49 protein-coding genes (2 of these 49 cut by a window edge) are annotated in these 57,244 nt (G+C 65.7%); 29 read left to right on the forward strand and 20 right to left on the reverse strand.

All coding sequences use genetic code 11. The annotated features are described in order from the left end of the window. Window positions 1-95, reverse strand: partial view of a tetratricopeptide repeat protein gene (locus G7Y82_RS08020; RefSeq protein ID WP_168147497.1) — the start only. It extends 2,707 nt beyond the left edge of the window; 95 of the gene's 2,802 nt are visible here — the first part of the coding sequence; the start codon lies at window positions 93-95; its stop codon lies off the left edge, out of view. 199 nt (window positions 96-294) lie between these two features. Between G7Y82_RS08020 and G7Y82_RS08025 the strand changes: the two genes are divergently transcribed. The 4 genes from G7Y82_RS08025 (at window position 295) to G7Y82_RS08040 (ending at window position 6,045) form a co-directional block, all read left to right on the forward strand. After that, window positions 295-2,328, forward strand: a complete 2,034-nt coding sequence (locus G7Y82_RS08025; protein ID WP_168147498.1) for a hypothetical protein — start codon at window positions 295-297, stop codon at window positions 2,326-2,328. 183 nt (window positions 2,329-2,511) lie between these two features. Next, entirely contained in the window at window positions 2,512-3,351 is an 840-nt protein-coding gene (locus G7Y82_RS08030) for a 23S rRNA (adenine(2030)-N(6))-methyltransferase RlmJ (protein WP_168147499.1), read from the forward strand. Window positions 3,352-3,368: 17 nt separating this feature from the next. Then, complete coding sequence (locus tag G7Y82_RS08035) at window positions 3,369-3,902, forward strand: NUDIX hydrolase (protein ID WP_168147500.1); 534 nt, start codon at window positions 3,369-3,371, stop codon at window positions 3,900-3,902. Window positions 3,903-4,005: 103 nt separating this feature from the next. Next, a complete protein-coding gene (locus G7Y82_RS08040; protein WP_168147501.1) occupies window positions 4,006-6,045 on the forward strand; it encodes an EAL domain-containing protein in 2,040 nt (679 codons plus the stop codon). A gap of 11 nt (window positions 6,046-6,056) precedes the next feature. On the opposite strand, the gene G7Y82_RS08045 is transcribed toward G7Y82_RS08040, so the two are convergent. Further along, window positions 6,057-6,644, reverse strand: a complete 588-nt coding sequence (locus tag G7Y82_RS08045) for a phosphatase PAP2 family protein (RefSeq protein WP_206370456.1) — start codon at window positions 6,642-6,644, stop codon at window positions 6,057-6,059. A gap of 302 nt (window positions 6,645-6,946) precedes the next feature. Between G7Y82_RS08045 and thiC the strand changes: the two genes are divergently transcribed. From thiC to G7Y82_RS08085, 8 genes are all read left to right on the forward strand, one after another. Further along, window positions 6,947-8,836 (forward strand): phosphomethylpyrimidine synthase ThiC, encoded by a 1,890-nt coding sequence (thiC, locus tag G7Y82_RS08050; protein ID WP_168147502.1) that lies wholly within the window; start codon window positions 6,947-6,949, stop codon window positions 8,834-8,836. Between the two features lie 32 nt (window positions 8,837-8,868). After that, complete coding sequence (locus G7Y82_RS08055; protein WP_168147503.1) at window positions 8,869-10,125, forward strand: DUF2254 domain-containing protein; 1,257 nt, start codon at window positions 8,869-8,871, stop codon at window positions 10,123-10,125. A 303-nt stretch (window positions 10,126-10,428) separates the two neighbouring features. Then, a complete protein-coding gene (locus G7Y82_RS08060) occupies window positions 10,429-11,268 on the forward strand; it encodes a polysaccharide lyase family 7 protein (protein WP_168147504.1) in 840 nt (279 codons plus the stop codon). 160 nt (window positions 11,269-11,428) lie between these two features. Further along, window positions 11,429-13,156 (forward strand): gamma-glutamyltransferase, encoded by a 1,728-nt coding sequence (gene ggt, locus G7Y82_RS08065; protein ID WP_206370458.1) that lies wholly within the window; start codon window positions 11,429-11,431, stop codon window positions 13,154-13,156. Between the two features lie 164 nt (window positions 13,157-13,320). Further along, window positions 13,321-15,276 carry an adenine deaminase gene (locus tag G7Y82_RS08070; RefSeq protein WP_240954139.1) on the forward strand — a complete coding sequence of 652 codons (1,956 nt, stop codon included), beginning with the start codon at window positions 13,321-13,323 and terminating at the stop codon, window positions 15,274-15,276. A 5-nt stretch (window positions 15,277-15,281) separates the two neighbouring features. Beyond that, window positions 15,282-16,442, forward strand: a complete 1,161-nt coding sequence (locus G7Y82_RS08075) for a HupE/UreJ family protein (RefSeq protein ID WP_168147506.1) — start codon at window positions 15,282-15,284, stop codon at window positions 16,440-16,442. A 159-nt stretch (window positions 16,443-16,601) separates the two neighbouring features. Then, a complete protein-coding gene (locus G7Y82_RS08080; RefSeq protein ID WP_168147507.1) occupies window positions 16,602-17,402 on the forward strand; it encodes a hypothetical protein in 801 nt (266 codons plus the stop codon). Window positions 17,403-17,565: 163 nt separating this feature from the next. Then, window positions 17,566-18,057 (forward strand): hypothetical protein, encoded by a 492-nt coding sequence (locus G7Y82_RS08085; protein ID WP_168147508.1) that lies wholly within the window; start codon window positions 17,566-17,568, stop codon window positions 18,055-18,057. A gap of 49 nt (window positions 18,058-18,106) precedes the next feature. Here G7Y82_RS08085 and rarD read toward each other — a convergent pair whose 3' ends face one another. Then, window positions 18,107-19,018: an EamA family transporter RarD gene (gene rarD / locus G7Y82_RS08090; RefSeq protein ID WP_168147509.1), complete on the reverse strand. Its 912-nt coding sequence runs from the start codon at window positions 19,016-19,018 to the stop codon at window positions 18,107-18,109. After that, window positions 19,015-19,872 carry a glutathione S-transferase family protein gene (locus G7Y82_RS08095; RefSeq protein ID WP_206370461.1) on the reverse strand — a complete coding sequence of 286 codons (858 nt, stop codon included), beginning with the start codon at window positions 19,870-19,872 and terminating at the stop codon, window positions 19,015-19,017. Before G7Y82_RS08095 ends, rarD begins: the two co-directional genes overlap by 4 nt. On the opposite strand from G7Y82_RS08095, the gene G7Y82_RS08100 reads away from it, so the two are divergent. Further along, window positions 19,871-20,752: a LysR substrate-binding domain-containing protein gene (locus G7Y82_RS08100; RefSeq protein WP_168147510.1), complete on the forward strand. Its 882-nt coding sequence runs from the start codon at window positions 19,871-19,873 to the stop codon at window positions 20,750-20,752. The genes G7Y82_RS08095 and G7Y82_RS08100 overlap by 2 nt on opposite strands. A gap of 241 nt (window positions 20,753-20,993) precedes the next feature. Here the strand turns inward: G7Y82_RS08100 and G7Y82_RS08105 are convergent, their stop codons facing one another. Further along, complete coding sequence (locus G7Y82_RS08105; RefSeq protein ID WP_168147511.1) at window positions 20,994-25,397, reverse strand: DEAD/DEAH box helicase; 4,404 nt, start codon at window positions 25,395-25,397, stop codon at window positions 20,994-20,996. Between the two features lie 203 nt (window positions 25,398-25,600). Between G7Y82_RS08105 and G7Y82_RS08110 the strand changes: the two genes are divergently transcribed. Continuing rightward, a complete protein-coding gene (locus G7Y82_RS08110; RefSeq protein ID WP_168147512.1) occupies window positions 25,601-26,506 on the forward strand; it encodes an alpha/beta fold hydrolase in 906 nt (301 codons plus the stop codon). Between the two features lie 101 nt (window positions 26,507-26,607). Then, window positions 26,608-27,396 carry a sulfite exporter TauE/SafE family protein gene (locus G7Y82_RS08115; RefSeq protein WP_168147513.1) on the forward strand — a complete coding sequence of 263 codons (789 nt, stop codon included), beginning with the start codon at window positions 26,608-26,610 and terminating at the stop codon, window positions 27,394-27,396. A gap of 3 nt (window positions 27,397-27,399) precedes the next feature. Here G7Y82_RS08115 and G7Y82_RS08120 read toward each other — a convergent pair whose 3' ends face one another. Then, window positions 27,400-28,485, reverse strand: coding sequence for a BPSS1187 family protein (locus tag G7Y82_RS08120; protein WP_168147514.1), 1,086 nt, complete (start codon window positions 28,483-28,485; stop codon window positions 27,400-27,402). Between the two features lie 140 nt (window positions 28,486-28,625). On the opposite strand from G7Y82_RS08120, the gene G7Y82_RS08125 reads away from it, so the two are divergent. After that, window positions 28,626-29,537 carry a 5'-nucleotidase gene (locus G7Y82_RS08125; protein WP_168147515.1) on the forward strand — a complete coding sequence of 304 codons (912 nt, stop codon included), beginning with the start codon at window positions 28,626-28,628 and terminating at the stop codon, window positions 29,535-29,537. A gap of 31 nt (window positions 29,538-29,568) precedes the next feature. Here the strand turns inward: G7Y82_RS08125 and G7Y82_RS21685 are convergent, their stop codons facing one another. Continuing rightward, on the reverse strand, window positions 29,569-29,700 hold the full coding sequence (locus G7Y82_RS21685; RefSeq protein ID WP_277346261.1) for a hypothetical protein: 132 nt from the start codon (window positions 29,698-29,700) through the stop codon (window positions 29,569-29,571). Window positions 29,701-29,844: 144 nt separating this feature from the next. On the opposite strand from G7Y82_RS21685, the gene G7Y82_RS08130 reads away from it, so the two are divergent. Genes G7Y82_RS08130 through G7Y82_RS08140 form a run of 3 tightly spaced genes read left to right on the forward strand, consistent with a single transcriptional unit; the run spans window position 29,845 to window position 32,243 of the window. Next, window positions 29,845-30,891 carry a M14 family zinc carboxypeptidase gene (locus G7Y82_RS08130; protein ID WP_366515636.1) on the forward strand — a complete coding sequence of 349 codons (1,047 nt, stop codon included), beginning with the start codon at window positions 29,845-29,847 and terminating at the stop codon, window positions 30,889-30,891. Beyond that, entirely contained in the window at window positions 30,888-31,640 is a 753-nt protein-coding gene (locus G7Y82_RS08135; protein WP_168147516.1) for an alpha/beta fold hydrolase, read from the forward strand. The genes G7Y82_RS08130 and G7Y82_RS08135 overlap by 4 nt, the downstream gene beginning before the upstream one ends. Then, the gene (locus G7Y82_RS08140) at window positions 31,641-32,243 is read left to right on the forward strand and encodes a DUF938 domain-containing protein (protein WP_168147517.1); all 603 of its coding nucleotides are present in this window, start codon (window positions 31,641-31,643) and stop codon (window positions 32,241-32,243) included. 3 nt (window positions 32,244-32,246) lie between these two features. Here the strand turns inward: G7Y82_RS08140 and G7Y82_RS08145 are convergent, their stop codons facing one another. Then, window positions 32,247-33,263 (reverse strand): alpha/beta fold hydrolase, encoded by a 1,017-nt coding sequence (locus G7Y82_RS08145; RefSeq protein ID WP_168147518.1) that lies wholly within the window; start codon window positions 33,261-33,263, stop codon window positions 32,247-32,249. Between the two features lie 54 nt (window positions 33,264-33,317). Between G7Y82_RS08145 and G7Y82_RS08150 the strand changes: the two genes are divergently transcribed. After that, window positions 33,318-34,115 (forward strand): class I SAM-dependent methyltransferase, encoded by a 798-nt coding sequence (locus G7Y82_RS08150; protein ID WP_168147519.1) that lies wholly within the window; start codon window positions 33,318-33,320, stop codon window positions 34,113-34,115. 5 nt (window positions 34,116-34,120) lie between these two features. Here the strand turns inward: G7Y82_RS08150 and G7Y82_RS08155 are convergent, their stop codons facing one another. After that, a complete protein-coding gene (locus tag G7Y82_RS08155; protein WP_168147520.1) occupies window positions 34,121-35,683 on the reverse strand; it encodes a sodium:solute symporter family transporter in 1,563 nt (520 codons plus the stop codon). Between the two features lie 110 nt (window positions 35,684-35,793). Between G7Y82_RS08155 and G7Y82_RS08160 the strand changes: the two genes are divergently transcribed. The 7 genes from G7Y82_RS08160 (at window position 35,794) to G7Y82_RS08190 (ending at window position 40,667) form a co-directional block, all read left to right on the forward strand. Next, window positions 35,794-36,192 (forward strand): MAPEG family protein, encoded by a 399-nt coding sequence (locus tag G7Y82_RS08160; protein ID WP_168147521.1) that lies wholly within the window; start codon window positions 35,794-35,796, stop codon window positions 36,190-36,192. After that, window positions 36,192-36,608: a YchJ family protein gene (locus tag G7Y82_RS08165; protein ID WP_168147522.1), complete on the forward strand. Its 417-nt coding sequence runs from the start codon at window positions 36,192-36,194 to the stop codon at window positions 36,606-36,608. Before G7Y82_RS08160 ends, G7Y82_RS08165 begins: the two co-directional genes overlap by 1 nt. Window positions 36,609-36,688: 80 nt before the next feature. Further along, the gene (locus G7Y82_RS08170) at window positions 36,689-37,798 is read left to right on the forward strand and encodes a mechanosensitive ion channel family protein (protein WP_168147523.1); all 1,110 of its coding nucleotides are present in this window, start codon (window positions 36,689-36,691) and stop codon (window positions 37,796-37,798) included. Then, window positions 37,795-38,448: an MBL fold metallo-hydrolase gene (locus tag G7Y82_RS08175; protein ID WP_168147524.1), complete on the forward strand. Its 654-nt coding sequence runs from the start codon at window positions 37,795-37,797 to the stop codon at window positions 38,446-38,448. Before G7Y82_RS08170 ends, G7Y82_RS08175 begins: the two co-directional genes overlap by 4 nt. A gap of 89 nt (window positions 38,449-38,537) precedes the next feature. After that, the gene (locus G7Y82_RS08180; RefSeq protein WP_168147525.1) at window positions 38,538-39,467 is read left to right on the forward strand and encodes a sigma-70 family RNA polymerase sigma factor; all 930 of its coding nucleotides are present in this window, start codon (window positions 38,538-38,540) and stop codon (window positions 39,465-39,467) included. Between the two features lie 80 nt (window positions 39,468-39,547). After that, entirely contained in the window at window positions 39,548-40,138 is a 591-nt protein-coding gene (locus tag G7Y82_RS08185) for a ferritin-like domain-containing protein (protein WP_168147526.1), read from the forward strand. A gap of 97 nt (window positions 40,139-40,235) precedes the next feature. Further along, window positions 40,236-40,667 carry a DUF3429 domain-containing protein gene (locus tag G7Y82_RS08190; protein WP_168147527.1) on the forward strand — a complete coding sequence of 144 codons (432 nt, stop codon included), beginning with the start codon at window positions 40,236-40,238 and terminating at the stop codon, window positions 40,665-40,667. Between the two features lie 53 nt (window positions 40,668-40,720). Here the strand turns inward: G7Y82_RS08190 and G7Y82_RS08195 are convergent, their stop codons facing one another. The 7 genes from G7Y82_RS08195 to G7Y82_RS08225 form a co-directional block, all read right to left on the reverse strand. Then, window positions 40,721-42,505 (reverse strand): acyl-CoA dehydrogenase C-terminal domain-containing protein, encoded by a 1,785-nt coding sequence (locus G7Y82_RS08195; RefSeq protein WP_168147528.1) that lies wholly within the window; start codon window positions 42,503-42,505, stop codon window positions 40,721-40,723. A gap of 178 nt (window positions 42,506-42,683) precedes the next feature. After that, window positions 42,684-45,650 (reverse strand): protease pro-enzyme activation domain-containing protein, encoded by a 2,967-nt coding sequence (locus G7Y82_RS08200; RefSeq protein ID WP_168147529.1) that lies wholly within the window; start codon window positions 45,648-45,650, stop codon window positions 42,684-42,686. A gap of 480 nt (window positions 45,651-46,130) precedes the next feature. After that, on the reverse strand, window positions 46,131-47,711 hold the full coding sequence (ahpF, locus tag G7Y82_RS08205; RefSeq protein ID WP_168147530.1) for an alkyl hydroperoxide reductase subunit F: 1,581 nt from the start codon (window positions 47,709-47,711) through the stop codon (window positions 46,131-46,133). 158 nt (window positions 47,712-47,869) lie between these two features. Beyond that, a complete protein-coding gene (gene ahpC, locus G7Y82_RS08210; RefSeq protein ID WP_168147531.1) occupies window positions 47,870-48,433 on the reverse strand; it encodes an alkyl hydroperoxide reductase subunit C in 564 nt (187 codons plus the stop codon). Window positions 48,434-48,632: 199 nt separating this feature from the next. Continuing rightward, window positions 48,633-49,502 carry a pirin family protein gene (locus G7Y82_RS08215; protein ID WP_168147532.1) on the reverse strand — a complete coding sequence of 290 codons (870 nt, stop codon included), beginning with the start codon at window positions 49,500-49,502 and terminating at the stop codon, window positions 48,633-48,635. Window positions 49,503-49,566: 64 nt separating this feature from the next. After that, window positions 49,567-49,965, reverse strand: a complete 399-nt coding sequence (locus tag G7Y82_RS08220; RefSeq protein ID WP_168147533.1) for a DoxX family protein — start codon at window positions 49,963-49,965, stop codon at window positions 49,567-49,569. Window positions 49,966-49,991: 26 nt separating this feature from the next. Beyond that, the gene (locus G7Y82_RS08225) at window positions 49,992-50,594 is read right to left on the reverse strand and encodes an FMN-dependent NADH-azoreductase (RefSeq protein ID WP_168147534.1); all 603 of its coding nucleotides are present in this window, start codon (window positions 50,592-50,594) and stop codon (window positions 49,992-49,994) included. Between the two features lie 110 nt (window positions 50,595-50,704). On the opposite strand from G7Y82_RS08225, the gene G7Y82_RS08230 reads away from it, so the two are divergent. Continuing rightward, a complete protein-coding gene (locus G7Y82_RS08230) occupies window positions 50,705-51,664 on the forward strand; it encodes a LysR family transcriptional regulator (protein WP_168147535.1) in 960 nt (319 codons plus the stop codon). Window positions 51,665-51,681: 17 nt separating this feature from the next. Here G7Y82_RS08230 and G7Y82_RS08235 read toward each other — a convergent pair whose 3' ends face one another. Next, window positions 51,682-53,271, reverse strand: coding sequence for an OpgD/OpgG family glucan biosynthesis protein (locus tag G7Y82_RS08235; RefSeq protein ID WP_168147536.1), 1,590 nt, complete (start codon window positions 53,269-53,271; stop codon window positions 51,682-51,684). A gap of 204 nt (window positions 53,272-53,475) precedes the next feature. Between G7Y82_RS08235 and G7Y82_RS08240 the strand changes: the two genes are divergently transcribed. Then, entirely contained in the window at window positions 53,476-54,195 is a 720-nt protein-coding gene (locus G7Y82_RS08240) for a hypothetical protein (protein WP_168147537.1), read from the forward strand. 62 nt (window positions 54,196-54,257) lie between these two features. On the opposite strand, the gene hisC is transcribed toward G7Y82_RS08240, so the two are convergent. The 3 genes from hisC to G7Y82_RS08255 all read right to left on the reverse strand — a co-directional run. After that, the gene (gene hisC, locus G7Y82_RS08245; RefSeq protein WP_240954140.1) at window positions 54,258-55,442 is read right to left on the reverse strand and encodes a histidinol-phosphate transaminase; all 1,185 of its coding nucleotides are present in this window, start codon (window positions 55,440-55,442) and stop codon (window positions 54,258-54,260) included. 220 nt (window positions 55,443-55,662) lie between these two features. Then, window positions 55,663-56,781 carry an NHL repeat-containing protein gene (locus tag G7Y82_RS08250; RefSeq protein ID WP_168147538.1) on the reverse strand — a complete coding sequence of 373 codons (1,119 nt, stop codon included), beginning with the start codon at window positions 56,779-56,781 and terminating at the stop codon, window positions 55,663-55,665. A 126-nt stretch (window positions 56,782-56,907) separates the two neighbouring features. After that, window positions 56,908-57,244: the end of a TonB-dependent receptor plug domain-containing protein gene (locus tag G7Y82_RS08255; RefSeq protein WP_366515637.1), read on the reverse strand. It continues 2,513 nt past the right edge of the window; only the last 337 of its 2,850 coding nucleotides appear in the window; its start codon lies off the right edge, out of view — the gene reads right to left on this strand; its stop codon occupies window positions 56,908-56,910.

A 57,244-nucleotide genomic window follows, 5' to 3' on the forward strand; every position in this document is an offset into this window, starting at 1 on the left:
GCCTCGTCGAGCACAAAACGCCCGAAGCTCCAACGCGTGGTGCGGCGCGCGGTGCTGGGGTCGACAGCGAGCTGGGGTGGGCGTTTTTTCGACACGACCGCGCGATGTTGCGCGATGCCATGCGTCGCGACAAGGACATTGGGTGCGGATTGCGTCGCCGTTCGTCAGAAATTCGTCAGAACTCGATCACGCCTTGCGAAGGACCTCGCGCGCCGCGCCGCCATAAGGTCGCCGACAGCCCCGATCGGCATGGGCCGGCCGGGGCGTTCTATCTCAATGGTGAGGGGGTTTGTCATGAAGGATCAGGGTTCCTTCCGTCAGCCGCAGCGGCTGACTTTGATGGCGGCGGTGCTGGCGGCGACGCAGCTCGTAGCCTGTGGCGGCGGTGGTGGCGGTAGCGACAGTGGCGGCGGTGGCGGCGATGGGGGTGGCGGCGGCACGCCGCCGCAGACCGTGGCGCTGAAGTTCAAGGGCATGGTGACCGACGCCCCGATCGCCAACGCCTCCGTCACCATTCATGTCGGCAATCAGACGTTTACCGGCACTGCCGATGCCAGCGGCGCCTATGCGATCGACGTCGAGATCGATGAAAGCGCGACCGGTGGCTTTGTGACGATCGATGCCAGCGGTGCGACCGGACAGGAGTTCGTCGCCTTCGAAAGCCTGGCCGGTACCTTCGCCGATCTGCTGACCGCGGCGGGCAGCGATGCGACGCTGACGTCGGATGAGGAATTCGCGACGCAGGTCACCAATGTTTCGACCGCCGAAGCGGCTTTGCTGCGCCGCGCCAACGGTGGCCAGGCGATTACCTCCGCGGCGATGAAGGACGCCCTGGCCAAGCAGATCAACGGCCAGGACGTGCTGGATCTGGCGACGGCGATCAAGCTGGCCGTCGACAATGCGAGCGCGTATCCATTGCCGTCCGGCTATACGACGACGCTGGCGCTGGCCAACGATACGACGGCCGCCGAGCAGTTCGTCACCGACGCCAAATCGCAGGACAGCGACACGTTCAACCAGACCCAGGCTGCGATCGCCAGCGATCCATCGCTGAACAAGCCGGTCGAGGCCGGCAGCGTGCCGTCGACGCTGACGTCGGCGCTGCTGTCGACCGATGCGGGTTTCACCTTCAACTACAGCAATCGCGTCACGTCCTACCAGTTCGCCAGTGACAATTCCGGGTCGGTGGCGACCGGCTCGTTCTATTCGGCGACGACCTGGACGGTCAGCGGTTCGCAGATCGACGTGACCTACGCCGCGCCGGTCGAGACGATCAGCTACGACTTCATCAACTGCGACGGCCAGATGCAGCAAGCCGAGGGGCACTATGTTTCGAACGGCCTGAAGCTGTCGATGATCAGCGACCGGACCCTGGCAACCACCGAAACGTCGACCGTCACCTATCCGGACTGCAGCAATCAGCAAGCGCAGTCGGTGACGGCCACCAGCGCCCGGACCCTCGTCAACGACGACGACTTCCTGGCCCTGACGACCGCCGACGTCGCCGATACCGTGCAGACCTTCTACGTCTATGACGCGACCCAGCAGGACGTGCATGCCGACGTTGCGCAAATCAATGCCGACGGGACTGGCGCAGCACTACTGACCGGTCAGAGCTTCACTTGGTCGATCGACGGCGCCGGGGCGGTCAAGGTGACGTTCTCGAACGGCGTCACGGCGCGCTATCGCTCGCTGCGCGAAGTCGATGATTTCACCGACGATCTGTTCTACGAAATCGACACCGGCAATGCCCGCTATGTCGACGCCGGTGCGCAGGTCGACGTCGATCCGGCCTACGAGACGACCCTCGACGATCCGAGCGAGGTTCCGGGCACCTACTATCAGTTCGGCGTCGGCGACGAGGCCTACCCGGATCTCGATCTGAAAGGTTTCCGTCTGCGCTTCGACACCGGTGGCACCGGCTCGCAAGCGCTCGACTACTACCTCGACAACGGAACCTATGTCGACGACACGTCGGCGACGGTGCCTGCCTATGCGTTCCGCTGGACGCTGGAGAGCGACAACATCGCGGTGCGTCGCACCTACAACCTCGACACGCAGAGCTACGACAACTGTGCCGCGGGGACGTCGGGTTGCTTCCTCTACGACGAGCGTCGCATCTATCCGCTGGTCGATGACGGCAACCGCTATTACGTGCTCGAAGTGCGGCGCATGGACAGCAACACGTCCGTCACGTCGTCGACGCCGTATACGGCCCTGGTGCGCTACTACGACTACGTAGCGCCGCAGAGCGCAGCGCGTGCGACGCCGCCAGCGTCGGCGCGGCGCATGCCGTCCCAGGCGACGCGTGGCGCCACCATGCGCTGAGCGCCTGCACGGTCGGGGAAGCGGGGGCGGCCGGTGCTGCCCCCGCAGGATTGACGCGGTGCCGAGAGCTCCCCGGCACCGCGTCCTTTTATGGGCGCGTTATGGGCGCGAGCTGTTTGCCCGTGATGGGCACGTCGGTTCGACGGCCTGTGCAGCGCGGCGTGCGGCACGGGATAATGCCGCGTGCACTACCAACATCGTTTTCACGCCGGCAACTTTGCGGACGTTCACAAGCACGTGCTGCTGTGTGCGCTGCTGCGCGCGCTGAGTCGCAAGGACTCACCCTGGGCCTATGTCGAAACGCATGCCGGTGGTGGGGCTTACGACCTTGCCGACGAAGCCGCCAGCCGCACGGCAGAGTTCCACGACGGCATTGCGCGGCTGTACGCGCGCGACGATGCGCCGCCGGCGGTTGCCGCCTACCTTGAAGTCGTGCGCACGCTCAATGCCCATGCGGCGCTGCGTCGCTACCCGGGCTCTCCGCGGTTTGCCACCCATTACGCACGCGGCAGCGATCGCATCGTGCTGTGCGAGCGCGAGCCGGCGATCGCTGCGACCCTGAAGGCCGAACTGGCGGCCGACCCGCATGTGGCGATTCACCAGCGCGATGGCTATGAGGCGACGGCACTGCTGCCACCGCGCGAGAAGCGCGGTCTGGTCCTGGTCGACCCGCCGTTCGAGCGCCCCGATGAGTTCGATGCGGCGGCCGCGTTTCTCGAACGCGCGCTGACGCGTTTCGCCAACGGCGTGTTCGCGATCTGGTATCCGTACAAGAAGCGCTTCGATACCGAGCGCTTCTTGCGCCGCCTGCGCCGCGACTGCCCGCGCGAGGCGATCAACTACACCCTGGAAACCGGGGCGCCGAGCGCCGGGCAGATGCATGCCTGCGGGCTGCTCGTCGTCAACCCGCCGTACAGCTTCGTCGGCGAGGCCGAGGCCGCGCTGCCGTGGCTGGCCCAGCGCCTCGCGCAGGGGCCTGCGGCCGCCGCACGCGCCGAGCCCTGGCGCCCCGGCAAACCCTGAGAGGACGCAGAAACGACATGGACGACGCGACGATCGAGACCCTCTATCGAGGCAAATTCCTGGCGCTTCAGCGTGATCGGCACTGGGAATACGTCAGCCGCGTCAACAGCAGCGGTGCCGGATTCATCGCCGCGTTGACCGATGCCGGTGAGCTGCTGCTCGTTGAACAATATCGGCTGCCGCTGCACGCGCGGACCATCGAGCTGCCGGCCGGCATGATTGGCGATGAAGTGGGCCTTGAACACGAAAGCGTCGAGGCTTCGACGATGCGTGAGCTCGAAGAAGAAACCGGCTATCGCGGCACGCAGGCGCAGGTGCTGCTGTCCGGGCCGGTGGCCGCCGGTATGACCAGCGAGATGCTGCATCTGGTGCGCATTCGTGGCCTGACCCAGGTCGGGGCTGGCGGCGGCGTGGCCGGCGAGGACATTACCGTGCATCGGGTGCCGCTGGCCGAAATCGACGGCTGGCTGCGCGGCAAGGCGACCGAAGGTCTGCTGATCGAGCCGCGCATCTACGCGGCGCTGTATTTCATCCATCGTGATGGCGCGTAACGCTCCGCCGCGCTGCGTGGGCTGTTGATGCGGCGCCGGGATCGGGGGTTTCCCGTCTCGATTTTGCACGTTCCTGTCTTTTTGTGGGGGTGGTCCTGACCGTTTGGCGGCCGCTGGCGGCGGCTGGTCCGCCGTTGCCGGTTTCCGGAAACGCCGCGTTGTTAACTCCGGATTGAATGTCCGTCGGCCGGGAAGGGGCCGGCTGGCCTTCGTCTTTGACGAGCGGGCGATATCGCCGCACCCCGGTGCGGGGCCAGGCGCCTGCCACGTCGAAAAGGAATTCTGCGGTTGGGCTGAGGGAGTGGTGTCGATGATGCACAGCAAGCGTGAGGTCGTGAACGAGGCGTACGAGCGCGAGCGCTTGATCGTATTGCGGCGGCTGGGCCTGCTCGATACCGGGCCGGAAGAGTCCTTCGACCGGATGACGGCGCTCGCCGCGAAGATCTTCGGGGTGCCGATCGCGGCGATCTCCCTGATCGATGAACACCGCCAGTGGTTCAAGTCTCGCGTCGGCTTCGACGTCGAGGAAACACCGCGATCGGTGGCGTTCTGCGCCCACGTGATCGGACCCGGCGACGCTGAGACCCTGGTCGTCCCGGACGCCAGTCGCGATCCGCGCTTTGCCGACAATGAATTGGTCACGGCCGAGCAGGGACTGCGCTTCTACGCCGGCGCGCCGCTGGTCACCGACCATGGTTACAAGATTGGCTCGCTGTGCATCGCCGACCATACGCCGCGCCAATTCACGGCCGAGGATGTCATCCGCCTCGAGGGTTTGGCGGAACTGGTCGTCGAACAGATCGAGTGTCGCCGTCGCATGGCGTTCACCGACGTCGGGACCGGCTTGCCGAATGTCTACCAGCTCCACGATGACCTGCAAAAGCTGGCGGATGCGAAGCCGATGCTCGACACGTCCGTGGTACTGATTGAGCCGCTGGAGCCGTCGGGGCTGCCGATGCTGTTGCGCGCTCAGGGTGCCGAGGAAATCGACCGCAATGTCCTGATCTTTGCCGGCCGGGTCGCGGCGCTGGCGCCTGGGCTGCGTGTCTACCGGGTTGGCCTGACGCGGCTGGTGCTGGTGCGCAGCGCGGTTCCGGAGCCGGATATGCAGTTCTGGTTGACCGAACTCGAGCAAGGACTGTGCGAGCCGCTGATGTTCACGCAAGGGTCGATCCGCATGTCGCCACATTTCGGTATCGCGCGCCTGCGGTCTGGCCCCGATGCCGGCAGTCTCGCCGTGCGCGAGGCCTTGGCGGCGGCACAGGATGCGATGGAACGGCACCGGCCCTGGGCGCGCTTCGACGCCGCCCATGAGGCGACGCGCCAACGACCGTTCGAGCTGCGACGCTCATTGCGCTCGGCTTTGGCGGCGCATGAGGAGCAATTTTCGCTCGAGTTTCGTCCCCGGCTCGATTTGCAGCGCGAGGTCTGCGATGCCGTCGAAGCGCGGGTCGTCTGGCGACATCCGCGGCTGGGGCGCATCGACGAGGACGAGTTGCTGCAGGCTGCCGACCGCGTACGTGTCCGGGCCCAGCTGACCACCTGGACGGTCAGCGAGGCGGTGCGGCAACTGGCGATCTGGCGCGAGTGCGGCCTGCAGCTTCGCGTCGCCATCAACCTGTCATCCGCCGATTTTCGCGATGGCATGCTTGCCGATCGCCTGCTGACGATGTTCGCGCTGCGTGGCGCGGAGCCGCGTCACTTTGAATTCGAACTGTCCGAGCTGACGTTCAGTTCCGATCCCGACGGCATCGAGCCGCAGTTGCGTGCGCTGCGCCGTGCCGGGTGCGCCATCGTCGTCGACAACTTCGGCACCGCCGCGCATCTGTTCGCGCTGCTGCCGCGCATTCCGGCCGCCACGGTCAAGGTGGGCGCGATGTTCGTACATTCGATCGCCGCGAAAGACCCCCTGATGCAGCGCTTGCCTCGCGCCGTGGTGTCGTATGCGCACGACTCGGGCTACCGGGTGCTGGCCGACGGCGTATCCGATCAACGGACGCTCGAGGCCTTGCGCGAACTCGGCTGCGAGGGCGTGCAGGGCGATATGGTGGCGCCAGCACTCCCAGGCGAGGCGATCCTCGACTGGTTGTCCGTACGCGATGCCGGCCGCTGCGGCGAAGGCATGACGGACGACATCGGCTGACGCTGGCCGTCTCAGGGCGCGAACGCGAAGCTCAGCTGCACGCCGACCGCATGCGGCTCCATCATCGGTGCGACGCTGACCCGTGACGCATCGACATAGGGGGTCGTGATCAGCTTGGAGACACCCCAGGACAGCGCGCAGCCGGCGATGACGTCGCGCCAGTGGTGGTAGTGCTCGTCGACACGGGAATAGGCGGTGAACAGCGCCGTCGCGTATAGCGGTGCGCCGTACTGCCAGCCGTAGCGGTCACTCAGGAATGCCGCCGCCGAGCACGCTGCCGAGGTGTGGCCGGACGGGAAGGACTCATTGCCGCCGTTGGGGCGGGTGCCCCAGCGGGTGTGATCGACGCTGTATTTCAGCGCCTCGGTGGCGGCGAACACCGCGGCGAAGTTGTAGGCGTACTGCTTGGTCCCCTGATAATCGCCCTTGTAAAGCGTGACGCCGACGGCGATCAGGGGGTTGAGGACCTGGAAGGTATCGCCCGCCGCCAGATCCGGGTCGTCCTGCCATTCCTTGCCGATGCTTTCGGCATTCGCCGTCCCGATGCCGCACGCCGCCACGGCCATTGCCAGTGCCGTGCCCAGGTAAATCGACCGCATGTTGTCCCGCCCCTTTCGCTCAATGGGCGTGACTGTGTCGACGGATGCGTCAATGGCGCGTGCAGTGACCGTCAACGGAATGTCGAGGGCGGCGGCCCCGGGCCGGGCGGCGCGGTTTCCGGCGACCAGCGGTCGCGCTAAGCTAGTCGCTGCAGCCGGGGGTGCCGTCGCGGATCGTGACGGCTGAGATAAGACCCTTGGAACCTGGCCGGTCCCCCATTCATACCGGCGAAGGGAAGGCTCGCGGGCGCCGTTGATCGGCTTCCGTTCGCGTTCGCTTCGCCGCCACGCAGGTGATGACGATGAGCGCAGTCGTACAGGACATCTTCCGCAAGGCCGACGAGCTGTCGGCGGAAGTCCGCCAACCGTTTCCGCAGAGCCGCAAGATCTACGTGCCCGGTCCCGCCGGCATGCGCGTGCCGATGCGCGAGATCTCGCTGAACGCGACGCGGACCGCAGACGGCATCGAGCCGAATCCGCCGGTCACCGTCTATGACACCTCGGGGCCGTACTCGGACCCGGACGTGAAGATCGATCTGCGCGCCGGCCTGGCGCCGCTGCGTGACGCCTGGATCGACGCGCGTGGCGACACCGAGCAGCTGCGCGGGCCGAGCTCGATCTACGGCCGCATCCGCGCCGCCGACGACAAGACCGCCGAGCTGCGCTTCGAGCACATTCGCGCGCCGCGCAAGGCCAAGGCCGGCGCCAACGTCAGCCAGATGCACTACGCGCGGCAAGGCATCATCACGCCGGAAATGGAGTTCATCGCGATTCGCGAGAACGCCCGTCTCGCCGAGCTGCGCGACAGCTACGAGAAGGCCGGCTATCTGCGCCGCCAGCATGCCGGCAACAGCTTCGGTGCGTTCCTGCAGAAGGAAATCACGCCGGAATTCGTGCGCAGCGAAGTGGCGCGCGGCCGCGCGATCATTCCCGCCAATATCAACCACCCGGAACTCGAGCCGATGATCATCGGCCGTAACTTCCGCGTGAAGATCAACGCCAACATCGGCAACAGCGCGGTGTCGTCGTCGATCGCCGAGGAAGTCGAAAAGATGGTGTGGTCGACGCGCTGGGGCGGCGACACGGTGATGGACTTGTCGACCGGCAAGAACATTCACGAAACGCGCGAGTGGATCCTGCGCAACTCGCCCGTGCCGATCGGCACCGTGCCGATCTACCAGGCGCTGGAAAAGGTCAACGGCAAGGCCGAGGAACTGACCTGGGAGCTGTTCCGCGACACGCTGATCGAGCAGGCCGAGCAGGGCGTCGACTACTTCACGATCCACGCCGGCGTGCTGCTGCGCTACATCCCGTGGACGGCCAACCGTGTCACCGGCATCGTCAGCCGCGGCGGTTCGATCATGGCCAAGTGGTGCCTGGCGCATCACCAGGAGAACTTCCTCTACACGCATTTCGCCGAGATCTGCGACATCATGAAGGCCTATGACGTGTCGTTCTCGCTCGGCGACGGCCTGCGCCCCGGTTCGATCGCCGACGCCAACGACGAGGCGCAGTTCGGCGAGTTGCACACGCTGGGCGAGCTGACCAAGATTGCCTGGGAACACGATGTACAGACCATGATCGAAGGCCCCGGCCACGTGCCGATGCAGATGATCAAGGAGAACATGGACGAGCAGCTGCAGCACTGTTTCGAGGCGCCGTTCTACACGCTGGGCCCCCTGACCACTGACATCGCGCCGGGTTACGACCACATCACGTCCGGCATCGGTGCCGCCAACATCGGCTGGTACGGCTGCGCGATGCTCTGCTACGTGACGCCGAAAGAGCATCTCGGCCTGCCGGACAAGGACGATGTGCGCGAAGGCATCATCACCTACAAGATCGCCGCGCATGCCGCCGATCTGGCCAAGGGCTTCCCCGGCGCGCAGGTGCGCGACAACGCACTGTCCAAGGCGCGTTTCGAATTTCGCTGGGAGGACCAGTTCAACCTCGGCCTCGATCCGGAAAAGGCGCGTGAATTCCACGACGAAACGCTGCCGCAGGAAGGCGCGAAGCTCGCGCACTTCTGCTCGATGTGCGGCCCGCACTTCTGCTCGATGAAGATCACCCAGGACGTGCGTGAATACGCCGCCAAGGTCGGCGCCGACGAGCAGGCCGCGTTTGAACAGGGCATGGCCGAGAAATCGGCCGAATTCAAACAGAGCGGTGCGGAGGTTTATCGCAAGCTGTAAGCCCGCATTCCTGGAGCGCGCTAAACAACCGCATGACCTCGAAATTCCAGTTCCTGCTGTCGCGCTTCAACCGGCAGCTTTGGGTGCGCGTGGCGCTGTACGGAATCGTCGGCGTCGTCACTGCACTGGTGGCGGCGCTGTTCGGACCTTATCTGCATTTCGACAACGCGAAATGGCTGGGGTCCGGTGCGGTCAAGGATCTGCTGACGATCATGGCGTCGAGCATGCTGGCGGTCGCCACGTTCTCGCTGTCGACGATGGTCAGCGCATTCTCGGCGGCGTCGAGCAGTGCGACGCCGCGCGCCTCGATCCTGCTGATCGAGGACAAGAGCGCACAGCAGGCCTTGTCGACCTTTATCGGTGCGTTCGTGTTCAGCATTGTCGGGCTCATCGCGCTCGGCACGGACATCTACGGTGCATCCGGGCGTGTGCTGATGTTCGGCGTGACGGTCGTGATGATCGGCCTGGTGGTCGTCACGCTGATGAACTGGATCGATCAGCTTGCGCGCTTCGGTCGCGTCGCCGAAACCATCGACCGTGTCGAGCAAGCGACCGAAAAGGCATTGCTCGAACGCGCCCGCTTGCCCCGGCTGGGCGCGATGCCGGCACGAGCGGTCGCGGATGGCGCTGCCGACATTCGCGCGCCACGCGTCGGCTATATCCGGCACATCGATGTCGGCCGCTTGCAGGCGCTCGCCGAACGTGCGGAGTTGCAGATTCATGTGCACTGCACGCCGGGCAGCTTCGTCGATCCCGCCAACGCCTTGGTTCGCGTCGAAGGTGCCTGTAACGACGAGGCGCGAGACACGATCCTCGGCGCTTTCACGATCGCTGGCAGCCGTACCTTCGAGCAGGACCCGCGCTTCGGGCTGGTGGTGCTGGCGGAAATCGCGTCGCGTGCGCTGTCGCCGGCGGTCAACGATCCGGGGACGGCGATCGACGTGGTCGGCACGGTTGCGCGGCTATTGCACGCCTACGCCGAAACCCGCGTAAGCCGTGCCGTCGCCGAGCCAAGCTTCACGCGCGTATTCATCGAAGGCGTCGATCTGGAGGCCCTGTTCGATGATGTGTTCCGGCCGATTGCGCGCGACGGTGCGGGCATGGTCGAGGTCGGACTGATCCTGCAGCGCACACTGGCATCGCTGCGTGACGCCAGTGGTGACGACGAGATCACGACCGCAGCACGTCGCCACGCACATGAGGCGCTCGTGCGCGGTGAAGCGGCGCTGTCGTTCGAGCGCGACCGGGAGGTGTTGCGTGATGCGTATCGCCGGGCGGGTGGCGTGTAGGCGCAGCCCTTGTCGCGGGTCATGCAGCTTGCCCGAATGCGCGATGGCCTGATCGCCTCGCGTTCGCGATCAAGTCGGATCATTGGCCGTTGGTGATGCGCGCGCCGGCGTTCGTCGGCATCGAGCGCTACAGCGTGCCGACGACGTTTACGGTGTCGCACACACCCGGCCGATGCGGACTGCAATCGCTAGGCGGGTGCCGTCAGGGCGCCGTCGCTTCATTTCGGGCTCCAACCGTTGGCGTGTCATTCGTCGCCCGGCGCCGTCGGCGAGTCGTCGACGCTGGTGCCGAGGTTCATTTCGATGTCGTATCGCTTGCTCACGTCTGCGCGCGGTCTGCTGGCTGCCGCCCTTTTGCTCTGCCCGTTGTTTCCGTTGTCGGCTCAGGCAGCGTATGCGTCGCTTGATGCGTCGCTGGCGCCGTCGCAGAACTTCGATCTGACGCATTGGAAACTGACCTTGCCGTCGGGCGATGACGTGGCGCCGGTCGATCTCAACAGCGGCTATCAGTACGCCGACGTGTTCTACACCGACGCGCGCACGGGTGGCATGGTGATGCGTTGCCCCAATCTGGCCGGCACCACCTTGAATACGCATTACTCGCGCACCGAGTTGCGCGAGATGCTCGATCCCGATACCCGCTCGGCGAAGGCGGCGTCGAACAACTGGACGGCCGAGCAGGGCGGCTGGCTGCATGCCAAGCTGCGCATCGATCATGTCTCGACGACCGGCAGCAGCAAGAAGCTCGGGCGCGTGATCATCGGGCAGATTCACGGACCGTCGACCGAGCCGGTGCGGCTCTATTACAGCAAGCAGCCGGGCGACAAAACCGGCCGCATCTACGCGGCGCTGGAAACCGTGTCCGGTGACGAAATCTGGACGCCGGACATCGTCAGCAATGCCGACGACGCGGGTATCGCGCTCGGGGAGGATTTCACTTATCAGATCAAACTGGTCGGCACCAAGCTGACACTGGCGGTCTATCGCAGCGAGAACCGCCGCTACGTCTACGTGACCAAGATCGAAGACGGCTACCTTGGCCAGAATCTGTATTTCAAGGCCGGTGTCTACAACCAGAACAATACCGGCGACAGCAGCGATTACGTGCAGGCGACCTTCTTCCTGCTGGAACACACGCACTGAGCAGGGGCGACGGCGATGCCGTGCGCCGGAGTGCAGGGCTTTCCGGAATTCCGCCGCCGGACGTTGCGATGGTATGGTCCGCTATTCCGTTCCCCCGCCGTCGACGTCTCCGTTCATGAACAAAATTTCACTTCGCCGCGCCCCGCTGGCGCTCGCTGTCATGGCTTTGCTCGGCGCCAGCAGCGCTGCATTCGCGCAGGCCGGTGTTTCGTCGCGCGCGCTGGACTCTACGGCGCCGCCGACCACTCGTGCCGCGCTGGCCAAGGCCGAGCCGGTGCTCGCTAAACACGCGATGGTGGTCAGTGCCCAGCATCTGGCCAGCGAAGTGGGCGTGCAGATTCTCAAGGACGGCGGCAATGCGATCGATGCGGCGGTCGCGGTCGGCTACGCGCTGGCCGTCGTGCACCCGTGCTGCGGCAACATCGGCGGCGGCGGTTTCATGATGGTGCACCTCGCCGACGGCAAGAATCTGTTCCTGGACTTTCGTGAAAAGGCGCCGGGCAAGGCGTCGCCGACGATGTTCCAGGACGACAACGGCACGGTCATCAAGCCGCGTAGCACGCAGACCTACCAGGCGGTCGGCATTCCGGGCACGGTGATGGGGCTGGAAGCGGCCCGCGTGAAATACGGCACGATGAGCCGCAAGCAGTTGATGCAGCCGGCGATCGATCTGGCGCGCAAGGGCTACGAGCTGCAGCAGGGCGACATCAATATCCTGCACACGCGTTCAGACGATTTCGCCAAGCATCCGAACGTTGCCAAGATCTTTCTCAACAACGGCAAGCCCTATCAGGTCGGCGATACGCTAAAGCAGCCACAGCTGGCGAAGACGCTGAGCCTGATCGAGAAGGATGGCCCGAAAGCGTTCTATCGCGGACCGATCGCGCACCAGCTGGTGATGGCGAGTATCGAGCACGGCGGCCTGCTGTCGATGCAGGATTTCGCCGATTACAGCGTGCAGTGGGACGAGCCGGTCAGCTGCAAATACCGCGACTACACCATCGTCTCGACGCCGCCGCCGAGCTCCGGTGGCGTGACGGTTTGCGAAACCTTGCAGATTCTCGATCCGTATCCGCTCGAAAAGTGGGGCTACGGATCAGTGCAGAGCGTGCATACGATCGCCGAAGCCGAGCGTCGCGCGTTTGCCGATCGCAATACCTATCTCGGCGATCCGGCGTTCGTGAAGAATCCGATTGCGACCCTGCTGTCGGCCGATCACGCCGAGGCGCTGCGCAGCACGATCGAGGACGACAAGGCGACGCCGTCGAGCGAGATCAAGGGTAATCTGGCAACCGACGAAGGTCAGCATACGACGCACTTCTCGATCGTCGACGCCAAAGGCAACGCGGTCAGCGTCACGTTCACGATCAACTATCTGTTCGGCATCGGCCAGATCGCCGGCGACACCGGCTTTTTCCTCAACAACGAGATGGACGATTTCACGTCCAAGCCGGGCGTGCCGAACTCGTTCGGTCTGGTGCAGGGCAAGGCCAATCAGATCGAACCGGGCAAGCGGCCGCTGAGCTCGATGTCGCCGACGCTGGTGATGCGCGACGGCAAGCTGTGGATGGTGACGGGTAGCCCGGGCGGGTCGACCATCATCACCACCGTGCTGCAGAGCTTTCTCAACGTGGCGGCGTTCGGCATGAACATGCAGCAGTCGGTCAATGCGCCGCGCATGCACATGCAGTGGCTGCCGGACGTGATCATGACCGAGCCGGGGCTGTTGACGCCGGCGGTCAAGGCGCAGCTCGAGGATATGGGCCATCACTTCCATGAACGCAGCTCCTGGGGCGCCGACGAGGCGATCCTGATCAATCCGCAGACCGGCATGCTGGAAGGCGCCAACGACCGCAGGCGTCCGTCGGGCCTCGCGGCCGGTTACTGAGCCGCGAGATGCGAAAAAAGCCGTGGCGTCTGCCGCGGCTTTTTTCATTGGACACGGCACACGGCGAATGCTGTCCACAATTTCATTGCTGATGGTATGCAATTTGCGGCGTTCCGCGGCACGCCGGGTGGGGCCCGGCGCCAGCCAAGCGTGGGGACGTCGGCATGAAGCAAGCGTTGGGGATGAAGCGTGGCGCGGTCGCAGCGGCCGTGATGATGCTGTTGGCATTGGCTGGCTGTCACGGTAAATCGCCGGCGGTCGACACGACGCCCGTAGCGCACCCTTTTGGCGACGAGGTCAAGCTGCGCCAGCATCTGGTGCAAGTGGCACTGGCGCGCGAACCGGCGGATCGCATCATTCGCGGCGCGACGGTGCTCGATGTCGTGACGCGCGAATGGCTGCCGAACCAGGACATCGTGATTGCCGGCGAACGCATCGCCTTGGTCGGCGATGCCGGTACCTGGCCGGGCCAGGCGAGCGAGATCATCGACGCGTCAGGCGAATACGCGGTGCCGGGCTTCGGCGAGTCGCACAAACACATCGAAAGCACCTACCTGACGCCCGAGTACGAGGCGGCGCTGGTGATTCCGCGCGGCAACACCTGGACCATCGAGGACTCGCACGAGATTTCCAACGTGGTCGGCACGCACGACGTCGACTTCTGGTTGCGTGCCGAGAAGGCCGGCAGTCCGTTGAAGATTTTTCCGTCGATCGGCTCGGCGACGCCGCCGACGATCTACGAGCACGGCGGCGGCTATTACGGCTATCGCGAAATGGCCGACTTCATCGAGCACGATCCGTCGCGGGTGATTTCGCTCGGCGAGGTGATGGACTGGCCGGCGGTCAGTGCGCCGCCGAGCGAGCTGGGCGACGGGCGCGGCCGCATCTGGGAGATGATCGACGCGACGATGGATCATCGCGCCGTCGTCGAGGGCCATGGCTCGGGCCTGGTCAAGGTCGACGAGATCAATGCGTTCGCCGCATCCGGCCTGTCGTCCGACCATGAGGCGCGGCTTGCGCAGGAGGGACTCGACAAGTTGCGTCGCGGGGTCTTCATCGAGGCGCGTGTCGATCTGATGCGGACGCTGTTCCCGGCGCTGATCCAGCACGGCCTGCAGGACTGGTCGAACGTGTCGGTGACGACCGACGATCGCGACGTGCTGGCGACGCAGCAGCTCGGCTCGATGGACTACAACATCCGCACCGCGATCGAGTCCGGCGTGCCGCCGGAGATTGCCTATCAGATGGGCAGCTACAACACGGCGCGGCACTTCCATCTCGAAAGCATCCTCGGTTCGATCTCGCCGGGGCGCTACGCCGACGTCGTGCTGCTGTCTGACCCGAAGACCGTCGCCATCACCCGCGTCTTCGTCAACGGCAAGCTGGCGTCGAAAGGCACGGACTATCTGCTGCCGATTCCGAAGATCGACTATCCGGCCTGGGCACACAACACCGTCAACATCGGCCGAGCGCTGCGCGCCGACGACTTCGCGATCCGCGCACCGGCCGGCCGCCAGGAGGTCAAGGTCGCGTTGATGGAGCCGTTCTGGTTTGCACCCGACTTCATCACCGACACCTTGCCGGTGCAGGCCGATGGCACGGTGGTCGCCGATCCGCAACGCGGCATCATCAAGGTAGCCGTCGTCGACCGTTATCACGGCCACGGCGACAGCACACCGTCGATCGCCAAGATGTTCTGGCGCAACACCGGACCGAAGACGCCGGGCTCGGCGCTGGCCAGCTCGCAGTCGCACGATCTGCACAACATCTGGGTGATCGGCAACGACGACGCGGCGATGGCGCTGGCGGTCAACACCATCGCCGATCTGCACGGCGGCTGGGTGCTGGTCAGCGGCGGCAAGGTCGTGGCGACGGTCAAGCTCGACATCGGCGGACTGATGACGCAGCGGCCGGTCGATGAAGTCGCCGGCGAGATGGAGGCCTTGCACAACGCCGCCGACGCGATGGACTGGATCGGCGCGCCGGGCCTGCCGGACCGCATGCGCTTCGCGTTCCTGACCGCGTCGCCGTGGAAATGGCAGCTCGTCGCGCCGTACGACGGCAATCCGATCGGCTTCGTCAACGTCACCAACGGCCAGACGCACGCCGTCGTCTGGTAGCGACGATGCGGCGGCGGCCGTCGGCTTGGGTGTCGTGGCTGTGCGGTGCATGGCTTGGTGCGCTGGCGTGGCCGGCGTCCGCGCATCTGCTGAACATGACGCGCGTGCAGGCCGACATCGCGGCCGACGGCACGGTCGATGTGTCGGTCTCACTCGATCTGACGCGAGAGACCGGCGGGCCGCGCGTTTACTACCGGCTCAGCCGTGCCGCCGCGCCGCTCGACGACAGCACGCTACGGCCGATGATCGAGCATCTGGCGGCGGCGATCGACTTGCGTGTCGATGGCCAGCCGATCCGGCTGGCACCGGTCGCGGTGGCGATGCCGCAGAACCGCGAGGCCGAGTTCCTCAATCCCGTGAACTGGCCGATGACCGAGGTGAAGCTGAGCGGCCACCTGCCGGAGCAGCCGGCGGGCGCACCGGGACAGGTGATTGGCCGCTTCGATCCGTCGTTCGCGTTCGAGGAGCCGATCTCGCTGACCCTGCATACGCTCGCCGACGGTCGGCACATGACGCGCTGGCTGGTCGCCGGTCAGCTCGGCCCGAAGTTCCCGCTGCAGGCACCGCCGCCCGGCGCGCAGCGGCACGACGCCGGCGATGCGCACGCCGGCCTGAAGACGCTGTTGCAGTACCTGCGCTTCGGGTTCCTGCACATTCTGCCGCAGGGGCTCGATCACGTACTGTTCGTCGTCGGCCTGTACCTCGGCGCACGCAATCTGCGCATGCTGCTGTTGTTCGTGACCAGCTTCACGCTGGCGCATTCGGTGACATTGATCCTGTCGAGCTTCGGCGCCGTGCGCGTGCCGTCTTCCATCGTCGAGCCAGCGATTGCGATGTCGATCGCCTGGATCGCGATCGAGAACATCGTCTTCACCCGCGTCCATGTCTGGCGCGCCGCCGTGGTCTTCGCGTTCGGCCTGTTGCACGGCCTGGGCTTCGCTGCGGCACTGCGCGAGCTGGGGCTGCCGCCGCAAAACTTCCTCGGTTCGCTGGTCAGCTTCAACGTCGGCGTCGAGCTCGGCCAGCTGACGGTCGTCGCGATCGCGCTGCTGCTGACCGGCTGGTTCCGCCGGCGCATCTGGTATCGCAAGCTCGTGATCGTGCCCGGCTCGCTGGTCATCGCCGCGATCGCGCTGGTCTGGACGGTGCAGCGGATCGCGTTCTGATCGCGGCTCCCAGTGTGAAGTCGGTCACAAACGGGGGCGCTGCTGACGATTTACTTGCCGGCGGCTGTCCGCTAGCCTCGAGTGACGGCATGACCAGATCAGGGAATGGCAATGGCGACGTTTCGAGGCATTACGGGGCGCTCAATCGAGCGGCGGGGGATGTTGCCGCGAATACTGATCGCAGGCGCCATCGCCGCTACGCTGTCGGCCTGCAATGGCAGTGGCGATACGAATGGCATGTTCCGGCTGGTCAACGGCATCGCCGATTCGGGCGGGCTCACCGCGCAAGTGCCCGATCTTTCGCCGCTGGGGCCCGTCGACTTCGGCAGTGTCAGTGATCAAATCGAGGTGGCCCGCGGCAGTGGGGCGTACGCCGTCACGCTGACGCCCGAAGCGAATGCGGACGCCGCGTTCACGGCCTCCGCGGTTCCGGTCAGCAAAGGGCAGCTGACGACACTGTTCGGCTACGGCAGCATTGCCGATGGGACGCAGGGCGCGCTCAGCGCCCAGCTGTCGCTGGACGCGCCGGCGGACGGCCAGCTGTCGATGCAGGCCGTCAATGCCGCCGAGGCCGCAAGCACCGGAACGCTCCCGTCAGGAATGACCTTTTCGTTCTCGGCCACGAGCGGCACCGCGGCTGCCGACCTGTCGGCAGACTTCGGCTCGGTCAGCGCAGACGATGCCGGCGCGCTGGCGGCGGGGACCTACGAGATTCAGGTCACGCCGTACGATCCGGCATGCAGCAGCAGCGGATCACAGTGTCCGACGATTCTTTATGCGCCGATTTTCGACAGCGGCGCGCAGGGCGTGACGCTGCCGACCACGGGTGGCTCGAGCATCGTGCAGATCGCCGCCATCGATGCGACCGAGGATGAGCAAGCCGAATACGGGTCGTCGATCGTGCTGCTGCTGATCGACAGCGACGGCCACGTCACGCGGCTGTACAACGCGCAGTCCTGAGCGGGCGCTGCGGCGGCGGCGCGCGTGATGCGCGTGCCGGCAGCTTGCTGTCGATGATTTCACGGGCCTCGCCACTCGCGCTCGGCTATCGTCGGCCGATGCCGCGATCGTGTCGGGTTGCGGCCCCAGGCGGCCGGGACGCCCCCTGCTCAGGAGTCCGTCCATGTCCGCGTTCGCCGCCCGCTCGTTGGCGCTTGCCGCCTCGCTTGCCGCCTCGCTCGCCGCCGCTTCCGCCCTCGCTGCACCGACCGCGTCCAGCGGCGCGTTTCACGAGGTGCACGCCTATTGGAGCAACGGTGAGTTGCCGAAGCAGTTCAAGCTCGACATCACGATCACCGTCGACGGCGACACGGTCTCGTACCGTGGCGTCAACAGCACCGATCGCACGCACCCGCATGTGGCGACGTGGTCCGGCAAGGCCGATGGACAACTGCGCGCGTTCGATGGCGGCTATTTCGATCACATGGCGCTGCGCGCGGTGGCTCCCGACGAGTATCTGATCGAGAAGTATCGCGAAGGCGTGCTGGTGGTGGGCGAGTTCTGGCGCTACGTTGCGAGTCGCGACGAGTGGGTGCGCCACGGCGTGGTCGCGCGCGCCGCCGCGGACGGCACGTCGAAGTCGTATATCGAGCGCTTCGCGCGTTCCAAGCCCTGAGGTCGGCGACGCCGGGGCGCCGTCGCCGGCCTCGAGCCTGCGGCGTCGTTTATGCGGCGGCCGCCAGCGTCCGTGGTCGCCGCGCGCGCCAGAGTCCTTCGCCGGCGTAGACGAACAGCGCCGCCCAGATCAGGCCGAAGCCGATGGCCTGCACGTGCGTGAACGGTTCGCGGAAGAAGAACACGCCGCAGAGGAACTGCAGGGTCGGTGCCAGGTACTGCATCAGGCCGACCGTCGTCAGCGGGATGCGCCGTACGCCATAAGCGAACAGCACCAGCGGCACGGCGGTGACGACGCCGCTGGCGACCAGCAAGGTCGCCAGCAGCGGGCCGTGTGCGACGAACTGCATCTGGCCGGCGTGCAGCAGCCAAACCAGATAGGCGAGCATCACCGGCGTGATCAGCAGCGTTTCGACCGCGAGTCCGGCGACGGCGTCGACCACCGCCATCTTGCGCACCAGACCGTAGAGGCCGAACGAGAACGCCAGACCCAGCGCGATCCACGGCGGCCGGCCGACCTGCCAGGTCAGCCAGGCGACGCCGAGTGCCGCGATCGCCACCGCCACCCACTGCGCGCGCGTGAGCGTTTCGCGCAGGATGAAGACGCCGAACAGCACGCTGACCAGCGGGTTGATGAAGTAGCCGAGGCTGGATTCGAGGACATGGCCGTTGCCGACCGCCCAGACATAGATCAGCCAGTTGACGCTGATCAGCGTCGCCGAGGCGGTCAGCATCAGGCGCAGGCGCGGATTGCCGAGGATGCCGCGAATGACGCCGAGTTCGCCGCGCCAGGCGATGTAGCCGAACACGAACAAACAGGCCCAGGCCACGCGATGCGCCATGATTTCCAGTGCGCCGGTCGGCTTCAGTGCGCCGATGTACAGCGGCAGCAGACCCCAGACCAGGAAGGCGATGAGGGCGGCGGCGAAGCCGCGTCTTGCGGTCGGATCGAGGTCGCTCATGCGACATGCTCCTGTGTTGCGGTGAAGGCCGGCTGGCGTGCCGGCAACGGATCGTCGAGGCGGATGCACTCGTCGGCGAAGGCGCGGCGCACGCTGTCGTGCGCCAGGGTCCGCATGCTCAGCGCCGTCCAGCGCGGGTAGTGCTGTTGCGGTTCGAAGCCGTAGCGCACCGCCCAGCGATAAAAGACGATCAGCATCGCGTCGACCAGACTGAAGGCGCCGAGCGCATAGCCGTTGTCGAGGATGTCCGCCGGCAGGCGCGATTCGAGGTCGGCCCAGTAGCGGCTCAGCAGCGCGCGGCCGCTGTCTTCGACCGCGGCTTGCGCGGCGGCGTCCGCGGCATAGCGTGCCGGGTAGAACACCTGCATGAATGCGTGAGCGTGCACATCGGTCGCCAGCCACGACAGCCATTCCCAGGCCCGTGCCGCGGCGGTGGGGGCGACCGGTAGCAGTCCGGCGTGCGGGTGCCGGTCGACGAGCAGACGCAGGATCGCGAGGCTTTCGGTCAGCGTCTGCGCCTCGCCATCGACACGGTAGCTCAATACCGGCACGTGGCCGCGCGGGTTGACCGCCAGGAACTCGGGCTTGCGTTGGTCGCCCGCCGGCAACAGCACACGCGTCGTCGCATAGTCGGCATGACCGCCGGCCTGCAGCACTTCCAGCGCGATATGCACGGCCAGCGAGCAGGCGCCGGGGGCGTAGTAGAGGCGATAGTGCGGCATGTCGGTGCGGCGGCGGAGGGTGACGGGCGCGCAGTGTGCCGAGACCGGCAGCAACAGGGAATCGACGCGTGCTGTCGCCGGTTGTGAGCCGAATTCACAACCAAGGTGTGCTGCGACATACACTGCCGTCATGCCGACTCGCCTGCCGCCGCTCGCAACCCTGCAAGCCTTCGAAGCCGCCGTCCGCCATCAGTCATACACGCGGGCGGCGCAGGAGCTGGCCTTGACGCATGGTGCGATCAGCCATCACGTCTCGGCGCTCGAGGAGCGCCTGGGCTTGCGCCTGTTCGAGCGTGACGGCAACCGCATGGTGCCGACCGAGCATGGTCGCCTGTTGGTGGTGAAGGTGCGCCAGGCGCTGGGTCTGCTCGAGCGGGGCTTTGCGCGCGCCGGCCGCGACGAGCACGTGTCGTTGGCGGTCAGCGTGCTGCCGGCGCTCGCCAGCCGCTGGCTCGCGCCTCGGCTCCCGAACTTCGCCGAGCAACACCCGGATATCGATCTTTGCCTCGACGTGCGCTCCGGCGTCGCCGATCTGGCGGCCGGCGACGCCGATGCGGCAATTCGTTATGGGCCTGGCGGCTGGCCGGATGTGCAGCAGGTTCGCCTGATGGGCGACGAGTTGTTGCCGGTCTGCGCGCCGCATTACCGCGGCGGCCGGCTGCCGGCCAGCGTCGCCGAGCTGGGCGATTGCACGCTGCTGCGCAATCCGTGGGTGCCGTGGGAGCCGTGGCTGCACGCCGCAGGTGCCGAGTGGCGAGAACCGAAGCGCGGGCCGGTCTGCACAGATTCCGCCGTGCTGCTCGACATGGCCGCCACTGGCCTGGGCGTGGCGCTGGCGCGGCGCGTGTTCGACGACGGCGATTTGCGTAGTGGCCGTCTGGTTCGCGTGCTCGACATCAGCGTGCCGGACCCGTCGTCCTATTTCTTCGTCTGGCGTGCGGATCACCCGCAGATCGATGCGATTCATCTGCTACGCGACTGGTTGCTGGAGCAGGTTCTTCCAACAACATAGCGTCACGAAAGTGTTTCGATCCGCGCCGATACGTAAGCCCGTTATTTTGCATGACGCGATGTAGGTATTATCCTACTTTGCAAGATGGCGATCCCGCCGTCCATGCCGGAAGCGCCGATGCGTTACTACGACCCCCTGGAACAGCGGTTTCGCCTGAAGCGTCGTTACGTCTGGGCCTTCTGGGCGTTCTGTATCGGCATGGCGATCGGATTCAGTCTCGCCGCGACACAGGTCTGACGGCTCAGGAGTCCGCATCGTCCTCTTCGTGGACGGCGTGCCCCCCGCGACGAATCAGCCGCTGCTGCCATTCCCACTGCTGGCCCGTGTCGGCCGCTACGGCGTAGCGCGTCTCGCCGCCGACCAGGCTTGCCACCGGCGCTCCGTCACGAAACAGCACACGGTTGCTCGGCAGGCTGGGCACCCGCTCGCCGGGCACGATGCTGCCGGTCAGGTTCAGCGGGTCCGAGCCGGAAATGACGACCAGATCGTCGCCGCGCGGTTCGCGGAAGCGGCGCAGGCTGGCGGCGGCTTCCGGCAGCGCGAACTGCTCGCCGGCGAAGCCGCTGACGAAACGACCGCCGCGAATCTCGCCGCGCGCTTCCAGGCGGCGCAACACGTAGAACAGTTCGCGCCACGGCGGTAGCTGCGGCTCGCGCTCGACCAGTTTGCGAAATACCACGCCGTAGCGCTTTAGCAGCGCCTGTGCGATGTGCTCGATGTCGTCGCCGCTGTGCGTGTCGTCGGCATGGCGGCGCTGCCGGACCAGCGTCCAGCGGCCACCGCTTTCGAGGTTCTGGAACGCGGCGCGAACGCCGCCGCGACGCAGCCGACGCGCCTTGAGTTCGGCCGGCGCGATCAACGCGCGCAGGCCAGCAAAGCCGTCGGACGTGACCAGGCCATGGCTGACCAGCTCGCCGAGCGCGGTCTCGACTTCGCTGCGTAGGCGGCGTGTGTCGGCGACCAGATCGTCGAAGAACGAGGCGCCGTTCTGGCGTAGCGCATCGAGCACGGCGGCGGCGGCGCCCGACAGCTCGGGATCGCGATCGGGTACCGACTGCCAATGCGCGGCGAACTCGCGTGGCAGCAAGACGATCGGCGTTGCCCGCACCGGCGCGCTTTTGCGGCCCGCGGTGTCACCGCCGGGCGGGCGTTGCCAGATCACGCGGCCGGTTGCGCACAGTTGGTCGAGCCAGTGCGATTCGTACCAGCGCAGCCGCGCCGGCAGCAGCTCGCTTTCCCAGGCGCTGGCGGCGGCGGCAAAGCCCTCGAGCTGTGCCAGTACCAGCTCCAGTGCGGCGGGGCCATCGCGGCGTTCGCCGCGCGTCAGGCCCTGCCAGTCGAACAGAAAGCGCATCAGGGCGGCGGGCGCCACCGGTTCGAATTCGGCGCGTTTGCGGTCACGCGTGTAGCGGTGAATGCGCGCCAGACGGCGGCGCTCGCACCACTCGGTGTCGGCGCCGCGCGCGGCTGGCGTGAACGCGCCGCGCATGACATAGCCCTGCTGTTCGAGGGCCAGCAATGCCAGCGTCGTCGCGTCGGCGTCGAACCCGAGCGGTGCGCCGAGTTCCGTGGCGGTGACTGGCCCCAGCAGTTCGAGACGGCTGCGCATCAGCTCGCGCAGCGCGATGTCCGGTTCGATCTCGGAGCCGAGTTCTGGCGCGTCGCCGTCGACCGCGGCGTTCGGCAGCACGCTGCGCACTTCGCGCAGCCGCTCGGCGGCCACCCACAAGTCCTGGTCCGCGCCGTCCGGCGTGATGCGCGCGACGCGGCGTGCGCGCTGCAGTTCGGATAGCCAAGCGCGCCAGTCGCTGACCTCGCGATCGCTCAGGAAGCCGTGGACGACCAGCGCATCATGCAGCTCGTCGGCGTTGGCCGGCTCCGGGCGCATCTCCTCGCGCACGCGCTCGATCGCGGCGAGGTCGAGTTCGCCGAGGTCGCGTGCGCTGGCCGCCTCGGCGAAGCCGCCACCGCGCACCGCCAGCGTTCGTCGTTCCTCGGCCGGCGCGTCGTCGAGAAAGGCGTAGGGCTTGGCGTTGAGGATGGAGCCGGACAACGGCGACGGCGCGGTCAGGTCGCGGCAGACGATCTCGACAGCGCCGGATTCCATGCGCTTGAGCAGGGCGATGAAACCGTCGATGTCCATCACCTCGTGCAGGCAGTCTTCGAGCGCCTGATGCACGAGCGGATGATCGGGCACGTCGCGATCGCCGGGCAGGTTGTCCTGGCAGGCCACGGCATCGGGGAAGGCGTGCGTCAGCAGGTCTTCGGCATCCGAGCGCTGCCATTGCGGCGGGATGCGCTTGCCGTTGCGGTTGCGCGCCACCGCCAACGCCACCGATGCCGCCCAGCGCCAGCGTGTGCCGAACATCGGCGCCTGCAGTACCGCCTGTTCGAGCACATGCCGCGCGCTGTTCGAATGCAGGTAGTGGGCGACCTCCTCGAGCGGGAAGCTGTGCGTGGGCCCGAGCGACAGCACCAGCGCGTCGTCGAGCGCAGCGGCCTGCAACTCGAAGTTGAACTGTCGGCAGAAGCGTTTGCGCAGCGCCAGGCCCCAGGCGCGCATCACGCGCGAGCCCAGCGGTGCGTGGATGACCAGATGCGTGTCGCCGACCTCGTCGAAGAACCGTTCGAAGATGATGCGCTCGCGCGTCGGCAGCAGACCAAGCGCCACTTTGGCGCTGCCGTAGTAGTCGGCGAGCTGCACGGCGCCGCCGTCGTCGAGACCGTATTCGTCCTTGAGCCAGGCGACGCCGTCGTCGACGTCGTCGGACAGCAGCGCGTCGGCGCGCTCGCGCAGCTTCGACACTGCCAACGACAGTTCGTCGCTGCGCCCCGGCGATTCGCCGAGCCAGAACGGTAGCGTCGGCGGCATGCCCTTGGCGTCTTCGACGATGACGCGACCGGTCTCGACCTTGAGGATGCGATACGAGGTGTTGCCGAGTTGCACGATGTCGCCCGGCAGCGATTCGAATGCGAAGTCTTCGTTGAGCGTGCCGACGCGCAGGCCTTCGGGTGCGAGTTCGACGTCGGAATCGAACTGGTCGGGAATCGTGCCGGCATTGGTGACGGTCGTCAGCTTGGCGCCGCGGCGGCCGCGCAGGCGGCGGTTGACCGCATCGTAGTGCAGCAGCGCGCCGCGCCGGCCGCGACGCGTGACATAGCCGTCGGCGAGCATCTGCACGACCTGCTCGAAGCGTTCCAGCGTCAGCGCCGCATACGGCAGCGCGTTGCGATAACGGGCGTAGAGCGCGTCGAGATCCCACTCGCTGCAGGCGACCTCGGCGACGATCTGCTGTGCGAGCACGTCCATCGGCGCGTCGGCCAGCAGCACCCGGTCGAGTTCGCCGCGACTCACGCCTTCGAGCAGCGCCGCGCACTCGGCGAGGTCATCGAGCGACAGCGGGAACAGCCGGCCCTTGGGCGTCGCGCGCACGGCGTGGCCGGCGCGGCCGACGCGTTGAAGGAAGGCATTGATCGAGCGTGGTGAGCCGAGTTGACAGACCAGGTCGATGTCGCCGATGTCGATACCCAGTTCGAGCGACGCGGTGGCGACCAGCGCCTTGAGCTTGCCGGCCTTGAGCCGCTGTTCGGCGTCGAGCCGATGCTCCTTGGCCAGACTGCCGTGGTGCGCGGTGACGTGCTCCTCGCCGATGCGCTCGGCCAGATGGCGGGCGACACGCTCGGCGAGGCGGCGCTGATTGACGAAGATCAGCGTCGTGCGGTGTTCGTTCGTCAGCGCCGCGAGGCGGTCGTAGATCTCGCCCCAGACCTCGGTCGCCATCACCGGCGTCAGCGGCGAGCGCGGCAGTTCCAACGCCAGGTCGCGGTCGCGGATATGGCCGGTGTCGACGATCTCGCAGATGTCGTGCGCACGGGGCGGGGCCGTCGCTTCCGGGGCTGTGATGGGCGTGGTGGCCGGATGACCGCCAACGATCACGCCGCGCGCGCCCATCAGAATTTGCGCCATGGTTTCGATCGGCTTTTGCGTCGCCGACAGACCGATGCGCAGCGGCGGGCTCGGGCACAGCGCATCGAGGCGTTCCAGCGACAGCGCCAGGTGCGCGCCGCGCTTGGTGCCGGCCACCGCGTGCAGTTCGTCGACGATGACGCTGCGCACCGTGCGCAGCATCTCGCGGCCGGCGTCGGAGCTGAGCAGGATGAACAGCGATTCCGGCGTTGTCACCAGAATGTGCGGCCGCACTTTTTTCATGCGCTCGCGCTCGAACGCACTGGTGTCGCCGCTGCGCACGGCGCTGCGGATGGCCAGCTCGCCAAGCCCCAGCGCGCGCGCGCGCGCGGCGATGCCGTCCAGCGGCGCTTCGAGGTTCTTGCGAATGTCGTTCGACAGCGCCTTCAGCGGCGAGACGTAGAGCACCTGCGTTTCGTCGGCCAGACCCTGTTCGATGCCTTCGGTGACCAGGTCGTTGATCGCTGCCAGAAACGCCGCCAGCGTCTTGCCGGAACCGGTCGGCGCGGTGATCAGCGCGTTGCGACGCCGCGCCGTGACTTGCCAGGCGCGTGCCTGCACGGCCGTCGGCTGGCCGAACGCGTCCGTGAACCATTCGGCGACGGCCGGATGGAACAAACCCGCCAGCGGGCCATCGCTGGCGACGGCGGGGGCGGCAAGGGGTAGGGCGTGCTGCATGGGACTAGCTTAGATCGAATCGGGCGCAGGACATGCGCCTGTCCTCTCGAAATGGTGGCGGTTGCGGGCGGCGCAAGCCTGTCGGACAGCGTGCGTTCACCGTTCGTCGCCCGGCCGCAGGGGCGAGGTGACTTTGCGTGGCCTTCGTTTGCTATGTTCCGAAAAACTTCACGCAATCGTCACCAAACGGAAATACGCCTGAAATGAAGCCGAGCTGGACCGCCGGCAGCGCCTGCGTCAACGGCCTGCAACTGAACTGGGAGGAATGCGGTCCCGCGCACGGCGAACCGCTGCTGCTGGTCATGGGCTTGGGCGGACAGCTGATCCATTGGCCGGATGCGCTGTGCGCCGATCTGGTTGCGCGCGGCTTTCGGGTGATCCGCTTCGACAATCGCGATGCCGGGCTGTCCGGCGACGGCGACCGCGGCATTCGCGTCAACCTGCCGGGCAACTGGCTCGCCAGCCGCTTCGGTCGCGCATCGACGTCGAACTACACGCTTTATGACAATGCCGACGACGTCATCGGCCTGCTCGATACGCTCGACATCCGCCGCGCGCATCTGGCCGGTGCGTCGATGGGCGGCATGATCGCGCAGATCGTCGCCGGCCGTTATCCGCGCCGTGTGCGCTCGCTGACGTCGATCATGTCGAGCACCAATCATCCGAAACTGCCGCCGGCGCGCTTTGACGTGCTATGGCGCATGGCGGGCGTGGGTCCGCGGCCGCGCACGCGCGAGGCGGTGATTCGCCGTTCGACGGCGATGTTGCAGCGGGTCGGCAGCCCGGGCTTCCCGACACCGGCGGCGTATCGGGCCGAGCTCGCCGGTCGCGCCTACGACCGCGCTTTTCGTCCCGCCGGCATGGTGCGCCAGACGCAGGCGATCCTCGCCACCGGCAGCTTCGAGACCTTGCTGCCGCAGATCAAGGCGCCGACCCAGGTCATACACGGCCTGGCCGATCCCTTGCTGCGCCCGGCCTGCGGCCAGCGCAGCGCGCAGCTGATCCGTGGCGCGCGGCTCGAGCTGATTCCGGGCATGGGCCACGACATCGCGCCGGCGCTGCTGCCGCGCTGGACCGAGCTGATCGCTGCCAACGCCGCGCGCGCCTGATTGCCGTCGCTGACGCCGCGCAATCCGCGGCGAGCTCCCTATAATCAAGTGGCATCCGTCGTACATATCGACGGTTCCATTCGACTTTTCCGGATCTTCGAGTGACTTTCGACTGGCTCAACGTAGTTGCCGGTTTCGGCGTCGGCGTGCTGGTGGGGCTGACGGGCGTCGGTGGCGGGGCGCTGATGACGCCGATCATGCTGCTGCTGTTCGGCGTCGCGCCGACCACGGCGGTCGGCACCGATCTGTGGTTCGCCGCCATCACCAAGATGGTTGGTGGCTGGGTGCACGGCAAGCGCGGGACGGTCGATTGGAGGGTGCTGCGGCTGATGTTCCTGGGCAGTCTGCCGCTGGCGGTGCTGACGCTGATCTGGCTGCACTACAGCGGCAATGGGCAGACGCACAATGTCATGATCACGCGCATGCTCGGTGGCGTGCTGGTGTTGACCTCGCTGGCGTCGGTCTTTCGTCCTGCCTTCCATCGCGTCGGGACGCGGCTGCGCGATGAGCGGCCGGTCATGTTCAAGACCCTGCAACCGGCGGCCACGGTGCTGGCCGGCGCGATCCTCGGCTTTCTCGTGACGTTCACGTCGATCGGCGCCGGCGCGCTCGGTGCCGTGATGCTGCTGTACCTGTATCCGCGCCGCATGAAGCCGAGTGTTCTGGTTGGCACCGACATCGTCCACGCGATCCCGCTGACGCTGATTGCCGGCACCGGGCATTTACTGCTTGGCAACGTCAATTTCTCGCTGCTCGGCATGCTGCTGGTCGGTTCGATTCCCGGCATCGTGCTCGGCTCGCTGGCCAGCTCGCGAGCGCCGGAGAAGCTGATTCGCACACTGATTTCCGTGATCCTGACCGCGGTCGGTGTGAAGATGCTCTGGTTCTGAACTTCAGTCTGACGTGCCGCCGTCGAACAGATAGTCCCAGGCGCTTTCGCGGTTGGCTGGGAAGCGGTCATTGCCGTCGTTGACGGCCGTGCTGTTGTGCTCTGCCAAGGCCCCGCCGCTGCTGTCGAGCACCAAGCGGTGCGCACCTGCCGGGTCGCCGCTACCGTCGCCGATGTCCTGTTCGGCGCCGTCGTCACCCCCGACCCCGCCATGGTCGGTGCCGCCCAGCGCCGCCCAGTTCGCCGATGTAAAGCTGCCATAGACGCCTTCATCAGGCGCTCGCAGCCCCCAGAAGCGGTCGAGGGGCGTGGTCGATGCATCGGAAATCCAGCTCGCGCTCGACAGTCCGTCGACGTTGTCGTTCGGCGACGACAGCATGACGACTCGTTTGACCGGCGAGTCCGCCGGTAGATGCATGGCGATAAATGCCGCGTCGCCGCCGCCCTGCGAATGGCCGGAGATGATGATCTTCGACCAGTTCGGATATGCAGGGCCGAAGTGCTTGGCGATATACGGTGACGCGGCGTCGGCGATGAGGAACTGATCCCAGTAATCGGCATCTGTGGCGTCATCGAGATTCGCCAGGTAATCGATGACGGCGACGACGCGGCCGATGATGCTGTTGGCGGCGTCGACCTGCACGATCAGCGAGCTGTAAGTGCTCGCGCCAGCCTCGTAGGCGATGTTGGCACCAAATGCGGTTTCGCCGCGCACATTGGTGAAGCAAACATCATTGGTATTACACAGCGAGCCCACCGCGCGGCCGTCCGGATAGCGTAGATCGATCACGCCGTAGCCGAGGCTACCGAGATGGTCGGCCAGCGTCGTGTAGTCCGACGGCGTGCTGCTGGTGCCGCCGAGAAACACGATCAGGGCGTTGCGTCGCCCATCGTGTGCCGGCTCGACGACGTAGTGCATACGATCCTGGCCGAGCGTGTTCGAAATGCCATCGCCGGTATCGCCGGGCGCGACATGAAAGCTCTGCGTCGTGACCGGCGCCAGGTTCGGGGCGTCGCTCGACCCGCAAGCCGCCAGGACGGCAGCTCCAAATGCAGCCGCCAGGGTGCGGCACGCATTCCGTGCTCTCATGTCAATCACGCTCCGTGTGTAGACCCAAGCCGGTCCGGGCCGGGTGCGCATCATAGCCGGGCACCCGGCGATTGGCAGGGGCGCAGGATTCGAGCCTCGATCGGGCGACAATACGAGCACCTGCTGCAGAGGAACAACAGATGGGCGTCAATCTGGATAACAAGCTGGTCGTCGCGCTGTCGTCGCGCGCACTGTTCGATTTCGAAGCCGAGAACCGCGTGTTCGACGAGCAGGGCGACCATGCTTACGAGGCGCTGCAGCTCGAACGCACCCAGGTGCCAGCCAAGCCGGGCGTGGCCTTCCCGCTGGTCAAGAAGCTGTTGGCGTTCAACGACGATGGCGAGCACCGTGTCGAGGTTGTCATCCTGTCGCGCAACGATCCCGTCTCCGGCCTGCGCGTGTTTCATTCGGCGAAGATGCAGGGTCTGAATCTGGAACGTGGCGTCTTCACCAAAGGCGCGCCGCCATTTCGTTACCTGCGGCCGCTGGGGGCGCATCTGTTCCTGTCTGCGAATCCCGAGGACGTGCAGGGCGCGCTGGACTCCAGTTTTCCGGCGGCACGCGTGTTCTCCGCATCGGTGGTCGATGCGGCCCGCCATCCCAACGAGCTGCGCATCGCGTTCGACGGCGACGCCGTGCTGTTCTCCGACGAAGCGGAACAGATCTTCCAGGCCGATGGTCTCGACGCGTTCCAGGCGCACGAGGCCAAACACGTCGCGCGGCCGTTGCCGCCGGGGCCGTTCAAACCACTATTGGAAGCGCTGCATCGCTTGCAGCGCGCCGCCGGCGAAGCGGTGCCGGTGCGGCTGCGCACGGCCTTGGTGACCGCGCGCAGCGCGCCGGCCCACGAACGCGCGATCCGCACCCTGATGCAATGGGGTATCGAGGTCGACGAAGCGATGTTTCTCGGTGGACTGCAGAAAGGGCCGTTCCTGCGCGAGTTCGAGCCGGATTTCTTCTTCGACGATCAGCTCGCGCACTGCGAGTCTGCGGCGCTCGCCGGGCCGACCGGCCATGTTGCCGCGGGCGTCGTCAATTTGCGTCGTGCCTGATCGACCCGACGACTGACGGCGCGTTGCCGCGTCAGCGCGGCGGCTGCAACTTGGCGACCGCACGCGAGCGCTGCAGGCGTGCAAATTCGAGGGCGCCGACCACAGCGGCGCCGCCGAGGGTGACCGGCGTCGAGGTCATCACTTTGCGGACGAGGCGTGCCATGTTGAGGCTCCGTGGCGAAGCCGCGCGAGGGTCGCGACGGCGGAACGTCAACGGTAGCCCGGCAATGTGACGTCGCGGTTGCGGATTGGTGACAGCGGATGCGCCGTCAAGCGCTTGTCATGCGCGTGCGGCACCCTCGCGCGCGTGCTCGAATCCAACACCCACACTCGCAGCGATGTGCTCCCGGAATTGACCGAACTGCAGGCCCTGATCGAACAGGGTGCCCCGTATTTGGAAGTGTCGACGGCCTGCGAGATCGAAAGCGGTGGGCAGCGGCTACCGATTCAAGTGCTGACGCTCGGCAATCCCGCACCGCAGGTGCCGGCGATCGGCTTCTTCGGCGGCGTGCACGGCCTCGAACGGATCGGCGCCGAGGTTGTCATCGCCTACCTGCGCAGCCTGGTCATGCGTCTGGCCTGGGACGAGGCGCTGCATCAGCAGCTCGAACAGCTGCGCATCGTTTTCATGCCGCTGGTCAATCCGGGGGGATTGCGGCTCGGGACGCGTGCCAATCCGCGCGGCGTCGACCTGATGCGCAACGCGCCGGTCGATGCGGTCGAGAAAGTGCCGTTTCTGGTCGGCGGTCAGCGCCTCAGCGCCGGCATGCCGTGGTATCGCGGCCGCAAGGACGCGCCGATGGAAGCCGAGAGCACGGCGCTGTGCACGCTGGTCGAACGCGAGTTGCTGAGCCGGCCGTTCAGTCTTGCCGTCGACTGCCACTCTGGCTTTGGCGTCGACGACCGGATCTGGTTTCCGTACGCGCACACGCGACGGCCGATTCCGCATCTGCCGGAGGTGCACGCGCTGCGTTCGATCTTCGTTGGCAGCTACGCTCACCACCGCTACGTCTTCGAGCCGCAGAGCCTGCAGTACCTGACCCACGGCGATCTTTGGGACTACCTCTATCTCAAGTCGCTGGACCGCGATGCATCGGTGTTTCTGCCGCTGACGCTGGAAATGGGGTCCTGGCTCTGGGTCAAGAAGAATCCACGCCAACTGTTCTCGCGCTACGGCATTTTCAATCCGCTGATCTCGCACCGGCAGCAGCGCGTCATGCGTCGGCACATCGCGCTGCTGGATTTCTTTACGCGGGCCGCGGTGTCGCACGAGCGCTGGCAGCCGCAAGGCGCGGTGCGCGAGCAGCACTTAGCGCAGGCGATGGCGCGGTGGTATGCGACACTGCTGCCATGAACCCGAACCCACCGTGGATATTGTTGCGCGGGCTGGTGCGCGACGCCCGACACTGGGGCGCATTTCCCGCACAGCTGGCGGAAGCACTGGGCGGCGCGACCGTGGTCGCCATCGACCTGCCCGGCAACGGCGCGCGTTGCGCGCAGCGCAGTCCGACCCGCATCGCCGAGATGGCCGCCGACGTACGCGGCGAATTGCAGCGTTTAGCGCCGGCGCCGCGCTACCGGGTGCTGGCGATGTCGCTGGGTGGCATGGTCGCCGCCGCGTGGGCCGACGCCTATCCGCAAGAACTCGATGCCGTGGCGCTGATCAATACCAGCCTCAAGCCGTTCAGTCCGTTCTGGCAGCGCCTGCGCCCGGCGGCCTATCCGGCGGTGCTGCGCACGCTGATCGACGGTGATGTGCGGCGCGGCGAGGAAACCATCCTGCGCCTGACCAGCGCCGCGCCCGATGCGCATCGCAGCGTGGTCGACGATTGGGTTGCCTGGCGTGAGGCGCAGCCGGTGTCTCGCGCCAACGCACTCCGCCAGCTGCGCGCGGCAATGGCGTACCGGGCGCCGGAGACGGCGCCGGCGGTACCGATGCTGGCGCTGGTCGGCCTGCTCGACGGCCTGGTCGATCCGATATGTTCGCAGCGCCTGGCGGCGCGCTGGCGCCTGCCGCTGGCGATGCATCCGGACGCCGGGCATGACCTGCCGCTGGACGACCCGGCGTGGGTGATCGACAAGCTCAAGGCCTGGCGACCTTAGATGGCGGACAAACCTTACGCCCCGGCCTGTGAGCGCAATCGCGACCCGATCCTGGCGGTGTTGCGCGAGCATTTCGCCGATCGCCGCGCCGTGCTCGAAATCGGCAGTGGCACCGGTCAGCACGCCGTGCATTTCGCGGCGGCCTTGCCGCAACTGCAGTGGCAGACTTCGGAGCGTGCCGAACATCACGACGGTATCCGCCTATGGCTGGACGAAGCGGCGTTGCCGAACCTGCGCCCGCCGATCGCGCTCGACGTGGCCGACGACGACTGGCCGGCGCAGCGCTACGACGCCGCGTTCAGCGCCAACACGCTGCACATCATGGCCTGGCCGGAAGTGCAGGCGATGTTCGCCGGGCTGGGGCGCGTGCTCGCTGCCGACGCGACGCTGGTCGTCTACGGCCCGTTCAACCTCGACGGTCGTTTCACCAGCGACAGCAACGCGGCGTTCGACGACTGGCTCAAGGCACGCGGCGCGCACATGGGCATCCGCGACCTGGCGGCGGTCGACGCGCTGGCGGCGACGATCGGCTTGCAACGCATCGCCAAGATCGAGATGCCGGCCCACAACTTCTGCATCGTCTGGCGTCGCGTCACGGCCTGAGCGTCAATCGGTTGCGAGCAGCGTGGGCAGTCGTGCGATCAGCGTCTCGTTGAAACGCTGCGGCTGCTGGATCTGCGGCGCGTGCCCGCAATCCGGGAACGGCACCAGCGTTGCGTGAGGGATGCGCGCCGCGGCTTCGCGCGCCAGCACCGGATAGTTGCCGAGCGTCCTGGCCAGCGACGGCGGTGCCAAGTCCTTGCCGACCGCGGTGTTGTCGAGTTCGCCGATCAGCAGCAGAGTCGGCGTGCGGATCGCGCCGATATCGTGGATCACTGGCTGACTCATGATCATGTCGTAGGTCAGTGCCTGGTCCCAGGCCATCGTCTTGCGCGCGTCTCCCTCGTACATGCCGGCGAGCATGTCGACCCAGCGATCGTATTCGGGCTTCCAGTGGCCCGCGTAGTACGTGCTCTGTTGATAGCGCTTGATGCCGTCGAAGCTCGTCTGCAGGGTCTTCGCGTACCATTCGTCGACGCTGCGCCACGGCACGCCCTTCTGGCGCCAGTCTTCGAGGCCGATCGGGTTGACCAGCGCCAGCGCGTCGAGCTGCTGCGGGTACATCAGCGCGTAGCGCACCGCCAGCATGCCGCCCATCGAGTGGCCGACCAGCACGACATGCTCGACGCCGAGTTGCCCAAGCAGCGCATGCGTATTCGCGGCCAGCTGCTCGAAGCTGAATTGATAACTCGCCGGCTTGCTCGACTTGCAGAAGCCAATCTGGTCCGGCGCGATGACGCGGTAGCCGGCGGCGTGCAGCGCGGCAATGGTCGTCACCCAGGTGGCGCCGCAGAAATTCTTGCCGTGCAGCAATACCGCGGTGCGTCCGTTCGGCTTGTCTGCGGCGATGTCCATGTACGCCATCGACAGCTGCTGGCGCTGTGACATGAACGTGTAGTGCTGCACCGGATAGGGGTACGAGAACGCCTGCAGTTCGGCGCCATAAGCCTTTTGTTCACGCGCGTTCGCGTTCGTGATGGGGAACAATATCAACGCGACGATGCACAACAGGCCTAGGCGCACGGCGGCACTCCTTTCGGGATTCGGGGGGAGGCCGCTATGCTGGCGCAGCGGCCGATGCCGACGCAAACCGCGGCACGCCGCGACGCCATGAATCCAGAAAACGAAACGCCCCCTGAAAAGCCCGACTACGGCATCGATGCGCCAGACGTCGTGCGTCGCCTGCTGATGTTTGGCAGTGCGGCGCTGGTCCTGCAATTCGCGATGCCGTCGCTGGTCGGCTTGTTGCCGTTGGCGATGAAGCTGCAGGCGCTGTCACTGGGCCGCTCTCTGGGCATGGCCGGCTGGGTTTTTGTAGCGTCGGCCTGCGTACTGCTGTGGGGCAGCAGGGTCGGCAAATTCCGCCTGCGCGACAAGCTGCTCAATGCGATGCCGTGGCGTGGTGACGAGCGTGTGCTCGATATCGGCTGTGGCCGTGGCCTGATGATGGCCGGCGTCGCCTCGCGGTTGACGAGCGGTCGGGTGATCGGCATCGATCTCTGGCGCAAGGATCAGCAGTCTCGCAATGCCCCGGAAGCGGCGCTGCGCAACCTGCGACTGGAAGGCTACGCCCAGCGCGTCGAGGTCCGCACCGCCGATGCGTTGGCCTTGCCGTTTCATGCGTCCAGCTTCGACGTCGTCGTGTCGAGCTGGACGCTGCACAATCTCGCCACGGCCGACGATCGGCGCACGGCCATCGCCGAGATCGCTCGGGTGCTGCGTCCCGGAGGACGCGTCCTGTTGATCGATGTCGCGCAGGTCCGTGCTTATGCCGACCTGCTGCGCGCGCACGGATTCGAGGCGGTGCAGATCGGCGCGCCCAACTTCCTGTTCATCCTGCCGAGCCGCAGCGTTGTCGGCCGCAAGCCCGGCTGAGACCGCTAGCGGAAGCAGTACACGATGATCGCCGTCGCGATCAGCACTGCGATCGCTGCGATCTTGGCGTCACGCGGCACGCGTGGCAGATCGTCGCCGTGGCTGATCAACGCAATGCGGGCGTCTTTCGCGCTCGGGCGATCGGCCTCGCCGAGGATGAGCATCCACAGGTAGGCGAACACGGCCGTCGCCGCGCAGACCACACCGGCGATGATCGTGAAATGCAGTGTCACGATGCCGGTCTCGCGCAGGACGAACAGCGCGGCACTGAACACGTGACCGCAGATCAGGCCGCGGAACGCGGCGCGTGAACCGAGGCTGCGCATCCAGATTCCCATCAGGAAGATCGCGACCAGTGGCGAGGCGACGAAGGCGAAGACCTGCTGCAGGTAGGCCCACAAACCCTGGAAATGCCGGATGTTGGGCGCCCACAGCGCGGCGAGCAGGGTGATGACGATGGTCGCGATGCGGCCGGTTCGCACCAGCTGATCCTGCGTCATGTTCGGTCGGCGCGGTTGCACGAAGTCCAGCGTCACCAGCGTTGCCGCCGAATTCAGCGTCGCCGAGCAGGTCGACATCAATGCCGCGATCAGGCCGGCGAGGATCAGGCCCGCAAGCCCGGACGGCGCGAAATGCGTGACCAGCGCCGGGAACACCTGATCGGGATGGTCGAGGCCCGGCAGCAGCGAGATGGCCATCACGCCCGGCAGCGTCATCAGGAACAGCGGCAGCAGTTTCAGTGCGGCGGCGATCACCGACGCGTGGCTGGCGGCGCTGATGTCGCGTGCGCCGAGGATGCGCTGCACGACGTACTGGTTCATCGTCCAGTAGTAGAAGCCGACGATCGGCAGGCCGGTGAGCAGGCCGAGCCAGGGTACGCCTTCATCGTGAATTGGGCGGATCAGCGAGAGGTGATCGGGCGACACCGACGATTTCACGGCTGCCCACGAATAGTCGAACTTGCCGAACAGGATGAAGGCCAGCACCGCGGCGCCGCCGAGCAGCACGAAGGCCTGCATCATGTCGGTATAGACGACCGCACGCAGGCCGCCGGCGGCGGTGTAGATGCCGGTGAAAATGGCGATGCCCAGCGCCGTTTCCCACAAGCCCAGCGATGGTACGAACGTGGTGATGATCAGCGCGCCGCCGTAGATCGTGCCGGCGGTGTCGAGCACGATTGACAGAAACAGCGTGATCACCGACAGATATTTACGCATGCGGTGGTCAAAGCGCCGCTCCATCATCTCCGGCATGGTGTTGACGCGTGCGCGAACCAGGATCGGCAACACGAAGAACACGGTGAACATGAGCACAACGCCCGCCATCCACTCGTAGTTGGCGGCCGAAATGCCGGTGCGGTACGCCGCGCCAGGCAGTCCGATGATGGTGTCGGTCGAGACGTTGGCGGCGAACAGCGAGAAGCCGACCGCCATCGGCCCCAGCGAGCGTCCGGCGAGGAACAGGTCTTCGGACGTGGTCTTGCCGCGTGCCGCCCAGATTGCGATGGCGAGCGTCGCCAAGAAGTAGAGGGCGATCGCGATGTAGTCGAGCCCGGAAAGCTGGATCATGATGGCTGTCGTTGTTCTCCCTTTTTAAGGGAAGCACGGATGGGCAGACCATGCAAACCGCATCGGCCTGCGATGCTAGGCTTGCGGAATTTCCAGATGGGGATGACGACATGATGGTGACACCGCTGTATGCCGGACTGCTGGGCGTGTGGTTTCTGGTGTTGTCGGTGCGCGTCGTGCAAAAGCGCGCGAGCGGCATTTCTCTGGGCGACGGCGGTGATCCGATCATGCTGCGGCGTATTCGCGGCCATGCGAACTTCACCGAATACGTGCCGTTGTGCCTGTTGCTGATCGGCGTGCTCGAACTCAGTCGCGCGTCGGTCTATGTGCTGCACGCGCTTGGCCTGATGCTGTTGATCGGTCGCTTGTTGCATGGTTGGGCGTTCGCATTCAGTGAGCATTTCCGCTTCGGCCGCATGTGGGGTACGGCGCTGACATTCCTCGTGCTACTGCTCGCCTCCTTGCTCTGCGCCTGGCAGGGGCTGCGTGTGTTGCCGCTGACGTTCTGATGGCGGCAACGAACGTGGTGGCGTGTCCTTGCGGCTCCGGCATGCCGTATGGGCAATGTTGTGCGCTCTTGCATGACGGCGCGCCGGCCGCGGACGCCGAGGCCTTGATGCGTTCGCGCTATAGCGCCTACGCGCTGCGCCTGGCGCCATATCTGGTCGAGACCTGGCACCCATCAACGCGGCCGACGCTGACCACGGACGACCTGGACCCGCAGACCACCTGGTTGAGCTTGCGCATCATTGGTCATCGGCCGGCGACGCAGGGGCCGGATGCGGCCGAGGTCGAGTTCGTCGCGGTGTCACGGATTGGCGGTGGTAGCGCCCAGCGCCTGCACGAGCGCAGCCGCTTCCGCCGCGAAGCGGGACGCTGGTATTACGTCGACGGCGATATCATGGAGGCCCGCCGCCGCCGGTGAGCGGGCGTCGGAATTTACGAATCAGCGTCGGTGGCTGAAGCCGTCGACGATCGTTCATCGCAAACAAGGCATCGTTTCCCATGTCGTTCTCGTCGTTGCTGCAGCTCAAATTCGTCGACAACACCTTGCAGACCTGGCTGGTCGCAATCGGCATCACCATCGCGATCGTGCTGGCGGTCAGCGTGGTGCGTTCGCTGGTGGTGCGCCGTTTCGCACAATTCGCCAAGCGCACCGACACGTCGGTCGACGATCTCGTCGTCTATGTGGTGCGCAAGACGCATTTGTTGCTGGTCTGCTTGCCGGCATTCTGGATCGCCGGGCATTCGCTGGATTTGCCCGATCGCGGCAACGAAATCATCAAGGGCGCGGCGTCGCTGGCGTTGGTGCTGCAACTCGGCCTGTGGATCGGTGGCGCCGTCGACTTCTGGGTGGCGCAGTCGCGCGAACGTGCGATGCGCGAGAACGCCGGCGCGGCGACCAGCCTCGGTGCCATCAAATTCGTCGTCAAGCTGGTGCTGTGGGCGGTGCTGGTGCTGGTCGGTCTGGACAACATCGGCGTCGACGTCACGGCCATGGTCGCCGGTCTCGGTGTCGGCGGCGTCGCCGTTGCGCTGGCCGTGCAGAACATCCTCGGCGATCTGTTTGCGTCGCTGTCCATTGTCATCGACAAGCCGTTCGAGATCGGCGACTTCATTGTCGTCGACGATTGCGCCGGCACCGTCGAGCACGTTGGCCTGAAGACCACGCGCGTGCGCGCACTCAGCGGCGAGCAATTGGTATTTGCCAACAGCGACCTGCTCAAGGCGCGCGTGCACAACTACAAGCGCATGCGCGAGCGGCGCATCGTCTTCAAGTTCGGCATCCTCTACGAAACATCGCCGGCCCTGCTCGGCCAGGTGCCGGAAATGGTTGCCGAGATCATCAAGAATCAGGACCTGGTGCGCTTCGACCGCGCGCACTTCGCCAGCTTCGGCGATTCGTCGTACGACTTCGAGGTCGTCTACTGGATGCTGGATCCGGACTACAACAAGTACATGGATACGCAGCAAGCGATCAATCTGGGCATGGTGCGCCGGTTTGCCGACGAGGGCATCGGCTTTGCTTATCCGACGCGTACGCTGCACGTCGCCAGCCCGGTCGAGGTGCGCGGATCGCGTGCCGGCGGCGCGGCACCGGAGGCGTCGGCATGAGCACGTTGCGCGCCGAAATCATTCCGGTCACTGCCTTTCAGCAAAACTGCACGCTGCTGTGGGACACGCAGACCATGCGTGGTGCGCTGGTCGATGCCGGTGGCGAGATCGATCGATTGCTGGAACGGGCGCAGCATCACGGTGTGACGATCGAAAAGCTGCTCGTGACGCACGGGCACCTCGATCACGCCAGCGGCGTCGCCGAGCTTGCCGAGCGGCTCGGGGTGCCGATCGAAGGGCCGCATGAAGACGACGAATTCTGGATCGAAGGCCTGCCCGAAGCGGCGGCGCGTTACGGCTTTCCGCCCGCACGCAGTTTCGTGCCGACACGCTGGCTGCAGCACGGTGACGCGGTGACGGTCGGCAGCCTGACGTTCGATGTCCTGCATTGCCCCGGGCATACGCCGGGCCATGTCGTGTTCCACCACGCGCCGTCGCAGATCGCTCTGGTCGGCGACGTGTTGTTCGCCGGCAGCATCGGCCGCAGCGATTTTCCGCGTGGCAATCATGACGACCTGGTCGCGTCGATTCGCGAGCGCCTGTTTCCGCTCGGCGACGACAACCGCTTTGTGCCCGGTCACGGCCCATTGTCGACCTTCGGTGAGGAGCGTCGCAACAATCCCTTCGTGGCGGATCGCCGCTTCGGCTGAAATGTGCGCGGTTCGCGGCGGCCGGCCGTGCGGCATGTCACAAGTGGTCGCCGATGTTCGTCATCTGGGTGAACATCAGGAGATCGGGCATGCACAGCATTGATGGGCGCCGCGAAGGCGGAGCACAAGACGAGGCGGATAGCGCGGCGTTCGAGACGCATCGGGCATTCCTGATCGGCTTGGCGTACCGCATGCTGGGGTCTCACGCCGAAGCCGAGGATGTCGTCCAGGATGCCTGGCTGCGCTGGCAGGATGCCGCGAGGGGTGCGGTGCGTGTGCCGCGTGCGTTTCTCGCGAAAACCGTCACGCGTCTGTGCCTCGACCGGATGAAGTCGGCGCGAGCGCAGCGTGAGGTCTACTTCGGGCCGTGGCTGCCCGAGCCGCTGCTCGACGGTGATGTGCCGAGCGTCGACGGCCCGGCGCCGGCTGTCGAACTGGCATCTGATCTGTCTTATGCCTTCCTGCTCGCGCTCGAGCGCCTGTCACCGCTCGAGCGCGCCGCCTTTTTGTTGCACGACGTATTCGAGCTCGACTTTGCCGAGATCGCTGCAGCCTTGCAGCGGACCCCGGCCAGCTGCCGCCAGCTGGCGGCGCGCGCGCGGGAGCACCTGCGCGAGGCGCGCCCTCGCTTCGCGGTGACGGCGGACCAGGGCGAACGATTGGTGCGGGCTTTCGTTCAGGCTTCGCATTCGGGCGATGTCGAAACCCTGAAGTCGCTACTCGCCGAGGACGCGCAACTGCTGGCTGACGGGGGACGGCGCGTGGCGACGATCGGCGTGCCGATTCTGGGGCGTGCGCGTCTGCTCAAGGTCTATATGGGCATGTTGCGCAAGCATGGACCGGCACCGGATACGCGTCTGGAGTTCATGCGCATCAACGGCTTGCCGGGCGTCTTGCTGCGCACGCAGGGTGGCGTGCCGATACAGACCATCGCACTGGAGCCGGATGCCGGCGGACGCATTTGCGGGATCTACATCGTCCGTAACCCCGACAAGTTGCGGCGCTTCCTGAACGATTGAAGTGGTCAGGCTCGATTCATCGCTGAAACGCAGACTGAATGTCTGAAATGTCCACCAACACGTCAAGCGAGGGAGCCGACATGAGCGACACCAAGCCATTCGTTGCCGACATCGAGAACATTCGTCGTCGTGCGCGCCAGCACATTTACAACGGTGCCGTCACCGAAGGCTACAAGGCCGACCGCAAGACGGTGATCAAGATTCTCAATGAAGCGCTGGCGACCGAGATCGTCTGCACGCTGCGCTACAAGTATCACGCGTTCGCGGCGTCCGGCATCAACGCCAAGGCGATCGCCGCCGAATTCAACGAACATGCCGCCGAAGAGCAGCAGCATGCGGATTTGATCGCGCAGCGCATCGTGCAGCTTGGCGGCAAGCCCAATCTGTCACCGGAAGGCATCATGACCCGCAGCCACTCGGACTACGTCGAGGGCGAAGACATCGTCGAGATGTTGCAGGAGGATCTGGTCGCCGAGCGCATCGCCATCGACAGCTATCGCGAGATCATCGAATACCTGGGAAATGACGATCCGACCAGCCGCCGCGTGATGGAAGAAATTCTCGCCAAGGAAGAAGAGCACGCCGAGGATCTCAGCACGCTGCTCGAGGAGCTGGGCAAGAAAGGGGAGCCGGCACGCGAGCCGGTGCGGCGTAACGCCACGGCGCATTGATCGTCGTCAGCAGTTTTCGAAGGGCCGGCTCGTTCCGGCCCTTTTTGTTGGGCGCGCGGCGGACTAGGCTTGTACCTCTGCATAGCCGGGAGTCGCGATGAAGCTGCCGCCGCTGTTGTCCGCGCTGGGTTACGCCGGCCTGCTGCCGTTCTTCGCCGGGCCGTTGTGGATGACGCTGTCGCCGGAGACGGTGCCGGCGTGGCTGGACCCGGCGTGGCAGCGCTACGCGGGCTTCATCGCTGCGTTCATGGCTGGCAGCTTCTGGGGCGTGGCCCTGATGGTCTCCGGTAACCCGGCCGGGCTGTTCGGGGCGTGCGTCGCCGCTGCACTCCTGGTTTGCGCGTGGGCCTCGATGCTATTGCCGTCTCCATGGGCACTACTGGCGCTCGCGGTGGTTTTCATCCTGCAGGCATTGGCCGAAATCTGGCGCGAACGCGTGCTCGACCCGGTCGGCAGCTATTTTCGCCTGCGCATCACGCTGACGGTCGGTGTCGTGGCCTGCCTGATCTGGCGCCTCTGCCTGGGGTGAGCGCGCAACAAAAAGGCCCGGCACTGGCCGGGCTTTTTTGCATCACGAGAGACTCAGAACAGCTCGACATCCATCGCCATCAGCGTCGCCGAACCGGCGCGTGCGCTGCGGATCTGGTACGCCGTCTCCGGCAGCAGCTTGGCGAAGTAGAAGCGCGCGGTGGCGAGCTTGGCCTTGTAGAAGTCGCTCTCGCCCTGCTTGTCGAGTGCGACACGCGCCATGCGCGCCCACAGGTAGGCGTAGACCAGATGGCCGACGACACGCAGATAGGGCACGGCGGCGGCGCCGAGATCGTCGGGATTCTTCATCGCGTTCTGGCCGATCTCGCCGGTCAGCTTGGTGACCTTGTCGCCGATATCCATCAGCGGCTCGATGAATTCCTTCATCTCCGGCTGGTCGGCGTTGTCCTTGACGAAGCCGGCGATCAGCTTGCCGAACTTGCTGAGCTTCTTGCCGCCGTCGTGCAGCACCTTGCGGCCGATCAGGTCCAGCGACTGAATGGTGTTGGTGCCTTCGTAGATCAGGTTGATGCGCGCGTCGCGCACGTACTGTTCGACACCGGTTTCCTTGATGAAGCCGTGGCCACCGAACACCTGCATGCCGAGGTTGGTGCTTTCGAAGGCGTTGTCGGTGATGAACGCCTTGACGATCGGCGTCAGCAGCGCGACCAGATCGTCGGCGTCTTCGCGGACCTTCTCGTCCGGATGCTTGTGCGACTGGTCGATCATCAGGCCGACCCAATAGGTCAGGAAGCGTCCGGCTTCGTTGTAGGCCTTCTGCGTCAGCAGCATGCGGCGCACGTCCGGGTGGACGATGATCGGGTCGGCCGCCTTGTCCTTGAGCTTGGCGCCGGTCAGCGCGCGCGACTGCAGGCGGTCCTTGGCGTAGGCCAGCGAGTTCTGATACGCGACTTCGCCGAGGCCCAACGACTGCATGCCGACGCCGAGGCGCGCGCCATTCATCATGATGAACATGCCGCTCATGCCCTTGTGCGGCTCGCCGACCAGCCAGCCCTTGGCGCCGTCGAGGTTGATGACGCTGGTGGCGTTGGCGTGGATGCCCATCTTGTGCTCGATCGACGTGCACTTGACGGTGTTGCGCTCGCCCGGCGTGCCGTCGGCGTTCGGAATGAACTTCGGCACGATGAACAGCGAAATGCCCTTGGTGCCGGCCGGTGCGTCCGGCAGGCGCGCGAGGACGAGGTGAATGATGTTGCCCGACAGGTCGTGCTCACCGGCCGAGATGAAGATCTTGGTGCCGCTGATCGCGTAGCTGCCGTCGGCGTTCGGCTCGGCCTTGGTGCGGATGATGCCGAGGTCGGTACCGGCGTGCGGTTCGGTCAGACACATCGTGCCGGTCCATTCGCCGGACACCAGCTTCGGCAGATAGGCCTGCTTCAGCTCGTCGTTGCCGCGCGCGATCAGCGCTGCGTAGGCGCCGTGCGACAGGCCGGGGTACATGGTCCAGGCCTGGTTGGCCGAGTTCAGCATCTCGAACAGCACATTGTTGACCAGCTCCGGCAGGCCCTGGCCGCCGAAATCCGGATCGCACGACAGCGCCGGCCAGCCCTGCTCGCAGTACTGGGCATAGGCTTCCTTGAAGCCCTTGGGGGCGGTGACGACGCCGTCGCCGACATAGGTGCAGCCTTCCTCGTCGCCCGACTGGTTGAGCGGGAAGATCACGTTGGCGGCGAACTTGCCGGCTTCCTCGATGATCGAATCGACGGTTTCGGCGTCGATGTCGGCATGTTGGGGCAGCGCCTTGAAGGCGGCTTCAACGTTCAGCATCTCGTGCAGGACGAAGGCCATGTCGCGCTGCGGCGGGGTGTATTGCGGCATCGAAAAACTCCGAAGGTAAAAACGAATACGGATGGAATGCCCCAGCGTGGGGCGCCCGAAAGTCAGGTCCATACTGTAGCGTATGTTTGACCTTCGGTGCACGACGACACGGATGAACGCGCATGAAAAAAGGGGCGGCACGGGCCGCCCCTTTTCGTTGCTGCATTGGCGTGGGCTTTTAGTGCATCAGACGCAGGCCGCGACGGCGACGCAGGAGCGCGAAGCCGGCGAGGACGCTGAGCAGGCCGGAGCCGAGCGCGCCGCCGTTGTTGCCATTGGTCGCCGCACTGCTGCCGCCCGACGAGCCGGAGCCGCCGGTGGTGGCACCGCCGGTGGTCGAGCCACCGCTGGCAACGGTCTGCACCTGCGCCTTGGCGGCCTGCGGCGAGACGTTGTTGGCGCTGTCGGTGACCGTCAGCGACGGCGTGAAGGTGCCGACCGTGGTGTAGACGTGCGAGGTGGTGGCCGTGGTCGTGGTGACCGGATTCGAGCCGTCGCCGAAGTCCCAGGTGTAGCTGGAGATTTCGTTGCCGTCGGCGCCGAACGAGCGTGAGCCGTCGAAGGTCACGGTCAGCGGCACCGAACCGCTGGTCGGCGTCACGATCATCGCTGCGACTGCGTGGTCGGAGCCGGTCACCGTGACGCTGGTGGTCGGCGTGATCGTCACGGCATCGGACGTCGCGGTGCTGCCGTCGGCGTCGGTGATGACGAGCTTGGCATCGAACGAGCCGGCCGCCGGGTAGGTGTAGCTGACCGTCGGCGAGGTCGTGACAACCGGGTCGGTACCGTCACCAAAGTAGAACGTGTACTGGGTGATCGCGGCGCCATCGCTGGCCAGGGTCGAGTCGGAAGCGTCGAACGTCACCTGCAGCGGCGTCGGACCCGTGGTCTGCGAGGCCGAAAGCTTCGCGACCGGGCCGGTCGTCGTGCCGGTGTCGCCACCCGTGGTGCTGCCGCCAGTGGTATCGCCGCCGGTGGTGTCACCGCCCGTCGTGCCGCCGCTCGTGTCCGTGTCGCAGGTCTGCTTGGTCACGTAGGCGGTGCCGGTGTAGGCATAACCCGGCGTCGGGTTCGTGTACGGCGTGACTTCGACCGTGTAGTCGCCGGCCGGCGGGGCCGAGCCGACGCCGTTGGCCGACGCGAAGTTCACTTCCTCATAGGTGGTGCTGCCCTGCGCCGACGTCTGCGCAGTGCCCGACGGCGGCGTCACCGTCATGTCGAGATCGACCGACGAGCTGGCCCAGTCGACGCGGACGCGCAGGCCGACGATGCTGCTGTCGTCCGGCAGCGTCACCGTGTGGTCGACCGGCGAGGCGCCGATGCCGAGCAGGCCGACGCCGACGGTGCCGTCCCAGGTGGTCAGCTCGGTTTCTTCGGTCGTGCAGGACGCGTCGCTGCCGCTGCTGCCGCTGTCGTCCGTCGCGCCGTAGCCGACGACGGTCACGCTGCCGGCGGCCGGTGCATCCGGATCGGCCGGGCAGCTGTCCGGACCGGCCGGCAGGGCGGCGTTGACGGCGCTGATGTCGAACGAGCCGAAGCCGGTCGTGTAGTCCCAACCCGGTGTTGCGATCCACAGGCCGTTGGTGCCGAGCACCACGTCATGGAAGCCGGTCGCGGTGGAACCGTCGCTGAGCGCGTAGATCAGCGGCGCGGCGAAGGTCATGGTGTTGCAGCGCGCGCTCTGCAGGCGTGCCCACGAACCGGCCGCCAGCGGCGACGCGAGACTGGTACCGCCGTAGACGGAGCCGGTGTCGCCCCCGACGACGATCGACGCGCCGGTGTTCGGGTCGGCATCCATTGCGATGTCCGGGACCGCGCGCAAGCCGGCGACCGTTGCCAGCAAGGCGACGCCCGACTGCCAGTCTGGCGCCGGTTCGAAGTAGCTGGTGCCACCGCCGCCGGCGTCCCACGACAGCTCGCTGACGTAGTTGTAGCCACTGTCGGACAGCAGCGTCGTGCCGCCGACGGCGACCACGTACGGCGACGAGGCCGGGTATTCGGCGCTGATCGGGCCGGAGTCCGGCAGGCCGAGATTGATCAGCACGGTGCAGGCCGCACCGGCGTCGCCGCTCGACGCGAACCAGGTCTGGCCCTGGGCGGCGGCCTGCATGAACGAGGCGTCGCTGGCGGCTGCGCCACCGTCGATCGCGTAGAGCACGTCGCAACCGCCGTACGACATGTTGCCGATCGGCGACCGGTTGTCCTGCGCAAACTGATTGGTGGCGAGCAGCAGGTCACCGTTGCTCAGCGACGCGGAGTTGTAGAAGACGATTTCCTTGAGGTCGCCGGCGATGCCACTCGACGACTGACTGTCGAGTGCCCACTCGCCGTCACCGCTGGTGTCGGTGCCCGGCGCCTGGACGTTGACGATGCGCACCGGAACCTGCGGCAGGCCGTTGATCTCTTCGTACTGGCGCAGGTCGCTGACGACCTGTGACAGATCGTCGCCGGCGCTGGAGATGGCCAGCGACGTGCCTGAACCGGTCGGCGTCGTGCCCGCGTTGTAGACCGTCTGGTACTCCGAGGCGTTGTAGCTGAAATTCAGGGCCGGCAGGGCATTGGTCGTGACGTCAGCCTTGCTGTGATGCGTGGTCATCGTCGACAGGCTGTCGAGACCGACGACGCTGCGCACCAGGCCGCTGATCGAATCCGGAACCTGCGCGGTGGTGATGTTGCTGTACGCGGTCTTGCCGTTGAACGAGAACTGCTTGATCGTCGTATTGAACGCCTTCTGTGCAACAGCGGCGGTGCCGCTGGCGCTGATCAGCGTACGGCCGGGCTGGATCACGACATTCGTGAAGCCCATGCTGTTCAGGTAGTTCGCGACCTTCTGCGCATCGGCGGTGGTCGGCGCGTAGCGTTCGGTGAACTCGCCGGTCTTCAGCACCGTGCCGTACGACAGCGAGCCGACCGTGTGCTGGTCCTTGATGTACTGCTTGAGTTCCGCCTCGTTGCGTAGATTGAGCGAGACGACGACGCGCAGCGGCTGCACGTTCTTGACCGCGCTCAGTCCAATGCTGGACTTGAATGGAAAGCCCTTGGTGGCGGTATCGACCCAGGCGTGGGCCATGCCGCTCGCTCCGAGCAGGGCCACCGCGGCGGCGCTGCCCAGCAGGCGATGTGTGTAACGACGATGTTCGGACATCTGATGAACTCCCTGAATTGAGAAAACAGCCGACCCCGTGGCGCAGGCCAATGCCCGCACCGATTGATGTGCTTCGAAAGAAGAGCCCCGACCCTGTGGCGCACGACATTGGTGCCGTGGCCTGGAATCACCTCACCCCGTTCCCGATCCGGTGTCCGGACGGGGACCTGGTTTTGCTTGTCGCCCCCTTTTCGCAAAACTGACTCGACGGTCAGCATACGAGCGCAAGCGCAAGGTGGGTGCCAGTAAAAACGCCCAATTCGCGATTTTCTGGGGGTATACCCACGGCATTGAGTTGAATTTCCTACTCGAAGTGTGGCCCAGTGGGGCTGCCGCTCATCCGTGTCCCGACACCGTTTGTCAGATTTTCTGTACCGGACGGCGCAGTTTTGGGGTGCCACGCGCAAAGACACGAAAAAGGCCTCCCGTTTTCACGGGAGGCCTCGGTACCGCACTGAGTTGGTGCTTTGCTATCGAGCCTTATGCCGCCTTCGCCTCTTCCTGGGGCGCCGACGTGCGGATCAGGTGGTCGAACGCCGACAGCGCGGCCTTCGATCCCTCGCCCATTGCAATGACGATCTGCTTGTACGGCACGGTCGTGACGTCGCCGGCGGCAAACACGCCGGGGAGCGAGGTCTGTCCGCGGATGTCGATCTCGATCTCGCCACGCGGCGACAGCGTCACGCCGCTGTCCTTGAGCCATTCCGTATTCGGCAGCAGGCCGATCTGCACGAACACCCCTTCAAGCTCGACCTTCCTGGACTCGCCGCTGACGCGATCCTTGTACGTCAGCGCGCCGACCTGCTGCCCGTCGCCGAGCACCTCGGTGGTCTGCGCCGACGTGATGACGTCGACGTTCGGCAGGCTGTGCAGCTTGCGCTGCAGCACGTCGTCGGCGCGCAGCTTGCTGTCGAACTCGAGCAGCGTGACGTGCTTGACGATGCCCGCGAGGTCGATGGCTGCTTCGACGCCGGAGTTGCCGCCGCCGATCACGGCGACGCGCTTGCCCTTGAACAGCGGTCCGTCGCAGTGCGGGCAGAACGTCACGCCCTTGTTGCGATACTCCTGCTCGCCCGGCACGTTCATGTTGCGCCAGCGTGCGCCGGTCGACAGCACCACGGTCTTGGCCTTCAGCGAGCCGCCGTTGGCGAACTGGATCTCGATCAGGTCCTTGCCGGCAATCAGCTTCTCGGCACGCTGCAGGTTCATCAGGTCGACGTCGTAATCCTTGACGTGCGCCTCCAACGCGGCACCAAGCTTCGGGCCTTCGGTGGCCTGTACCGAGATGAAGTTTTCGATGGCCATGGTGTCCAGCACCTGGCCGCCGAAGCGTTCGGCCGCGACGCCGGTGCGGATGCCCTTGCGCGCGGCGTAGATCGCCGCCGCCGCACCGGCCGGCCCGCCACCGACGACCAGCACCTCGAACGGTGCCTTGTCATTCATCTTCGCCGCTTCACGCGCGGCCGAGCCGCTGTCGAGCTTGGCGACGATTTCTTCGACGCCCATGCGGCCCTGCGCGAAGTTCTCGCCGTTCAAAAAGACCATCGGCACCGACAACACCTTGCGCGCTTCGACTTCCTCCTGGAACAGCGCGCCGTCGATGGCAACGTGGTGAATGTTCGGGTTCAGCACCGACATCAGGTTCAACGCCTGCACGACGTCCGGGCAGTTCTGGCAGCTCAGCGAGAAATAGGTCTCGAAACGGTATTCGCCGTGCAGATCCTTGATCTGCTCGATGACCTCCTGCGACAGCTTCGACGGATGACCGCCGACCTGCAGCAGCGCCAGCACCAGCGAGGTGAACTCGTGGCCCATCGGGATGCCGGCGAAGCGCAGATCGATCGGCTGGCCGGGGCTGCTCAACGAGAACGACGGCTTGCGCTGATCGTCGTCGCGATGGACCACCAGGGCGATCTTGTCGGAAAGCGAGCTCAGCTCATTGAGCAGCTCCAGCATTTCCTGCGAGCTGGCGCCGTCGTCGACGGACGCCACGATCTCGATCGGCCGGGTGACCTTTTCGAGATAGGCCTTCAACTGCGATGTGAGATTGGCGTCCAACATGGACTTCTCCTGCGGCGTTTGGGGGAATCTGGGGGTAATGAATCGAAAAAACAGGCGACCTCGCCCGGCCCGGGGGAACCGGGCGAGGTGCCACTACCGCGATACGCGATCCCGAAGGATCACGCGGCCCGTCGTGAACGGACCGCGCCGGGGCGACCTTAGATCTTACCGACCAGGTCGAGCGACGGGGCGATGGTCTTGGCGCCGTCCTTCCACTTGGCCGGGCAGACTTCACCCGGATGCGCGGCGGTGTACTGCGCGGCCTTCAGCTTGCGCAGCGTTTCCGTCACGTCACGGGCGATCTCGTTGGAATGAATTTCCAGCGTCTTGATGATGCCTTCCGGGTTGACGATGAAGGTGCCGCGCAGGGCCAGACCTTCTTCCTCGATGTGCACGCCGAAGCCGCGCGTCAGCTGATGCGTCGGATCGCCGACCAGCGGGAACTTGGCTTTGCCGACCGCCGGCGAGGTTTCGTGCCACACCTTGTGCGAGAAGTGCGTGTCGGTGGTGACGATGTAAACCTCGGCGCCGGCCTTCTGGAACTCGGCGTAGTTGTCGGCGGCGTCTTCGACTTCCGTCGGGCAGTTGAAGGTGAAGGCCGCCGGCATGAAGATCAGGACCGACCACTTGCCTTTCAGGGTCTCGTTGCTGACCTCGATGAACTTGCCGTTGTGGAAGGCCTGCGTCTTGAACGGCGGGACTGGGGTGTTGATCAGCGACATCGGATAAATCCTCTTGAGGTCGTGTGTGGAGTACAGAGACCCCATGCTAGGGGGATTTATTCAATTTGCAAAATTGATTGTGGTCATGCCTCCGATTAAGAAAATTGATGGAGCGTGATCCCATCGCGCGGGTGCTGCTATTGCGGCCGGCACGAAAAAGGGCCGGCAAAAGCCGGCCCCGGGGGCTGCCGCTACGGGTTCAGGCCGCCTTGCCGAACGTGCCGCTCTGATAATCGAAGATCGCCTGCTCGATCTCTTCGCGGGTGTTCATGACAAACGGGCCGTACTGCACGATGGGCTCGCGCAGCGGCCGCGCGGCGAGCAGCAGCACGCGCGCGCCCTGCGGGCCGGCGTCGATCTGCACGGTGTCACCGGCGTCGAGCGCGCCGGCCGCGCGGTTCGGCAGCGGCTTGCCGGCGATCTTCGCCTCGCCGTCGTAGACATAGACGAAGGCGGTGCGCGTATCGGCCAGCGGCTGGCGGAAGCTCGCACCCGGCGCCAGCCGCACGTCGAGATACAGGGGCTCGGTCGTGAGCGGCGCCGCAGCCGGACTGACCGGGCCGTCGACGTGCTGGTCACCGGCTTCCAGCGTGCCGGCGATGACGTGAACCTCGACCCCGCCACCGAGATCGACGGCCGGCACGTCGGTGGCCGGAATGTCGCGATAGCTGGCCGGCTTCATCTTCTCGGCGGCCGGCAGGTTGATCCACAGCTGGAAGCCGCGCATGCGGCCTTCGGTCTGCTGCGGCATTTCCGAATGAATGATGCCGCGCGCGGCGGTCATCCACTGCACGCTGCCCGGTTGCAGGTCGCCGGTGTTGCCGAGGTGGTCGCGGTGCTGCAGGTGGCCGTCGAGCATATAGGTCACCGTTTCGAAGCCGCGGTGCGGGTGCGACGGGAAGCCGGCGAGGTAATCATCCGGATTATCCGAATAGAACTCGTCGAGCATCAGGAACGGGTCGAGATACAGGCCGCGCTGGCTGCCGATGCTACGGCGCAGCTTGACGCCGGCGCCATCGGACGTGGCGACGGACGGAATCACGTGGCGAAGGGGGCGAACGGTGCTCATGGTGAACTCCTGTTGCGGGCACGACCGCCGCGGGGGATCGACGGCCGTGCCCGACTTTCGGGACTTAGGACTTGCGACGCAACTGGTCGAGACTCAGTCGACCGGCGCCGTTGGCGACGAGGAACAGGAAGCCGCCGGCGATCGACACGTTCTTGAGGAACATGATCTGGCTGGTCTGGTCGCCGCCGTCGTGAAAGATCAGCGCGGTGACGATGCTGAAGCCGGCCAGGATCAGCGCGACCGGCCGCGTGAACAGTCCCAACGCGATGGCGATACCGCCGCCGAGTTCGAGCAGGATCACCAGCGGCAGCAGGCCGCCGGGCACGCCCATCGACGCCATGTAGGCCTGCGTGCCGGCGTAGCCGTGCAGCTTGCCCCAGCCGGCGGTGACGAACAGCACCACCATCAGAATGCGGCCGACGAGGTCCGCGTAGGGGCGGGTCGTGTCAAAGAACTTGTCCATGTTGCGTCTCCTGATCCGGTTGTCGATTACAAGGCCAGCGCGCCGATTGCGTCAGTCGCGGCGGCCAGGGCGGTCTTCTTCTGCTCATCGCCGAGGTTGAGGCCTTCGGCGTAAACGAAGTCGATGTCGGTGATGCCGATGAAGTTGAGGAAGCTGATCACGTACGGCGTCTGCGTGTCGGCCGGCGTGCCCTTGTAGAGGCCGCCGCGCGCCGCGAACACATAGGCCTTCTTGCCGCTGACCAGGCCTTCCGGGCCGTTGGCGGTGTAGCGGAAGGTGATGCCGGCGCGGGCGATGTGATCGAAGTAGGCTTTCAGCGTCGACGGAATGCCGAAGTTGTACATCGGCACGCCGAGCACGATGACGTCGGCGGCCTTGAGCTCGTCGATCAGTTCCTGGCTGGCGTCGGCGTGCGCCTGCTGATCCGGCGTGCGCGCTTCCGGCGGCGTGAAGAACGACTTGACGCGATCGGCCGACAGATGCGGCAGCGGCTCGGCGCCGACGTCACGGACGACGACCTTGCCGTCCGGATGGGCGGCCTTCCAGCGCGTGACGAATTCGTTCGCCATCGCGGTCGAGTTGCCGTAGTCGGAGAAAACGCTGCTCTTGATCTGAAGCAAAGTGGTCATGGCGCACATCCCTGGGCAAAGCCCGTTGGTCAGAAAGTGATGCCATTAAATGATTGCTTTGTTCGATAAAAAAGCGGAATTTATCGGCCATATATATCGAAAGGATCGATATGTCTCAGCCCAAGATCAGCCTGGAGCAGTGGCGGGCGCTGACCGCCGTCGTCGAGTCCGGCGGTTATGCCCAGGCCGCAGAGAGCCTGCACAAGACGCAGTCGACGATCACTTATGCGGTGCAGAAGATCGAGACCCTGCTCGGCGTTCGCATCTTCGAGATCCAGGGGCGCAAGGCGCAACTGACCCGCGACGGCGAGCTGCTGTACCGGCGCGCGCAGACGTTGCTGTCCGAGGCCACGGCGTTGGAGCGCGGTGCATCGAGCATGGCCGCCGGCTGGGAGGCCGAAGTGCGCCTGGCGGCCGAGGTGGTGTTTCCGACCTGGCTGCTGCTGCGCTGTTTCGCGCGCTTCGCCGAGGAGCGGCCGGATACCCGCGTCCAGGTTTACGAGACCGTCCTTGGCGGTACCGACGAGGCACTGATCGAGCGGCGCGTCGATTTCGCGATCGCCGGCCATGTGCCCGGCGGCTTTATTGGCGATTCGCTGATGCGGGTGCGCTTCGTCGCCGCCGCGCACCCGGACCACCCGCTGCATCAGCTGGGCCGCGAGCTGACGCATCGTGACCTGCGCCCTTACCGGCAGCTGGTGATTCGTGATTCGGCCCACAACCGCATCCGCGAATCGGGTTCGTGGCTGGGCGCCGAGCAGCGCTGGACGGTGTCGCACAAGGCGACGCAGATTGCCGCAGCGAAGATGGGCCTGGGCTTCGCGTGGTTCGCCGAAGACACGATACGGGCCGAGCTGGAAAGCGGGCAGCTCAAGCGTCTGCCGATGCGCGAGGGCGGCGAGCGTCACATCGAGTTGTATCTGGTGTTCGCCGATCGCGATTACCCGGGGCGCGGTGCCTGGCGCCTCGCCGAGATCATTCGCGAGCAGATCAAGGGGATGCACGCACTCAAGGCGCGCGTCGAGCGCGGCGAAGCGCCGCCGCCCGAGGATTGCGGGGTGTCGAACTAGGCGGCCGCCCGCGTCACTCAGAGCTGACGCTGATCGACAGGTGGCGGCGTGTATTGGTACAGCCAGGTTTCGGTCAGCGGCTTGCCGTCGAGCCGCAGATAGAGGCGGATGTCGATCGGCTCGCTGCTATCGTCAGGCACCAGGTCGAACATCGCGCGCCAGCCGTTGATCGCGTCGAGCGGGCGGGCCGAGACGATCTCGACGCGGCCACGCGACGGCTCGATGACCGCTTCGACCTTCGCATCGCGCGGCAGGTCGGTCAGCGGGCCGCCGGCAAAGTCGACCGCGAAGCGCCACGAGAAATATCGGCGCGGCTGGCCGACCACGCCGCCGAGCCCGGTGCGCGTCGCGCGCGTCGTGCCCAACGGTGGCTGATACGGAGGGTGCGCGCCCCAGCTCAGGCGGTAGGCATAGCGATACTCCTGTCCTGGCTGCAGCGGGTCTTTCGGTTTCCAGAACGCGACGATGTTGTCCGAGGTTTCGTCCGCCGTCGGAATCTCGACGAGCATCACCACGCCCGGTCCCCAATCTTCCTTGGGTTCAACCCAAACCGACGGGCGACGATCGTAGAACACGCCGTCGTCCTGGTAGTGGTCGAAATTTCGATCGCGCTGCATCAGGCCAAAGCCGTGCGGATTGTCGTCGAAGAACGAATTGACGTGGACCGCCGACGGATTGACCAGCGGCCGCCAGATCCACTCGCCGCGTCCGTTCCAGATCTGCAGCCCGTCGGTGTCGTGAATCTCCGGGCGCCAGTCGTGCGCGACGCGCCGGTCGTTCTCGCCGCATTCGAACATGCTGGTCAGCGGTGCGATGCCGATGCGCTCGATCGGCTTGCGCAAATACAGCGCCGTGTCGATGTCCATGACGAAGCTGTCGCCGGGCGTGAGAATGAAGCGGTACGCGCCCGTCACGCTGGCCGAATCGAGCAGCCCATAGACCGTCACCGATGTTGCCCCCGCAGCAGGCCGTTCGAGCCAGTAGGCGACGAAGGTCGGGAACTCTTCGGGGCGCGGCAAACCGCAGTCAACCGCGAGGCCGCGCGCCGACTGGCCGTACTGCTTCTCGCCGCCGACCGCACGAAAGTACGACGCCCCCTGAAACGCCGCGACGTCGCGCTGGAAGTCGTCGCCGTAGTAGAGGCGAAAGCCGGCGAAGCCGAGGTCGGCCGGCAGCGAGCCTGGTTTCACGCCGCTCTTGCCGTAGTCGAACATCGCGCTGTCGTAGGCGATCTCGGTGGCGCGACCGTCGACGACCTCGAACAGATGCACGGGCGTGCGGACCGTGAAGCCGAGATGGAAGAAGCGCGCCTGGAAGTCGAGGTGCTCGTCGCGCCACAGCGAGTGGCCGTCGCGAAAGCGGATCGACTGCCAACGATCCCAATCGAGTCCTGCGATCGGCTTCGGCAACGTAGTCGGCGGCGGCTGCCAGGGCTTGCCCGCCATCGCGCGCGCGCGGCCCTTGAGCTTCGCGTAATCGAACGGGTGAGGGTGGCCGAGTGGCTTGAGTTCGTCAGCATCGGCGCGTAAGGACAGAAAGGCGGACAGCGACGGCAGCGCCGTCGCCGTCAAGGCTGCCGTCGACTTCAGCAGTTCGCGCCTGTTCATGCGTGTGTTCCCCTCGTGCGCCGTCGCGGCGTTCTCCGTCATATTTCTGGCGCCGATCATACGTGGGCCTCGGCGTTGGCGCGCAGTGTGCGCTGTGTGCAGATGAGCGGTCGGTGAACGATGCCGGCCGGTGACGTGCTTCGGTGATAGCTGGCAAAGGAATTGCTTGAATTCAAGCGTCGACCTGCGGAAAGGAGGTGCGTGATGCAAGCGCCGGATTTCGCCCAGGTCAGCGCGCAGGCGCTGACGCCACGCGATTTGGTCTTTCTGTTCGAGCACTTCCCGGTGCCCGGCATTGATGCCGTAGAGGCGGCGCAACGCGTCATCGAACGACCATCGACGCTCGACTCGATGCTCGAAGCCGATTACGTGTTCGACGCGATTCACGATCGGCAGACGCTGTGGCTGGAAGTGTCGCCACAGTTGTTCTTCAACGTCATGCTGCGCCACTGCCTGCCATCGGGGCCGCGTGAGTCCGGCGAGCGGCAAGCCATCCACTACCTCGCCAATCTGCTGGGACTGTTCACGCACGCCGAACGGCTCTACCGCGTCACGCGCAACGACGCGGATGCCTACCAGTATCTTGTCGATCTGGTCGCCGCCGCCTCGCAAGCCGGACCCGAACGCGGTTTTCTCGTGCACTCGCACATCGGCAACTTCGCGATGTTCACCGCCGGCATCCGCGCCGAATGGGTCGAGCACCGGCACCGCTACAAGCGGCGCCCGGTGACCGTCGAGTACTACTGCAAGATGGGCTGCTCGTACTACTTCCGTGCCTCACGACATCCGCTCGCCAGCGAATTTGGTGTGCAGCAGGTGTTCCGTGAACTGGCCGAGCGCTTCGGCTATTACCGAGATGGTCTGGCGAACATGGCACGCACCTACCTTGGCCACAGTCAGTCACCTGCAATAAGCGGGGTGTAGTCCTCCGGGAAGACGACGCTCTGCGGCGCGTTATGGGGTCGTGGTCTCGCGTAGTGCCGATATCAAGCGTGCGGGGCGAGGCCAAGGTCATAGCGAGCACTGCTGGCTTTTGCTGAAACTGCCGGTTCGGAGGCGCCGGGGTGACGCAGGAGAGCGCCCAGGAATTGATCGTTCTCTTCAGGGGTGCCAACCGAGACGCGAATGAAGCTGTCGTAAGGCGTCTCCATCCACGGCTTGACGATGACCCCGGCCTTGAGGAGATCTCGAGCGACGCACTCACTCGATCGGCCGGTCTCTACGAACAGGAAATTGCCTTCTGAAGGCGCGACACGCAGACCCGACTGCCGCAGGCGATTGGCGACGCGCTCGCGCTCGGCGACGATCTGCCGCACGCTGCCCTGCATCCACCCCGGATCGGCGAGTGCGGCCAGCGCCGCCGCTTGTGCGGAGGCATTCACATTGAAGGGCGTCTTTGCGGCCGCTAGCATTCGAGCAATTGGGGCGCTGGAGCAGACGGCATAGCCGACCCGCAGCCCCGCGAGGCCGAAGGCCTTGGAGAATGTGCGCAGGACGATGTACGGACGGCCGGATTCGCGTAGCAGTGACAGCCCGTCGGGGATGACTTCAGAAGTGAATTCGTAGTACGCCTCGTCAAGAACGAACATCGTCGAGTCGGGCGTCGCGGAGACGAGGCGGCGCAGCTCCTTGTGATTGAGTGCGGCGCCCACGGGATTCCACGGCGAAGGCAGAAATAGCAGATGCGGCGAACGTGCGAGCGCTCGCTCCAGGCCGATGATGTCGAACTCAAAGCTCGGCGTCATCGGCACCTTTTCAACTTTTGCGCCGACCGCGAGCGGTTCGATCTCATGTAGGCCGAAGCACGGCGAAACGGTCAATGCCGTGGCATCGGGCCGCAGGAAAGCGCGCGCTGACGCCGCGATCATTTCCTCTGATCCGTTGCCAATGACGAGCTTGTCCGGGCTCACACTGAGGTGTTCTGACAGTGCGAGCCGGAGACGGTGACAGCCGGGATCGGAGTAGCGCCAGGGCTCGACGGCCTCCAGCGCTTTTGATACCGACGGCGAACATCCGTATGGGTTTTCGTTGCTGGCCAGTCGCGCGATGGTTTTAAGACCGCTCGCGGCCTGTGCAGCCTCGGGGCCGAGTCCGGCGTTGTACTTAGGCAGCGAGGCAACGTGAGGATTGAAATATACGTCTGGCAAGGTCGAATTCACTTTGGTTGCCAATGGCCGGGGTTCCACGTGAGGGGGCGGGCTTTTGGGTGGCCGACGGCGGCTTCAGTAAAGCGGTGAGCACGAGGCTCACCGCTATCGATGCAGCTACCGCTCGAGCGCGAGCGCGAGTGCGATTGTTGCGAATATCTCGCTGTTGAATACGGAAGCAGGGCTGCGTTCTCGCTTAGAAAAACTGCGAAGACGGGCTGCCGAAGTCGTCATTCGTCGCGAATTACGGCGTGACGCCGTTGACGATCCTGAGCTTTTGCACGCGATGGTCTTCCGACGTGTAGATGTTGCCCTTGAGGTCGAATTCCATTTGGTGATTGCGGTGGTACTCACCCGCCCAGGTTCCGTAATGGCCGAAGCGTGCGACCTCCGAGAGATCCGAGCGACGCAGAATGACGGTCTGAAAGTTTCCCGGATCGTTCATCACCATGAAAGTCTGCTTCTCGTCGGGCCAAAGACTGACGTTACCGACAGACCCGGAACCACGCGTCATCGGCTCGTAGACGTGCTCGGTTACGAAGGTGCCGTCCTTTTTGAAGACCTGCAGGCGATCATTGAGGCGGTCGCAGACGTATACGAGACCATCCTTGGCGATTCGAATGCAGTGAACGAGATTGAACTGCTTCGGAAGGGTCGGTCCGCCATCGTACCTGGGGATCTTGAGGTCGGTCGGCGGCTTTCCATAGGCGCCCCACTGCCGCTTGAACTCGCCCGTGTCGGCATCGAAGACGATGACGCGATGATTGCCGTATCCGTCGGCGATGAAGGCCTCATTGGTCGCGGGGTCGACATCGACGGCGGCGGCGCCGCTCAGCATCGTCGTGTCGAGACTTCCCTTGGAGGGCCCCTTGCCGCCGATCTGCAGCAGAAACTTCCCGTCCGGGCTGAATTTCAGGTAGAGGCCGTCCGGCGGGCTGCCGTCGGCGGCGACGCGCGTCTGGCTGCCACCGATCCAGATATTCCCTTTGTAGTCGACGTACAGCCCATGGCCCGCTGTCGGCCAGTCATAACCTTGAACCTTCGCGTCCTCCGGGCCGCCCCAGGCTCGCAGCACGTTTCCGGCTTCATCGAATTCGATGATCGCTGGAGCCGCCACGCAACACTTGCCAGTGGGCGGGTTCTGTGCCGCTCCAAGTGCGTACTTCGGCACCAGCTCCGGGCTGTGGTAGAGCCACAAATGGTTGTGAGCGTCGACATAAATGCCGTTAATGAGGCCTAGTGCCCAGTGGTTGGGCAATGGCAGTTTCGGCCAACTGGTGTCGAGCGCGTACTCCGGAACCTTGGGGGCGTCCGGCTCGGCGGCGTGGGTTGTACAGGCCAGTAGTGCCAGGGCGGTGCCCATGACCCACTTAGCAAATGAAAATCGCATGAGCTGAAATCTCCGAAAAAACATGGCGGATGAAAGCGCTCGCCAAAAGATCAAAAAGCGCGGAGCGGCGAACCGCCCCGCGACTTGGGGGACCACCACTTAGAACTTTGCGCGAAGGCCGATCGTGAAGGTGCGGCCGAGTACGTCGTACAGCTGTGCGTTGGATGACGGCATCGTGTAGTTGTAACCGCCCGGGTTCGGCGCGACGATCGGCGGGTCACGATCAAAAACGTTGCGAACGTTCACGAAGCTCTCGACATCGGCGTCTGTGAACGGCAGTGTGTAAGTCACTGACGCGTCCCAGAAGATCGAACTCGGGATGTGGTTGTCGCTGACGGTTACCTGCTTCGTTGTCGATGTCGGGCAATTCGTTGAGCACTCGATCCAGTCGTTGTCGTAGACGCCGGAGCTGATCCCGCGTGCCATGACAGAGCCG

Origin of the sequence: Solimonas marina, from assembly GCF_012241385.1 — a bacterium.
In the GTDB taxonomy this organism is placed as follows: domain Bacteria; phylum Pseudomonadota; class Gammaproteobacteria; order Nevskiales; family Nevskiaceae; genus Solimonas; species Solimonas marina.

What these genes read in the sequence shown, in the direction of transcription:
- G7Y82_RS08025 (WP_168147498.1), top strand. Translation starts at nt 295, where the DNA reads ATGAAGGATCAGGGTTCCTTCCGTCAGCCGCAGCGGCTGACTTTGATG.
- G7Y82_RS08035 (WP_168147500.1), top strand. Translation starts at nt 3,369, where the DNA reads ATGGACGACGCGACGATCGAGACCCTCTATCGAGGCAAATTCCTGGCG.
- G7Y82_RS08045 (WP_206370456.1), bottom strand. Translation starts at nt 6,644, where the DNA reads ATGCGGTCGATTTACCTGGGCACGGCACTGGCAATGGCCGTGGCGGCG.
- thiC (WP_168147502.1), top strand. Translation starts at nt 6,947, where the DNA reads ATGAGCGCAGTCGTACAGGACATCTTCCGCAAGGCCGACGAGCTGTCG.
- G7Y82_RS08055 (WP_168147503.1), top strand. Translation starts at nt 8,869, where the DNA reads ATGACCTCGAAATTCCAGTTCCTGCTGTCGCGCTTCAACCGGCAGCTT.
- G7Y82_RS08060 (WP_168147504.1), top strand. Translation starts at nt 10,429, where the DNA reads ATGTCGTATCGCTTGCTCACGTCTGCGCGCGGTCTGCTGGCTGCCGCC.
- ggt (WP_206370458.1), top strand. Translation starts at nt 11,429, where the DNA reads ATGGCTTTGCTCGGCGCCAGCAGCGCTGCATTCGCGCAGGCCGGTGTT.
- G7Y82_RS08070 (WP_240954139.1), top strand. Translation starts at nt 13,321, where the DNA reads ATGAAGCAAGCGTTGGGGATGAAGCGTGGCGCGGTCGCAGCGGCCGTG.
- G7Y82_RS08075 (WP_168147506.1), top strand. Translation starts at nt 15,282, where the DNA reads ATGCGGCGGCGGCCGTCGGCTTGGGTGTCGTGGCTGTGCGGTGCATGG.
- G7Y82_RS08080 (WP_168147507.1), top strand. Translation starts at nt 16,602, where the DNA reads ATGTTGCCGCGAATACTGATCGCAGGCGCCATCGCCGCTACGCTGTCG.
- G7Y82_RS08085 (WP_168147508.1), top strand. Translation starts at nt 17,566, where the DNA reads ATGTCCGCGTTCGCCGCCCGCTCGTTGGCGCTTGCCGCCTCGCTTGCC.
- rarD (WP_168147509.1), bottom strand. Translation starts at nt 19,018, where the DNA reads ATGAGCGACCTCGATCCGACCGCAAGACGCGGCTTCGCCGCCGCCCTC.
- G7Y82_RS08100 (WP_168147510.1), top strand. Translation starts at nt 19,871, where the DNA reads ATGCCGACTCGCCTGCCGCCGCTCGCAACCCTGCAAGCCTTCGAAGCC.
- G7Y82_RS08095 (WP_206370461.1), bottom strand. Translation starts at nt 19,872, where the DNA reads ATGACGGCAGTGTATGTCGCAGCACACCTTGGTTGTGAATTCGGCTCA.
- G7Y82_RS08105 (WP_168147511.1), bottom strand. Translation starts at nt 25,397, where the DNA reads ATGCAGCACGCCCTACCCCTTGCCGCCCCCGCCGTCGCCAGCGATGGC.
- G7Y82_RS08110 (WP_168147512.1), top strand. Translation starts at nt 25,601, where the DNA reads ATGAAGCCGAGCTGGACCGCCGGCAGCGCCTGCGTCAACGGCCTGCAA.
- G7Y82_RS08120 (WP_168147514.1), bottom strand. Translation starts at nt 28,485, where the DNA reads ATGAGAGCACGGAATGCGTGCCGCACCCTGGCGGCTGCATTTGGAGCT.
- G7Y82_RS08125 (WP_168147515.1), top strand. Translation starts at nt 28,626, where the DNA reads ATGGGCGTCAATCTGGATAACAAGCTGGTCGTCGCGCTGTCGTCGCGC.
- G7Y82_RS21685 (WP_277346261.1), bottom strand. Translation starts at nt 29,700, where the DNA reads ATGGCACGCCTCGTCCGCAAAGTGATGACCTCGACGCCGGTCACCCTC.
- G7Y82_RS08135 (WP_168147516.1), top strand. Translation starts at nt 30,888, where the DNA reads ATGAACCCGAACCCACCGTGGATATTGTTGCGCGGGCTGGTGCGCGAC.
- G7Y82_RS08140 (WP_168147517.1), top strand. Translation starts at nt 31,641, where the DNA reads ATGGCGGACAAACCTTACGCCCCGGCCTGTGAGCGCAATCGCGACCCG.
- G7Y82_RS08150 (WP_168147519.1), top strand. Translation starts at nt 33,318, where the DNA reads ATGCCGACGCAAACCGCGGCACGCCGCGACGCCATGAATCCAGAAAAC.
- G7Y82_RS08155 (WP_168147520.1), bottom strand. Translation starts at nt 35,683, where the DNA reads ATGATCCAGCTTTCCGGGCTCGACTACATCGCGATCGCCCTCTACTTC.
- G7Y82_RS08160 (WP_168147521.1), top strand. Translation starts at nt 35,794, where the DNA reads ATGATGGTGACACCGCTGTATGCCGGACTGCTGGGCGTGTGGTTTCTG.
- G7Y82_RS08165 (WP_168147522.1), top strand. Translation starts at nt 36,192, where the DNA reads ATGGCGGCAACGAACGTGGTGGCGTGTCCTTGCGGCTCCGGCATGCCG.
- G7Y82_RS08170 (WP_168147523.1), top strand. Translation starts at nt 36,689, where the DNA reads ATGTCGTTCTCGTCGTTGCTGCAGCTCAAATTCGTCGACAACACCTTG.
- G7Y82_RS08175 (WP_168147524.1), top strand. Translation starts at nt 37,795, where the DNA reads ATGAGCACGTTGCGCGCCGAAATCATTCCGGTCACTGCCTTTCAGCAA.
- G7Y82_RS08180 (WP_168147525.1), top strand. Translation starts at nt 38,538, where the DNA reads ATGCACAGCATTGATGGGCGCCGCGAAGGCGGAGCACAAGACGAGGCG.
- G7Y82_RS08185 (WP_168147526.1), top strand. Translation starts at nt 39,548, where the DNA reads ATGAGCGACACCAAGCCATTCGTTGCCGACATCGAGAACATTCGTCGT.
- G7Y82_RS08190 (WP_168147527.1), top strand. Translation starts at nt 40,236, where the DNA reads ATGAAGCTGCCGCCGCTGTTGTCCGCGCTGGGTTACGCCGGCCTGCTG.
- G7Y82_RS08195 (WP_168147528.1), bottom strand. Translation starts at nt 42,505, where the DNA reads ATGCCGCAATACACCCCGCCGCAGCGCGACATGGCCTTCGTCCTGCAC.
- G7Y82_RS08200 (WP_168147529.1), bottom strand. Translation starts at nt 45,650, where the DNA reads ATGTCCGAACATCGTCGTTACACACATCGCCTGCTGGGCAGCGCCGCC.
- ahpF (WP_168147530.1), bottom strand. Translation starts at nt 47,711, where the DNA reads ATGTTGGACGCCAATCTCACATCGCAGTTGAAGGCCTATCTCGAAAAG.
- ahpC (WP_168147531.1), bottom strand. Translation starts at nt 48,433, where the DNA reads ATGTCGCTGATCAACACCCCAGTCCCGCCGTTCAAGACGCAGGCCTTC.
- G7Y82_RS08215 (WP_168147532.1), bottom strand. Translation starts at nt 49,502, where the DNA reads ATGAGCACCGTTCGCCCCCTTCGCCACGTGATTCCGTCCGTCGCCACG.
- G7Y82_RS08220 (WP_168147533.1), bottom strand. Translation starts at nt 49,965, where the DNA reads ATGGACAAGTTCTTTGACACGACCCGCCCCTACGCGGACCTCGTCGGC.
- G7Y82_RS08225 (WP_168147534.1), bottom strand. Translation starts at nt 50,594, where the DNA reads ATGACCACTTTGCTTCAGATCAAGAGCAGCGTTTTCTCCGACTACGGC.
- G7Y82_RS08230 (WP_168147535.1), top strand. Translation starts at nt 50,705, where the DNA reads ATGTCTCAGCCCAAGATCAGCCTGGAGCAGTGGCGGGCGCTGACCGCC.
- G7Y82_RS08235 (WP_168147536.1), bottom strand. Translation starts at nt 53,271, where the DNA reads ATGAACAGGCGCGAACTGCTGAAGTCGACGGCAGCCTTGACGGCGACG.
- G7Y82_RS08240 (WP_168147537.1), top strand. Translation starts at nt 53,476, where the DNA reads ATGCAAGCGCCGGATTTCGCCCAGGTCAGCGCGCAGGCGCTGACGCCA.
- G7Y82_RS08250 (WP_168147538.1), bottom strand. Translation starts at nt 56,781, where the DNA reads ATGGGCACCGCCCTGGCACTACTGGCCTGTACAACCCACGCCGCCGAG.